Raw genomic sequence first — 56039 nt, 5'->3', positions numbered from 1 at the left:
AGGTCTCCGTGCGCCGCGACAGCTCTCCGATTCGCATGTCAAAAAGCCTCATTCGCCTCGGACTTGACATTCACACTAATGGAAGGGTTTCAAGATTTCGTCAGGGCACATACCACGCCCCCGTCCAACGGAGGAAGATCATGGGTGAACTGACGGGCAAGGTCGCGCTGGTGACCGGCGGCAGCCGCGGCATCGGTGCCGCGATCGCGAAGCGGCTCGCCGACGCGGGTGCCGCGGTGGCGCTGACCTACGTGCAGGGTGAGGAGCAGGCCCGCGGGGTCGCCAAGGAGATCGAGGCCGCCGGCGGCAGGGCCGCGGTGATCCAGGCGGACCTCACCGAGCCGAACGCCGCCGTGGACGCGGTGGAGCAGACGGTACGTGAGCTGGGCGGCATCGACATCCTGGTGAACAACGCGGGCTTCCTGGCGTACGGGGCGCTCGCGGACGTGACGGCCGACGACCTGGACCGGGCGCTCGCCGTGGACGTGCGCTCGGTGTTCCTGGCCGCCCAGGCGGCGGCCCGGCACATGGGCGACGGCGGCCGGGTCATCAGCATCGGGTCGTGCTTCAACGGGCGTGTCCCCGGGGCGAACTTCGTCGTGCAGGCGATGGCCAAGACCGCCCTGGTCGGCCTGACCAAGGGGCTGGCCCGCGAGCTCGGCCCGCGCGGGATCACCGCCACCATCGTGGACCCGGGGCCGATCGACACCGACATGAACCCGGCCGACGGCGAGGCCGGCGACTTCCAGCGCGACCTCACGGCCCTCGGCCGTTTCGGCGAGGCCGACGACATCGCCGCCGCGGTGGCCTTCCTCGCGGGCCCCGGCGGCCGGTACGTGACCGGCACGGCGCTCGCCGTGGACGGCGGCTACACCGCCTGAGCCGCTCCGCTCCCCCCGGCGGAAGCGGGACCCGCGCGGGGTGCCGGCGCTGATCGCGGCCCGGCGCCCCGCGGGGACCACCTGCCCGGCTCTGCCGGTCAACTCGCCTCGGCCGCACGCCTGCCGGGGAACCCGTGAGCGCGGGCGGCCAGCACGACCATGAGCACCGGGACGAGCAGGACCAGCACGATCCAGGGGAACGGGGAGACCCCGACGGCCCCGAGGACGATGCCGCCCGCGATGCCGCCACCGGCCATGGCCACGTTCCACAGGACCACCAGGATCGCCTGCGCCGCGTCGGCCGCCTCGCCGCCGGCCTGGCCGGCGGCGGTCTGCAGCAGGGTCGGCACGCCGCCCCAGCCGAGGCCCCACAGCGCGGCCGCGACGTAGACCAGGGCGTGAGTGCCCGAGAAGGCGCCCAGGAGCGCGACGGCGGCGCCCACCAGCAGTGTGCAGGCGACCGTCAGCGTGCGCAGGTGCGCCGCGATGAAGGCGCCGACCACCCAGATGCTGACGAGGCAGGCCACGCCGAAGACCAGCAGCGCCGCGTCCGTCTGGCCGCCCATGCCGATGTGCTGCAGGAAGGTGGCGACGTAGGCGTACAGGATGGTGTGGGCCAGCACGAAGACCAGCATCACGAACAGCACTGGCGCCACGCCCGGCACCAGCAGGGTCCGGCGCACGGGGATCTTTCCGCCCGCCTGCTGCCCCGGGTAGTCGGGGACGACGGCCGCGATCCAGACCAGCAGGACGACGGTGAGCAGCGTCATGGCGCCGAACGCCCACTGCCAGGACGCCACCTGGCCCAGGAAGGTGCCGGCCGGGACGCCGAGAGAGAGCGCGACAGGGATGCCGGCCATGGCGATCGCGATGGCGCGGCCCTCCTGCTGGGGCGCGACCATCCGGCGGGCGTATCCGGCCAGCAGGGCCCACGCCAAACCGGCGGCGATGCCGGCGACGAACCGGGCGACGAGGGTGGCGGGGTAGTTCGTCGACAGCGCGGTGACGGTGTTGGCGACGGCGAAGCCGGCCATCGCGGTCAGTAGCAGGCGCCGACGGCGCCAGCCCGCGGTCGCCGAGGACAGCGGGATGGTGGTGAGCACCGTCCCCAGCGCGTAGATGGTCACGGTCTGCCCGGCGGCGGACTGGCTCGTGTGCAGGCTGGCGCTCATCGCGGGCAGCAGCCCGGCGGGCAGGGTCTCGGTGAGGCTGGTGATGAACACCGCGACGGCCAGCGCGAGCAGGCTCGCCATCGGCAGCTTCGTGTTCGCGGTGGGCGTCGTATCGGGGACGGGGGGTGCGGTGGCGGTGCCGACGGACGGCTCGGTGCTCCTCATGACGGGATGCTCAAACCTTTCCACTAGTGTGAGGGTCAACCCCGCCCAAGCGGCGGGGGTGGGCAAGGACCGTGCGGGCGTGACGGGTTACCGCAGCCGCAGGCGGTTCAGGCCGCCGTCGACGGGCAGGATGGTCCCGGTCACGGCCGAGGACGCGGGGGTGGCCAGATAGGCGATCGCCTCGCCGACCTCCTCGGGGCGCGTCAACCGGCCGATCGGGTGCCGCTCGTCGAGCGCGGCCCGCTCCGCCTCGGGGTCGGCGGACCTGGCGAGCATGCGCGCGATCCACGGGGTGTCGACGGCGCCCGGGGCGACGGCGTTGACGCGTATGCCGTCGCGGACGTGGTCGGCCGCCATCGCCAGGGTCAGGGAGTGCACGGCCCCCTTCGAGGTGGAGTACAGGACGCGCCGCGGCAGGCCGATCATGGCGAAGACGGAACAGGTGTTGACGATCGCCGCGGCGGGGGACTTGCGCAGGTAAGGCAGCGCGGCGCGGGTGAGGCGCACCATGCCGACGACGTTCACGTCGAACACGCGGTGCCACTCCTCGTCGTCGTTCTCCGAGACGTCGCCCTGGGCGGCGATCCCGGCGTTGTTCACGAGGATGTCGATCCGGCCGAAGCGCTCCGCGACCTCGGCGACGGCCCGGCGCACCGAGGCGTCGTCGGCGACGTCGCAGGCGATGCCGACGACGGAGGCGGCGACCTGATCGGGGTTCAGGTCGAGGGCGGCCACCTGCACACCCCGGTCGGCGAGCGCGGCGGCCGCGGCCGCGCCGATCCCGGACGCGCCACCGCTCACCACGGCGACGAGGGGGGCGGACGTCTCTGCTTCGCTGGTGACGGCCATGGCCGACGCCTCCTTGTGGATTTGGACCTGCAGGTGGACCTGTGGGTGTGGTCGTGCGGATGAGGCTGCGGACCGCTCAGCGCTTGAGGCGGCGCAGCAGCGGGTGCGGGGCGGCACCGTCGGCGCCGACGGTGCGGCGCGTCCACCAGGCCGAGGCGAGGTTGGAGGTGAGCAGGGTGCGCCGGCCGCCGTCCCGGGCCAGCTCGGTCAGCGCGGGCAGCGTGCCCATGCCCGTGCCGGTGAACAACACAACGGCGTCGTCGGCGAGTTCGACCTGGGCGAGGCGCGTCAGCAGCGTCTCGGTGGTCACCAGGTAGGGGTTGAAGCGGTCGTCCGCCGCGGTGACGCCGGGCACGCCCGGGGCGAGCACGACGTGGTCGACCGCGATCCCTGCCTTCTCCCAGTAGCCGCGGGACAGGTCGGTCAGCCACGCGTCGTAGGGGGAGACGAGCGACATGCGGGTCACCCCGAGCGCCTCGCACAGGTCGAGGATCGCCCGGGTCGAGGACTGCACGGGAAAGCCGAAACGCTGCGACAGCTCCGCGAGGAAGGCCCGGTCGCCGTCCGGGTCGAGCAGGTAGTGCGAGGCGTTGCACGCGATCACGGCCGCGTCCAGATTCATCCGGCCGAAATCGGCCAGCGTTTCCGGGAGCACCTGGTTGTACATTTCCATGGTTTCCCTGTTGAATTCCGGGGTCACCGGGAAACGCGCGCTGTAAACATTGATCTCGGCGCCGAGAAGGCGGTTGAACTCGGGTTCCGCTATGGGGTTTTCCGGAGGAACGACGAGGCCGAGCCGGGGTAGACGGAAAATGTCCATGGCAATACGTTAGTTGCGGCGCGCGGGGCGGTCCGCCCGAATTCGCGCTTCTTGACACATCTTGACGACTCGTCACAGTGCGGTCACGAACACCCGGTGGAGAATGCGCGAGGGCCCCTTCGACCGCGGGTCGAAGGGGCCCTCCCCGCCTGGTCCGAAGCCCCGTCAGAAGGACGCCGTCGACCCGCCGAACCGGATCGTGTTCGACAGGACCACGCCGTGGCTGGCCACGTCGATGACGACGTGGTCGCCGTCGGCGATCTGGAAGCCGTCGTGGAAGCTGCTGAGGTCCGCGCCGGTCAGCACGTAGTTGACGAGCCCGGGGCGGCGCAGCGCCGGGAAGGAGAAGAGCCGGTCGACCAGGTCCGAGGTGCGGAACCACAGCGCGTCGGCGCCGCAGTCGAACGTGCCCTTCCAGGCAGGCCGCCCGTCGCGCTCGATGGTGACCTGACCGGTGGCCGCGCGCGGCGGCTCGCCGAGGAAGAGGTGGGGCGAGACGGCCGTGTCGCAGAGCTTGCCCGAGGGTGTGTAGCCGGGGTCGATCCGGTGCAGGCCGATGTCGCAGAAGTCGTTGCCGAAGGTGTAGCCCGCGTAGTGGGGCTCGCCGTTCTCGTCGTTGACGAAGACCAGGACGACCTCCGCCTCCTCGATCACGATGACCGGCTCGGCGGGGGCGACCAGCGGCTGACCCGGTGTGCGCAGCCAGGAGCCGAGGCCCTTGAAGTACCACTTGGGCAGCGGCGGCTGGTCGCCGTGCTGGACGATGGCGTCCGCCTTGGACTTGTGGGTGCCGAGGAAGCCGCTGACCAGCGAGTGGCCGCCGTCCGTCGGCAACAGCGGCGGCAGAGCCGTGAGTTCGGGATCGCCGGCGGTCACCGTGATGGTGTCGGCCGCGTCGAGCAGGGCGGCGAGCGCCTCCGGGCCGCCCTCCCCGCGGAGGGCGGCACGCAGCCGGCTCTGGGCCACCCGGTGCAGGGTCTGAGGCTCGCCGTGCGCCGCGATGCCGCGGCTGACGTAGCGCTCACCCCGGTACGTGTACTCGCTGACGGTCTCGGTCGTGACGGACATGGGTGCGGACCTCCGATGGGTCGAAAGAAGGGGGCGCGCCGGGCAGGGGGAACCCGGCGCGCCGGGCAGGACGGTCAGGAACGCCCGGCGGTCGCCGACCGGGCGGCGGGGGACCGGACCAGGTCGCCGAGCACGTCGGCGATGCGGTCCAGAGAGGCCTTGATCCAAGGGAGTTCGAGCGGGGCGACGGCGGCCAGGGAGGCCGTGCGCTGCGCGTCGGTCTCGCCGTACAGCCGACTGGTGGCCACGCGGATCCGCAGCGAACGGTCGGCTTCGCCGAAGGCGCTGCCGGGCAGCACGCCCACGCCGTGGCGCTCCGCGAGCAGGGCGGCCAACTCCCCGCCCGAGGAGACTCCGTGGATCTCGCGCAGCTGCTCCCGCAGCGGCTCGAAGTCCGGGTACAGGTAGCTGGTGGCGCGCACCGGCGTCAGCTCGGCGCCGACGGCGGCGAAGTGCCGGGCCACCGCGCGCACCACCGTCTCGTGCAGCCGCCGGGCCCCGGCGACGTAGGCGACCACCTCGGACGGCTCCCCGAAGGCGTAGGCGGCGGCTTCCTGGACCGGCGCGGCGGTCGTCGACCAGGTCTGACTGGCGACGGCCTCCAGGCGGTCCCGCAGGTCGCGCCCGAGGCGCCCCTCGGGCAGCCGGGCCACGCCCATCCGCCAGCCGCCCAGGCCCAGGTTCTTGGTCAGCCCCGTCGTCACCACGGTGCGCTCGGGGGCGAACACGGCCGGGGAGACGGCGGGTCCTTCGTCGTCGAAGACGAGGTCGCAGTAGATCTCGTCGGAGACGACGACCAGGTCCAGCTCCCTGACCGCCTCGCCCAGGCGCCGCAGGGTGTCCGGCTCGGCGATGGTTCCCGTGGGGTTGTCGGGCAGGGTCACCACGACGCACCGCGGGTTCCGCCCTGCCGCCCGCGCGGCGGCCACGGCCACCCGCAGCGCGTCCGGGTCCGGCACGCCGCCCTGGCCCGGCACGGTGGGCACGTGGATGGGCCGGGCCCCGGCCAGCCGCGCCTGGGCGGCGTAGCTCACCCAGCTCGGCACCGGCACGACGACGTCGCCGCCGACGGCCAGCATCAGGGCGAAGAGCAGCGGCTTGCTCCCCGGCCCGCACAGCACCAGCTCAGGGTCGGTGGGCAGGTCGCGCCGCCCCCAGTACCCGGCAGCCGCGGAGCGCAGCTCCGCACTGCCGGCCACGGGACCGTACGCGTTGCGCCCCGCCGCCTCGGCGAGCCGCAACCGCAACGCGGGCAGCACGGGCAGACCGATCTCACCGCTCGCCAGGGACAGCACCTGCTCCCCGGCGAGCCTCCGGCGCTCCAGCGCCTCATCGGCGGCCAACGTCGCCGACTTGGTCACCGGCACGGCTTCGGACATGGGGGACTCCAAGGATCAGGCCTCACCGGCCAGGAGCCGGCGGCGGAGGGAACAGCGTCGGACGCGTCGGGGGGCTACGCGCCTCCGGAGGAACCTGACGGCGACCGCGCGGCTGCGAGCCGCGCGTCCCGGTCGGGGGACGGGGCCGGAACGGAAGCGGATGCGGAGCCCTGGCGGCGGCCCGTGGGGGGCCGGGCCGCCGACCGGTTGGGGGCGAGAGAGCGGAGGCGACGCCGCCGGGTGGGTGCCCTCGGCGACGCCCGTTGCCCGCGCGGCTGCGGGGCGCTGCCGCCCATACCGTCGGGCAGCGGAGCTGCGGGCGCCCGTTGGGGCTCCGACGGCGGCCCGTGGGGGGCCGGGCCGCCACCGGGTGGGGCGGGGGTGACCCGAGGCGTCAGTCCGTGGCGTACCGCTTGCGCAGTTCGACCTTGCGGACCTTGCCGGTGAGGGTTTTCGGCAGGGCCGAGGTGATCTCCAGGCGCTCGGGGAGGAACCGGGCGTCCTGGCCCGCGTCCCGGAGGTGGGCGCGGAGCTCGGTCAGGCTCGGCGGGGTGCCGCCGCTGGGCACGACGACGGCGAGGATCGGGTCGTCGATGTGCCCGGTTGGACCGACGATCGCGGCCTCGGTCACCTTGGGGTGGGCGGCGATGACCGACTCCAGTTCGGCCATCGGCAGCACGATGCCGTCCCGCATGATGGCGTCCTTGGCGCGGCCCAGGACACGGATCCCGCCGCGCCCGTCCTCACGGGCGACGTCGCCGGTGTCGAACCACCCGTCGCCCATCAACTCCGCGTCGAAGACGTCCTGCTGCTTGTAGTAGCCGAGCGCCTGCGACGCCCCACGCACCCGCAGCCGGCCGACCGGCGCGCGCTTGGTCGGGTCCGCGCACTGGTCGATGCGGATCTCCATGGAGTCGATCGGCCGCCCGTGGCTGTGCGCCGCCCAGTCCTGGTTGTAGTCCAGCCGGCTGATGGTGACCGGACCGAACTCGGACATGCCCCACACCGAGTACGTGCGTGCGCCGAAGGTGTCGCGCAGCTCGTCCACCAGCTCCTGGAGCACCGGCGCCGCGCCGGTGACGGTGTGGCGCAGGCTCGACACGTCGTGCGGGTCGGCCTGCTGCGCGGCGGCCACCCCGGACAGGGTGGGCGGCGGCCCGTAGATCAGCGTCGCGCCGTAGCGCTCGACCAGGTCCAGCAGGCCCGCGTGGTCGGGGCCGTCCTGGAAGGCGATCGTGCCGCCGAGCATCACCCCGGCGAGCACGCCCTGGCCGAAGCCGGAGTAGTGCACCAGCGGGGTGGTGACCGCGGCGACCAGCCCGCCGTGCAGCAGGAAGGTGTCCACGTAGCCACGCACGCCGGAGTGGACGGTGTTCTGGCTGTGCACCACGCCCTTGGAGAACCCGGTGGTGCCGGAGGTGAACAGCACCACGAACGGCTCGTCGGGCCGCAGCTGACGCCCGTCCAGGTCGCCCATGCGCCGGTTCTCCCAGTGCGTGGCGACGAAGTGGTCGTGGAAGTCCACCGCGCCCGCGGGGGCGTGGCCGTCGAGCACCACCACGTGTTCCAGCGGCAGCTCGGAGCGCAGCGCGTTGAGCGTCTCGGCCAGCGGGTAGCCCTCCCACTCCGGCAGGGTGATGCACACCCGGGCCTCGGTGAGCGCCAGCCGGTGCCGCAGCTCCTCCTCCTGGCAGACCGGCGCGATGGGGCAGATGACCGCGCCGGCCGCCATGCAGGCGAACATCAGCGGGACCATCTCCCACCGGTTGGGCAGCTGGACGGCGACGACGTCGCCGCGCTCCACGCCCAGTTCCAGCAGCGCCCCGGCGAACCGGTCGGTCAGCCGTGACAGTTCGGCGTAGTCGAGGGTGTCGGTGCGGGCCTCGGCGAGCCGGCGTCCGGCGATGGCGAGCTTGCGTGGACGCTCCACGGCCTGGCGGCGCAGGTCGTCCAGGAAGGTCTCGTCCCGCCACCAGCCGCGCCTGCGGTACTCGGCCAGCCGGTCGGCGGCCGACGGGTCGGCGGTCATCGGTGCAGCTCCGCGCGGCGCGTGGCGAGCAGTTCGGGCAGCGGGTCTCCGGCGCGGGACGCCGCGATCTCCAGCAGGTCCCGGGTGTTGGTGCGGACCCGGTCGGCGACCCAGTCGAAGACCCAGCTCTTGCGCGCGTCCGACGACAGGTCGAAGGGGACCACCCGGGTCACGGCCAGGGCCGCGGACCCGGCGCCGCCGATGTTGGCGATGACGCCGGGGACCAGGGTCACCCCGGCGGCCGCCACCTTCTGTCGGGCCTCGTCGCTGGAGGCGATGTTGGCGCCCTCGATCACCATGCGGGCCCGCAGCCGGTGGGCGTTCTCGGCGTTGAGCGCGTACTTCTGCGCGGCGAGCACCAGCAGGTCGGCGTCCAGGTCCAGCCAGGCGTCCGGCTCGCGGTTCACGGTGACGTGCTGGGGCAGCCGCGCGTGGTCGATCCGCCCGAACTCGTCGGTGATCGCGACCAGGTCTGCGACGGGGAGCCGGTCCGCGCTGATGGTGCCCTGCACGTCGGCGATGCCGACGACGACGTGCCCGCGCTCCTCCAGGAAGCGGGCGACGGCGCGGCCGACGGCGCCGAAGCCCTGGATCACGATCCGGGCCGGTTCGGTGCGGCCGCTCGCCTCCAGGGCGGTGAGCGCGGCGACGCCGACGCCGTGGCCGGTGCAGTCGATCAGCGGTTCGTAGTAGGTGCGCCAGTCGATCGGCATGTCGGGGGCGCCCAGACGGTAGCGCGGATCGTACTTCGCCTCGTCGAAGAAGACGGCCCGGTCGGCCGGGGTGACGCCCATGTCGATGCCGAGGTGGATGCCGCCGTGCAGCAGCGGCTTGACGGTCCTTCCGAAGGTGCGGAACGTCTCCTCCCGGTCGCCGCCGTCCGCGACGATGCCGGCCTTCGCGCCGCCGATGCGCAGGCCCGCGAGGGTGAACTTCTCGGTCATGTCGCGGGCGAGCCCGGCGACCTCCTCCTCGGTGACCCCGGCGGTCATCCGGGTGCCGCCCATCGCCAGGCCGTCGACGAGCGAGTCGACGACCACCCAGCCCTTGATGTGGCCGCCGCTGCCGCCCAGGTGGACGGTGAAGGCGGGCCCGTTCGAGCCTTGCTCACTCATGGTCAAGTCCTTGCCTACGTTGAATGGTTCACGGGTCCGGGGCGGTCACCGGTAGAGCTGCGCGAAGCCGCGCAGGATCTCCCGGCCGTCCTCGCGGAACTCCAGGTGGGCCTGGGCGCCGAAGATGCGGCCGTCGTCGGAGCGCAGGAACTCCACGGGCGCGTGCTCGGAGCGGCCGATCGAGCGGAAGCCCTGTGGGGCCTCCTGCAGGTAGAGGGTGTGCCGGTGGAAGACGGTCACGGTCGGCTTCACGAACTCGAAGATCGGTTCGGTCTTGTCGACCTGCACCTCGTAGCCGCCGACGCGGCTCTGCCCCTCGGCCAGGCGGCCGCCGGCCGCGACCGCGATCAGCTGCATGCCGCCGCAGATCGCGAAGACCGGGACGTCGGAGTTCATCACCAGGTCGACGAGCGGCTTGTAGAAGTCCTGGTCGTAGGCCCGCACCTTGGTGCCGCTCAGCGCGATCGCCTGGTAGCGGCCGTCCAGCTTCGTGGGCACGGAGGCCGCGTCGACCGCGTCGGTCTCCGAGCCCATGTCCTCGAAGCGCTTGCGGAGCTGCGGCAGGGACAGAGTTCCGTTGTTGACGACTAGCACACGGGATTTCGCCACGTGCTCGCTCCTCAGGTTCGGGTGATGACGGTGCCGGTGCGGGCGGCCAGCAGGTCCGTGACGGGGGCGCTGCCGATGACGACCCGCGCGACGCCCCGCTCCAGCGCCTCTCCGGCGGCCCGCAGCTTCTTGCGCATGCCGCCGGTGGCGCCCTTGTCGCGGAAGGCGGCCGCTGCCTCGGCGCTGATCCGGTCCACCGGCTCTCCGTCGACCAGCAGGTGCGGGACGTCGGTGACCAGGACCAGGTCGGTGGCGCCGACGGCACCGGCGATCGCGGCCGCTGCGCGGTCCGCGTCGTTGTTGACCTCCTGCCCGGCCGCGTTGCGGGCCAGCGGGGTGACCAGGTAGGCGTGGCCGGGCTGCAGGTTCTTCAGCGCGGAGGGGTCCACGCCGGTGATCGGGCCGACCAGGTTCTCCAGCTCGACCAGCTGCTTCTCCCGCCACCACCAGCGTTCGCCCTCGCCGGCCTGGACCAGCCCGTCGCTGCCGAGCAGCCACTCCGCCGTGATGCCGCGGCGGCCCAGCCGGCCGAGGACGTCCTCGGCCAGCGTGGCGCTGACGGTCTTGATGTCCTCGATGACCTCGGGGGTGGTCCAGCGGCTCTGGTTGCCGTAGCGGTCACGCAGGATCGCCGACGGCTCGCTGTAGCGCGGGTTCAGCCGCTTGAGCGGCTTGGACCAGCCGTGCACGAGGACCAGTGGCCGCAGCAGCCCGTAGCGGGCCAGGTCGTCCCACCAGGTGCCGGCCAGGTCGTCCAGGCAGCTGCCGCCGAGCTTGACGACGGTCGGCGTCCTGTCGGTGTCCTGGGTCCTGCTCATGCGGGCATCACCGGCTGCATGGTCAGCCCCGTCTCCTCCGGCAGGCCGAACCGGATGTTGGCGACCTGCACGGCCTGTCCGGCGGCGCCCTTGACGAGGTTGTCGAGCGCGGACAGGACGACGATCCGTCCGCCCTCGGGGTCGTGCAGGACGGTCACGTCGCAGAAGTTGGAGCCGAGCACGACCTGCGGATCGGGCACCGGGATCAGCGTCTCGTTGTGGCGGCGCACCCGCACGAAGCGGCTGCCCTTGTAGAAGCGCGTGTACGCGCGCTGCAGCTCGCGCTGGTCCACCTCCGCGTCGGTGAAGATGTAGGAGCTGGTGAGCAGGCCGCGCACGTGCGAGACGCCGTAGGCGGACATGCTGAGCGAGGCGATGCTGCCCGATGTGCCGCTGTCCGACTTCGCGCGGGCCAGGAAGTCGCCGACCTCGGCCGCGTGCCGGTGCCCCGTCGGGGCGTAGGGGGCGATGGCGCCGTTGCGGAACGGGTGCAGGTCCGCGGTGCGCAGCTGCAGGCCGCCGCCGCTGGAGCCGCTCTTGCCGTCCACCACCACCGTCTTCAGGTCCAGCCCGAGGCCGAGGGTGAGGGGGGCCAGGCCCAGCGTCAGCGCGGTGGCGTAGCAGCCCGGCAGCGAGATCAGCGGCGCGCCCACCAGCTGGTCCCGGATCAGCTCCGGGACGCCGTAGACGAAGCGGTCCGCCAGTTCGGCGCGGCGCTGGACCTTGGGGTACCAGCGGTCGTGCAGCTCCGGGGTGCGGATGCGGAACGCACCGCTGAGGTCGACGATCGCCGGGACCTTGTCCGCCAGCTGCCCGGCGAGCTGCGCCGAGACCGGCGCCGGCGTGGCCAGGAAGAGGACGTCGACCAGGCCGGCGACCTCCTCGGTGACGGGTTGCACGGTCAGCCCGAGGTCGAACCGCAGGTTGGCGTGCAGCTCGGCCGGACGCCGGCCGATGTTGGAGGAACCGCCGAGGAAGGTCAGTTCCATCTCGGGGTGCTGAGTGATCAGCCTGATCAGTTCGCCGCCGGCGAGCCCGGAGGCTCCGACGACACCCGCGCGGATCATGAGAGCAGCTCCTGGACGAACGAGCCGACGGCGTTGGGGATGTCCGCGCCGGTCACCGAGGCCACCCCGCGGAAGGCAGGGGCGTGGTTGACCTCGTTGACGACGTAGCCGTCGTCGGTGCGGAAGAGGTCGACGCCGTAGATCCCGGCGCCGAGTTCGGAGACCACGGCGTCGACGATCTTCACGACGTCGGGATCGTAGGCGAGGGTGGTGCTGCGGTTGCCGAGCGCCGCGTTGCTGCGCCAGTCGGCGCCGGCGCTGGCGAACTCCGCGGCGGCCACGATGTCGCGGCCCACCACGAGGCAGCGCACCGACGAGCCGCCGGAGAGGTACGGCTCGACCAGGCAGGCCTGCTCGAAGGCGTGCCCGAGGTCCTCGACGTAGTCGTAGACGGAGTGGGCGGTGTCGGTGTGGCGGATCAGGGTGACCCGCTTGCCCATGCCGCCGAAGATCGGCTTGAGCACCACCGGCACGCCGAGCTCGTCCAGCGCCTTCTCGAAGTCGCGGCGGGACAGCACCAGCCGGAAGTCCGGCACGGGGATCTCCGCGGCGCTCAGCACCGACCGCAGGACGGCCTTGTTCTCACAGGCGTTGATGGCCCGCGCGCTGTTGAGGACGGGGATCCCGGCGGCCTCGGCGAGCGTGGCGACCAGGCCGCCGCGCGTGTAGCTGCGGCTGCGCACCAGCAGCGCGTCGAAGTCCTGCACCGACGGCGCGCCGGGCGCGCCGAGGCACAGGGACTCGTCGTTGACCCACTCGACATGCAGTCCGAGCTCGGGGGCGGCCTCGATCAGCCGGCGCTCCTCCCAGCTGATCCGGTCCGCGACGATGGCGACGTTCTTGGTCATCTCACTGGCCCCAGTCGCGCAGCGTGACCTGGACCATCTCGAGGGTCAGCCGCCCGTCCTGGATTTCCTCGACACGCAGCGTGAGCATGCACTCGGGGCAGGAGAAGGTCTCGCCCTGGGCGATCGGCGGCACGGTCAGGTCGGTCTCGCACTCGGGGCAGGCGCCGGTCAGGGTGGCGGTGGACATGGATCTCACTCCTGTTGGTGGTGAAGGTGGTGACGGTGGATGTGTTCGCGTGGGGGTGTGCTGGTGGGGGCGCGCCCGTGGTGGGGGCCTCAGGCGGCCTGGAACTCGATCGCGGCCTTGCGGATCGCGTCGCGGTCCAGCAGCGGAGCGCCCGAAGACTCCTGACGCTCGATCAGCCATGGTGTGAAGGCTTCGACGTCGACGAAGACGCCGGAGTCGCCCAGCGCCCACGTGACCAGGGCGGTCGTCAGGCGGGTGCGCACCAGCAGCTCGCGGGAGTTCCCGACGAGCTCGGCGGGCAGCGTCTCGTAGGCCTCGGGGTGGCTCAGCTGGCCCGGCAGCTCGTAGGCGAAGGAGTGCGGCGTGGTCGGGCCGGACTGGAACGCCTCGCCGAGGCCGGCGCCCTTGAGGGCGAGCCGCGACAGCTCGGTGAGGTGGCTCAGGTCGAAGCGGGTGTCGCCGTGGATCACGCGCAGCGAGGTGAGCAGCTCGGCGAGCGGGGCGTTACCGCCGCGCTCGCCGATCCCGCCGACGGTCGCCGAGATCCACTTCGCCCCGGCGCGCACGGCGGCAAGGGAGTTGGCGACGGCCATGCCCAGCATGTTGTGCGAGTGGATCTCGATCTCGGAGCCGTCGATCGCGGTCAGGTCCGCGATCACGTCCTGCATCTGCCACGGCGACAGGTAGGCGACGGTCTCCGCCAGCCGGAACCGGTCGGCGCCGGCGTCGAAGCCCGCGGTGACGTACGGGACCAGGCGCTCCGCGGGGGTGCGCGCCGCGTCCTCGCCGCTGAAGGTGACGTGGAAGCCGCGGTCCTTGGCCTGCGCGATCGCCGAACGGGCCAGCGCCTGGAGGAACTTCGCGCTGGGCGAGCCGAGCTTCAGCTTGGCGTGCTGCTCGGACGTGGGAATGGAGTACATGATGTGCCGCACGCCGAGCCGCTCGGCCTCGTCGAGGGCCGTCGCCACCTGCTGGCGGTCGCGCACGACCACCAGCGTCATGCTGCGCTCGGGGCCGACGGCCTCGTGGGTGGCCAGGACCAGGTCGCCGTCCTTCGAGTCCGGGCCGGCGACCATGCCCACCTCGACCAGCGCCACGCCGGTCTTCACCAGTAGGTCGGCGATCGCCGCGGCGTCCCTGGGACCGAATTCCACCCCTGCCATGTGCGCGGAGTCGCGCAGCGTGGCGTCGGATATCTGCGGCGGCACCGGGAGTGTCCCGTGCTCTTTCTTTTCCATTGCGTTCCCTCCTCCTGTGTCCGGGAGGTTTCCCGGAGCTGGCTCCAGGTGAATTCAACGGCCCCTTGTTCGTGGGCGGTTGGCTTGTCGCCGGAGCTCGGCGGTGCGGTGCGCACTGCAGACCATCCTGTACGGGGCCGCCGGGCCGGGCAAGAATTCTCGTGTCCGGACTTTGTCAAGGAATGTCGGCGAACGTCATCGGCGGGTGGGTGGCGCAGGATATTTCGCCAGGCCGTGTGGAGTCGCCCGCGAAAGCAATTCGGAGGTGCGGATTCCGGGAGATATTCAGGTGTGCCGAATTGTGCCCGGAAAACGCCGGAGGCGGGCCGGGGAGTCCCCGGCCCGCCTCCGGCGGTCGCTCAGCCGCGGCCCAGGCGGTAGCCGACGCCGTGGACCGTGATGATCCACTTCTCGCCGAGCTTGGCCCGCAGGTTGCTCACGTGCGTGTCGATGGTGCGGCTGGACGCCGCCCAGCTGGTGTCCCACACCCGGGCCATCAGCTCCTTGCGGGACAGCACGCTCCGGGGGTCCGCGGCGAGCGTGTGCAACAGGTCGAACTCCTTGGACGTCAGCTCCACCGGCCTGCCGTGCAGACGGACCTCCCGGGTGCTGCCGTCGATCTGGAGCGGGGTCAGCGAGATGGTGTGCGAGGTCGGCTGCGGTCGGGCGCGGCGCAGCACGGCCTCGATGCGGGCCAGCATCTCGCGGATGCCGCACGAGGAGACGACGCAGTCGTCGGCCCCCGCCTGGAGCGCCAGGACCCGGTCGAGCTCGGTGTCGCGGGGGGCGATGGAGATGATCGGCTGGTCCCCGGTCGTGCGCAGCAACCGGCACACTTCCAGGCCGTCGATGTCGGGGAGGTCGAGGTCCAGCAGGACCAGGTCCGACCGCTGGTGCGTGGCCAGCGCCTCCGCCCCGGTGGCGACGCTGCTGACGGCGTAGCCCTGTCGCCGCAGATCCCGCACCCGGGACTCGGCCGCGATCTGGTCGGCCGCGACCACCAGCACGGACCCGGTCAGGCCCGGTGCGCGGGTCGTCCGCGGCTCCGTTCTCAGTGCCTCCGCAGTGATCATGGTCATGGATCCCCCACTCGTAAGCCCGGCGGGGCGCCGGCGCCCCGACGGCTGCCCCCAGATGACGGTACCCGCTTAAATAATAGCGACAGTTATTTTTTTGTCACGTGAGCCGGATAACATCGGGCTGAACAGCCGACGAGGTCTGCGGGCAAGTCCGCTTGCGGGGAAGGAACGTGGTGATGCAGGAGAGGGCCGCCCGGACCCGTCAGGCGCTGGTGTGCGCCGCCGCGCGCGAGTTCGACCGCAACGGCTACGCCGCCTCGTCCCTGGCGCGGATCACCCGCTCCGCGGGGATCTCCGTCGGAGCCCTGACCTTCCACTTCGCCAGCAAGGAGGACCTGGCGGCCGAGGTCCGGGTGCACGGCCACGCCGCGACCGTGGCCACGGTGGCCACCGTCCCGCGCGAGTCCGAGGCGGTGCTCTGGGTGATCTCGCTGACGCTCTCCCTGGCCTCGCTGCTGGAGGAGGACGTGGCCGTGCGCGCCGCGGCCCGGCTGACCCGGGAGCAGCCGGACGGCGGCCCCGACTGGACGTCGGCCTGGGTCCCGGCGATCAGGGAGCGGCTCGGCCAACTCCGCCAGGACGAGGGGCTCCCCGGCTCCGCCAGGGCCGCCCTCGCGGCCCTGGCGACCCATCTCCTCACCGGAGTCGAGGCGGAGATCCGCCAGCTGGTCTCCCGCGACCAGAACCCGGACGGCCGCCCCACCGCCCGCCTCGCCCGTATCTGGGACCTCATCCGCCAGGGGCTGGGCGTCGCCCAGTCCGACCCGGGCGGAGCCGCCCCGACGCCCCGTCGGCCCCGTTAGGCGCCGTCGCGGGCGCGGGTCAGACCGCGGAGCAGCCGCCGTCGACCGGGACCGCGCCGCCGGTGACGAACGAGGCCTCGTCGCTGAGCAGCCAGGCCGCCGCGCGGGCGATCTCGACGGGCTCGGCGAGGCGCCGCTGGATGGCCCGCTCCGTGGCCGCCTGCTCCAGCTGCGGCACGGCCGCGATGGCCTGCTCCATCAGCTCGGTGCGGGTGCTGCCGACCACGAGCGCGTTGATCCTGATGCCGTGGCCTCCGTACTCGGCCGCCGCGGCGCGGGTCAGGCCCAGCACGGCGTGTTTGGCGGCCACGTACGGCGAGACCACACCGGTGGCGAAGAGCCCGGCCGTGCTGGAGGTGTTGACGATCGCGCCGCCCGTGCCGCGCCCGAGCATGGCCGGGATCTGCTGTTTCATGCAGTTCCACACGCCGCGCACGTTGACGTCCATGATGCGGTCGAAGACGTCGTCCTCGGTCTCGTGCAGGGCGGTGCCGAGCGTGCCCCAGCCCGCGTTGTTGAACGCCGCGTCCAGCCGCCCGAAGCTGCGCACCGCGTGGCCGACGGCCCGTTCGACGTCCGCCGTCTCGGTCACGTCGCCGACGGCGACCTCGGCCGCTCCGCCCTCGGCCCGGATCGCGTCGGCCAGTTCGCGCAGCGGCCGTTCGCGTCGGGCCATCAGCAGCACCGCCGCCCCCTCGGCGGCGAACACGCGGGCGGCGGCGGCGCCGATCCCGCTGGACGAACCCGTGATCATGATGATCTTGTCGTGCAGAAGCCCCTTGTCGCCCATCGGCGCCGATCCCCCCAGATCGCTCGTCGCCCCCGCCGATCGGCGGGGGCGTCGGCGTCACGGTAACCCGGTCGCTGGCATGTCCGCCAACTCTCTTGGCTGAACACCAGGTTGACGAGGCGATGCGATGGTCAGGCCGCCACGCGGGTGCGTTCCTCGCCCATCTCGATGCGCTTCACCGCGCTCGGAACGGCGAAGGCGGGCAGCAGGCAGTGCCACATGTCCTCGACGCGCTCCGGCAGGTTGGGCCGGGTGCGGTCCGAGGTCTCGACGTAGGAGCGCATCTGCGCACCTGTGCACGCGTCGACGACGAGTCGCGAGAGCGTCTCGACGTCGGTGCCGGCGCGCAGTTCCCGTCGGGTCAGGGCGACCTGCAGCGCCTCGGAGATGATCTCGGTCCACTGGTCGTGGGAGTTGTGCTGTGGGGAGGCGAAGTTCTCCTGCTCCCACACCAGCCGCGCGCCCGCCTGCAGGATCGGGTCCTTCGGCATCCGGTACGCCCAGGTCAGGGTGATGTCGACGGCCTGCTGCAGGCCCTCGGAGGCGTGCGGCGGCACCACGTGCTTCGGCTGTTCCTGGACCAGCAGTTGGGCCAGCTCGTCCTTGCTCCGGAAGTGGAAGTACACCGCCCCCATCGTGAGACCGGCGCGGTCGGCGATCTTCATCATGCTGGCCCCGGCGAAGCCCAGCTCTCCGAACACCTCCGCCGCTGCCTGGATCAGGGTGTCACGGGTCCGTTCGGCCCGTGCCTGCTTCACTGTCCGTCCAGCCGCCATGTGCACCTCGAGGATCGTGCTTCCCAAAAACCAAAGTGTTCATTATGTTATTGACCGATGCAGCGGCCAAGCAACAGCCGGTGCGCCGCAGTTCAGCACGTACTCTCGAGGAGACGACTCGTCATGACATCGTGCACGACCGCGAACCTGCAGCTCATCAGCGCTCCGCCGCAAACGCCCACCGGAATCTTAACTCAGGTCCGCAAGAGCGACCCTGGAGCGGTGCTGGTGTCCGGCTGGAGTCGGATCTCGGACACCACCCAGCACGTCACCGTGGCCTGGCCCCGGGAGCAGGAGTTCTACACGGAGGACGGGCGCTATCGTCCGCTGCTCTTCACCGAGAGCCTGCGGCAGGGGCTGGCGCTGCTCAGCCACAGTGTCCACGAGGTGCCGCTCGGCCACCGGCTCGGCTGGGAGTCGGTGAACTTCTCGGTCAACCCCGGGGCCCTGCTGGTCACTTCGGAGCCGGTCTCGGCCACGCTGCTGGTGACGCACCTGTCCGTCAGACGTCGCAGACTCGGCTCCGTCCACTTCGCCTCGCGCGTCGAGGCGCGGCACTCGGGGCTCCGGCTCGGCACCGCGACGGTGCACTACACCACCCATCCGCCGGCGCTCTACGACCGGCTGCGCGGCCGCTACGCGGACGCCCGTGAGGCCTTCGCCCTCGCCGCGCCCCCCACGCCGCCCGTCCCGCCGGGCCTGGTCGGCCGCACCCGTGCCCGCGACGTGGTGCTCTCGCCGACCGGCTCCCCCCACGGCTGGCAGCTGCGGGTGGACACCGGCCACGGGGTCCTCTTCGACCACCCGCACGACCACATACCGGGCATGGTGCTGCTGGAGGCGGCGGACCAGGCCGCGCAGGCCGCCATGGGCTGCCCGGTGACCGCCGTCGCCTTCGACACGACCTTCGTCCGCTACGTCGAGTTCGACCGTCCCTGCCTGGTCACGGCGGTGCCCGAGGCTCCCGACGGCCTCGGCCGGGCCCGGACCACGGTGGAGATCACCCAGGACGGCCACCGCGTCTTCACCTCGACCGTGACCACCCAGCCCCGCTGAGGGCCGAGGGGTCACTCCGCGGCAAGCCTGCCGCGCACCATCGTCGACAGCACCGCGTGCACGTCGTCCAGGCTGCGCTCGGGCTGGAACGTCAGCCAGTCCACCGCGACGACCAGCACCATGCCGAAGACCGCCGCCGCCACCAGGCCGGTGTCGAGATCCGCCCGCAGCTCCCCCGACGCCACCGCGTCGTCCAGGGAGCCGCGCACCACCGCGACCGCCTCCTCCCGCAGCAGGGTGAGCGTGGACTGCCACGCGCGGTTGGTGCGCCACAGCTCCGACAGCAGCAGCCGCGCGAACGCGCGGTACTGCTCGATGAAGGCGAGACCCTCGCGGATCATCGCGTCGAGCTGGTCGATCGGCGCACCGGGGTGGGCGGCGGAGGCGCCCCGCAGCGCGGCGGTCAGCAGGCCGACGCCGTGCTGCAGCAACTCCTCGAACAGCTGGTTCTTGTTCTTGAAGTTGTAGTAGACCGTGCCCTTGGCGACCCCGGCCCGCTCCGCGATCGCGTCCACCGAGGTCGCGGAGAAGCCCTGCTCCGCGATCAGCTGCTGGGCCGCGACGAAGAGCTTCTGCCGGGTCTGCTCGCGGCGTCCGCCGCCGCCCGCTCTGGCCGGTCCTGGGGGAGGGGTCATGGCGTCATCCTTCCGTATCCGGTGTCGCTCACAGCACCAGCTCGGGGTGGAGCGACGCGACCGTCCACATCTGGCGGCGGCGCGCCGCGAGCACGGTGCCGGCCAGTGAGGCGACCAGGAAGGCGGCGAGGACGCCCGTGCCCTGCCACACCACGGTCAGGTCGCCCCCGCTGATCAGCCGGCGCAGCCCGTCGACCACCCAGGTCATCGGCAGGTAGGGGTGGATCGCACCGAAGAAGCCCGGGCTGGTCTGGACGGGGTAGGTGCCGCCCGCCGAGGTCAGCTGGAGCATCAGGATCGCCAGGCCGATGACCCGGCCCCGGGTCCCGAAGACGGCGTTGACGCACTGCAGCACCGCGGCGAAGCTCGCGGAGGTCAGCAGCAGGAAGCCGATCGCCGCCGCCGGTCGGGCCAGGTCCAGCCCGAGCGCGAAGTGCAGCACCGCCAGCAGGGCCCCGACCTGCGCGACGCCGATGGCGACCGCCGGAAGCCAGCCGGCCAGCGCGGCCCGCCAGGAGGGGATGCCGGCCGCGAGCAGCCTGCTGCTCAGAGGGCGCAGCAGCATGTAGGCGACCATCATGCCGACCCACAGGGCCAGCGGGATGAAGTACGAGGACAGCCCGGTGCCGTAGTTGGCGGCCTTGTTGAGCGTGCCGAGGGCGAGCTGCACCGGGTCGCTCATCACGCCGGTGCGGTCCGCGCGTTCCTGGGCGCTCAGGTCCGGGATCTTCGCGGCGCCGTCGTGGAGCGAACCCGCCAGCTGGTCCGAGCCGCCCGCGAGCTTGTAGAGGCCGGAGTCGAGCTGGTCGGCGCCGGAGGCGAGGGTGCCGAGCCCGTCGTCCAGGTGGTGCGCGCCGGTGGCGAGCTGCGCGCTGCCGGTGGCGATCCCGGCGACGCCCGCGTTCAGCCGGTCGATCCTGGCGACCTGCGCGTCGACCTGGTCGGCCAGGTGCGGCGCGTCGGCGGCCAGCTGGTTCGCGTAGCCGCGCACGGTGCCCGCGTCGGAGGCGAGTCGGGCCAGCTGCGCCTTGTTCGCGGAGACGGCCTGGTCGACCGAGGTCGCGATCTCGACGGTCCGCTGGGACGCCTGCACGGCGGTCTGCAGCGCGGCGCACTCGGCGGGGGAGCCGCCGGTCGCGGTCCCGTCCGGCACTGTTGCCCCGGCCTGCTGCGGCGTCCGGCACTGCTGGGCGTAGACCTGCTTCAGCTGCGCCTCGGCCGCCTTGGCGTCCGCCACGGCCTGAGCCGAGTCGGCGGGCAGCGAGGTGGCGATCTGCTGCACGGTGCCGGCGGCCGTCGCGACGGCCTGCGCGGCCCGCTGGATGTCCCCGGCGCGGCTGCGCAGCGTCGGCGTCAGCCTGTCGGTCACGCCGTGCACCATCTGGTCCAACTGCGCGGTCCCGGCCGCGGCCTGGGCCGCTCCGCCGTGCAACCGGTCGAGCCCGTCGGCGAGCAGGCCGCTGCTGGAGTGGGCCGTGCCCAGCCCGTCGCTCAGCTGCTGTGCCCCGCCCTGCGCGGTGTGCGCGCCCTGCGCCAACCGGCCCGCGCCGCCCGCCGCCTGGAGGGTCTGGTCGTGCATGTCGCCGAAGGAGACGTAGATCTGGTCGAGGTAGCCGCGGACCGCACTGGCGGAGCTGGCGGCGCGGATCTCGGAGAAGGCGGACTTCGCGATGATGCCGCTCAGGTAGCTGTTGGAGTCGTTGCTGCGCGCCTGGAGCAGGCCCGAGACGGGGTGGTCGCTCCCGCCCGTCGCGATCCTCGCGGTGAAGTCGGCGGGGATGGTGAGCGTCATGTAGTAGTCGCCCTTGCGCAGCCCCTGGTCGGCGCGGGCGGCGCTGACCTCGTGCCAGTCGAAGGTGTGCCGGTCCAGCAGCTCGGTGGTGAGGTCGCGTCCGGCGTTGAGCTGCTTGCCGCCCACGTCGGCGCCCCGGTCCTGGTCCACGATCGCGACCGGCAGGCGGTCGAAGTGGCCGTAGGGGTCCCAGAACGACCAGATGTAGAGCGCGCCGTAGAGCAGCGGCAGCAGCGCCACGGCGACGACGGCGGCACGCGGCAGCGAGCCGCGCCGGAACCGGCGCAGTTCGAGCGAGCCGAGGGAGAGGGCGCGCAGCGGGCGCCGACGGGCCAGCCGGTCACTCATCGTCGTCGCCGCCTTCCGTGCCTTCCGCATCTTCCGTGCCTTCTGCGTCTTCCGCGTCTTCTGTGTTCTCCGCGGGTTCCGCGGGTTCCGCGGGCTCGACGGGCTCGACGGGCTTCGGTGCGCCGAGGGTGACGACGACGTCGGCCTGGGCTCCCGCCGGAACCTGACGGGTCGTGGCCAGCACGGTGAGTCCGGCGTCGGCGAGCTGGCGCAGTGTCGCCCACGCGGCGTCGCGCTCGGCGTCGGAGAGGCGGTCGCCGACGTCGTCGACGGCGAGCACGCGCGGACGGCCGATCAGCGCGGCCGCGAGGGAGGTGCGGAACGCCTGCGGCGCGGAGAGCGAGTCCGCGCGCAGCGACAGTTCGGCCCGGGTCAGCCCGGCCGCGTCGATCGCGGCGGTGACGCGCCGGTGGGCGTGGCGTCCGTGGGAGCGGAGCAGGAGCCGCTCGGTCAGGTGCTCCTCGACGGTCAGTCCGCCGTCGAGGTCGTTCACCCCGGCGACCGCCCCGAGCGCGACCAGCTTCCGCACCGCCGCGGCCCGCCGCGGCAGCGCCAGCCCGGCGACGCTCGCCACCCCGGCGGTGGGCCGCATTCGCCCGGCGACGCTCAGCAGCAGCGACGTCCGCCCGGACCCGCTCTCCCCGACGACGGCCACCAACTGCCCTGGCTCACCATCAAAACTGACGCCTCGGTAGACATCCCCGCGCGGCCCCCGCAGTGCCAGATCCGCCACCGCGACGGGGGCGCCTTCGTAGTCGCCCATCCTCGCCCCTCCCACTGTCCGCAGTCTTTTGAACTGACCGGTCAGTACAAAAAGGTACCACCGCGGGACGGCATCAGGGGCAAGAGGGCGGAATTCAGGCGGGCCGGGCCAGGCCGGCGTCGTAGGCGATGATGACGGCGTGGACACGGTCGCGGGCGCCGAGTTTGGAGAGGACGCGGCTGACGTGGGTCTTCACCGTGGACTCCGAGAGCACCAGGCGGGTGGCGATCTCACTGTTCGTCAGGCCCTGGGCGACCGACTCCAGAACCTCGCGCTCGCGGTGGGAGAGGTGCGCGATGCGGGGATCGGTGTCCGGCTCGCGCGAGGGGACGCCGGAGGTGAAGGCGTCGAGGAGGCGGCGGGTCATCGCCGGGGCGACGACCGCGTCGCCCGCGGCCACGGCGCGGATGCCGGAGAGGAGTTCGTCGGGGCGGGCGTCCTTGAGCAGGAAGCCGCTCGCGCCCGCGCGCAGCGCGCCGTAGGCGTACTCGTCGAGGTCGAAGGTGGTGAGCACCAGGACCCGCGAACGGTCGCCCGCGGCGACGATGCGGCGCGTCGCCTCGATGCCGTCCATGCCGGGCATCCGGATGTCCATCAGCACCACGTCCGGTCGCAGCTCGGCCGTGAGCCGGACGGCTTCCGCGCCGTGGGCCGCCTCGCCGACCACGGAGGTCTCCGGGCTGCTCTCCAGCAGCATGCGGAAGCCCATGCGTTGCAGCGGCTGGTCGTCCACGATCAGCACGGTGGTCACGCCTTGCCGCCTTCCTTCGGAAGCCCGCCTCCGCCGTCGAGCTTAGGGCCGGCCGACTGAGCCTCCGGCAGCGGCAGGCAGGCGGTGACCGACCAGCCGCCGCCGGGGCGCGGCCCGGCGGCGACCGTGCCGCCGGCCAGCGCCGCGCGCTCGCGCAGGCCGATCAGGCCGTGACCGGTGCCCGGACCGCTCCCCGAGCCGGGGGATGGGGTGCGGCCGTCCTCGCCGCCGGAGTCGTCGACGCGGACCCTGACCTCCCCGGTGCGGGCGTCCGCCGCCACCGACACGCGCACGTCGGTGGCCGGACCGGCGTGCTTGAGGCTGTTGGTCAGCGCTTCCTGGACGATCCGGTAGACGGCCAGCTGCAGACCCGGCGGCAGCGCGGAGGTGTGGCCGGAGGCGGTGTAGGTGACGGTCGGCCCGGCCGCGCGCAGCCGCTCGCACAACGCGCCCAGCTCGGCCGTCCCGGGCTGGGGGTGCAGCTCGGCCGCGGCCGTACGCGCGGTGCCGCCCGCCTCCCCGGCGACGGGGCCGGTGACGGTGACGGTGGCGTCCGGCGTGGCGGCGGCCCCGGGCGCGGCACCGGTCTCGGGCACCTCGGCGCGCAGCGCGCCGAGCGTGCGGCGCAGCTCGCCCAGCGACTCGCGGCCGGTCTCGGCGATGATCCGCAGCACCTCGGGGCCGCGCTCGGGCCGCAGCGCGGCCTGCGCCGCGCCGCCGTCGGCGAGGCCGATGATGACGGCCAGGCTGTGGCCGACGATGTCGTGCAGCTCGCGGGAGACCCGGGCCCGTTCGTCGGCCGCCGCGAGGCGCTCGCGCTGCTCGCGCTCGACCTCCAGCGTCGCGGCCCGGTCGGCGAGCGCCGCCAGCTGCCCCTGCCGGATCCGGCCCGCGAGGCCCAGGGCCGCGGCGGCGGTCGCGGCGCAGGCGACGAAGAAGAGGCCGGTCCAGGGCCGCCGGGCGAGCGGCTCGACCCGCCAGGCCAGGACCGCGATGCAGGGCAGCACCGCCGCCGCGACCCAGGGCAGCCGCCGCGGGGGCGAGTACCGGGCCACGCCGTAGAGGGCGATCATCAGGCTGATGTCGCTGTGCAGCGCGACGCCGAGCGCCCACTGCAGCGCGCAGACGCCCAGCACGATCCAGAAGACCACAAGCGGCGCCCGCCGCCGCCATCCGAGCGGCGCCGCCTGGGCGACGGCGGTCAGCGCGCTCACCCACAGCGGGACGGAGTTCACCCCGAACAGCGTGTGGTGCTCGCCGTCCCGGAAGAGATCGGCGAGCCCGGTGAGCAGCACGAACAGCGCGACGAAGGAATCCAGCACCTGGGGGTGCGCCCGGTCGGCCGCGCGCACGCGGAGCCAGCCGCGGGCGACGGGGTGTTCGGCCAGGTGCTCCCAGAGGGGATCGCTGCCGTGCGTCGTGCTGCTCATCGGGAGGGGTACCAAGCGTTTGCTGCTAGCTGTCGGAACGCAGCAAACGGTACGCCGCGCCGATCAGGGCGGCCACGACCCACGCGCACAGGACCGCGAGGCCTGCGCCGGGGCTCAGCGTGCCCGACTCCTGGTGCAGGGCGATGATCGACCCGCCCGCGCCGCCCTCGAGACCCGGCAGGTAGGGGGAGACGTCCGGCTTCCAGCTGCTGGGCAGGATGTCCAGGAACACCGGCAGCAGCATCAGCAGGACCACCAGCAGCGAGATGCCGCCGGCCACCGAGCGGACGAGCATGCCGAGCGCCGCGCCCAGCACCGCGATCAGGGCCAGGTACAGACCGGCCCCGAAGAGGCAGCGCAGCACCCCCGAGGAGGAGAGCGTCAGCGCGATCGCCTTGCCGTGCAGGAAGGGCTCACCGCCGAGGAACGACAGGAAGGCCCCTGCCGTGGCGACGACGAGGACGACGCCGAAGTACACGAGCACCTTGGCGCCCAGCACCGGCAGGCGCTTCGGCACGGCGGCCAGCGTCGAGCGGATCAGGCCGGTCGTGTACTCGCCGGCGGTGGCCAGCACGCCGAGCACGCCCAGCGCCAGCTGGGCCAGCTCGGTGCTGCGCAGGGCGATCGTGACGGCGTCGTGCGCATCGGCGCTCGGCCCGCGCAGCGCGGTGGGGTCGTACCGGTAGGCGCCCATGATGCCGATGCCGACCAGCAGCAGCGCGGCGACGGCCAGCGTGATCCAGGTCGAGCGCAGCGACAGGAACTTCGACCACTCGCTGCGCACCACGCGCGCGAAGGTCACCTTGTACTCGGCCCGCTTCGCCGGGGCGGCGGCCTCGGTCGCGGTCAGCGTCGTGCTCATGCGGCCACGCTCCCTTCCGGCGCACCGGCGTGGGATGCGCTGCCGGCGTTGCTGCGGTACTCGACGGTGTCCCCGGTCAGCGTCATGAACGCCTCCTCCAGGGAGACGGCCTGCGGGGTCAGCTCGAAGACGGCGATACCGGCGTCGGCGGCCGTCTGGCCGATCTGACGTGCGCTCAGGCCGGAGACGGCCAGCGTCTCGGAGCCCGCCTCGCCGGTCACGGTGACGTCCGGGCCGAGCAGGAGCTCGCGCAGGCGCGCGGAGTCGGCGGAGACGACCTTGACGCTGTCGCCGCCCGCCTGGTCGATGAAGCCGGCGACGGTGGTGTCGGCCATCAGCCGGCCCCGGCCGATGATCACCAGGTTGGTCGCGGTCAGCGCCATCTCGCTCATCAGGTGCGAGGAGACGAAGACGGTGCGGCCCTGCTCGGCGAGGTCCGTCAGGAGCGTGCGGATCCACAGCACGCCCTCCGGGTCGAGGCCGTTGACCGGCTCGTCCAGCATGATCGTCTGCGGGTCGCCGAGCAGCGCGGCGGCGATGCCGAGGCGCTGGCCCATACCGAGGGAGAAGGCGCCGGCGCGCTTCTTGGCCACCTTGGCCAGACCGGTCAGCTCGATCACCTCGTCCACCCGACGGCGCGGGATGCCGTGGGTCAGCGCGAGCGCGAGCAGGTGGTTGTAGGCGGAGCGCCCCGGGTGGATGGAACGGGCCTCCAGCAGCGCGCCGACCTCCTGCAGGGGGGCGGCATGCTGGGAGTAGCGCTTGCCGTTCACGGTGACGCTGCCGCTGGTGGGCGCGTCCAGTCCGAGGATCATCCGCATGGTGGTGGACTTCCCGGCCCCGTTCGGGCCGAGGAAGCCGGTGACCACACCGGGCTTGACGGTGAAGTGCAGGTCGTCGACGGCGGTCTTGTCGCCGTAGCGCTTGACCAGATGCTGGAGTTCGATCACACCACCACGCTACGAGCGCGCCGGCCTCCGGCCCCGGCACACAGGGACCGTTCCGCGCGCCGTGACGGTACCCCGGTACCACCGCTCTCTAATCCGTTAGAGGTAGTTGCACCCACCCACGCGGCGGAGCCGCAAGTCAGCAGGCCCCGTGCCCCGGAGGTGAGTGCGACTACCTGCGGGAGTGCGTCCTCAGAGCAGTTCCTCCACATAGTTCGGCTGGTCGACGGGCAGTGCGCCCTCCGGGCGGTAGCGGAGGGTGCTCGCCTCCCAGGAGAAGTAGCCGCGCATCCAGTCGCCCATCCCGTCGACGTAGCGCAGCACCGCCGCGCCCTCCTCGCTGCTGCAGCCGAGACCCAGCACCGTGCCGGGGATCTGCTCGGAGAGGGCGAAGAACTCGTCCACCATCCGCTGTGCCTCGTCGCGGACCAGCGCGAACGCGCCCTCGCGGCTGATGCCGCGGTCCCGCTGGGTGATCACGGCGAGGTTGTAGACGTCGCCCCGGGGGGCCTCCTTGGCGTAGGAGTAGACGTCGTTGTTGACCGCGGGGGCGTCCCCGGCGAGTTGGCGCATCAGCGTCAGCTGCGGGTTGTGGTACGCGGTCGCGGGCACCTCGCCGAGGATGCGTTCGACGAGGTCGAGGACGGTGTCGACGCCGGACGCCCCGCGGCGCAGCACCAGGTAGGCCGCGCGGCTGGGGCGGGAGTCGGGCAGGGCGCGGCCGAGGGCCTCGCTCGGGTGGGCCATGAAGTAGCCCTCCCAGTGGAACGCGGCGCGGGCGCGCCACCGCGCGGACATGCCCTGGCTGCCGCGTCGCCACAGGTCGGCGAAGGCCGACTCGACGGGGGAGGGGCGCTCCGGCGCGCGACCGGTGTGCAGGGTGGTGATGAGTGGCGCGCAGACCCGCGCCACCTCGGCGGGACGCGCGCCGCGCTCACCGTCGAACTGGTCGTCGAAGAGGAAGTAGAAGGCGCACTGGTCGACCGCGAGGCAGAGATCGGCCAGGTCGGCGTCGGGGAAGCTGGTCGCTGCCAGCTCCGGGATGGACCAGTGCTCGTAGAGCCGCTGCGCGCGCTCCTCGCGCAGCATGCCGTGGGCTCTGAGCCACTGGAGGTTGTGTCGTGCCGCGGCGTCCAGCAGCGGGTTGCGCCGGACCGGACCGGGGATGCTTATGACGTCCCCGGCGTCGTGCATCTGCTCCTGACGGTTCATCAGCCTGTGCATCAGCTCGTGCATCAGCTCGTCCTCCTCTGCCCCTGATGTGACGGCTCGGTGGTCCCCCTGAACGAACCGATTACGACGGTAGCTGAACCGATCACTCCTGTTGAGTAATCGATCGGTCATATGCTCAATAATCAACCAGAGTTGGCGGAACTGGTCTGTCTTGAGCATTACGAAGGGATCCTCCGATGCGCCAGCGCGAGGCCTCTGCGCTGGTTAACCTCGAAGTCGGGGTGGGCCCCTGCGAGGCCGGCCGGCGGGTCAAGAGAACGGGCAGGAGCGGAGCGAGCCGTGGACGAGCGTCAGCTCTACGAGCGCGAGGAACCGATCGGCCTGGGCGCACGCGCCCTCGCCCGGCTGAGGGCGGACGTCGCAGCGGGCGACACCAGCCCCGGCGGCCTGCTGCTCTACCGCGGTGCGGCCGGCTTCGGCAAGACGAGTCTGCTGGGCCGCCTGCGTGCGGCCGCCAACGCCGACCGCGACTCGCAGATCCTGCTCTTCGCCCGGGCCACCGAGCAGCAGCAGGGCGCGCCGTTCCACGTGGCCCGCAGCCTGCTGCAGCCCGCCCTCGCGAAGATGCACGAGGCGGACCGCCGGGAGATGTTCGGCGGGTGGTACGACATCGCCGCGCCCGCCCTCGGCCTCACCCCGGCGGACGCCGGCAGCCCGGCCGACCCGACGGGTGTGCAGGAGGCGCTCAGCTGGGTCACCACGCAACTGGCGGTGCGCCAAGGGCCGTTGCTGGTAGTGATCGACGATCTGCATTGGGCGGACCCGGAATCCAGCCAGTGGCTCGCGAGCTACATCGGCCAGATTCAGCACTTGCCGATGCTGGTCTCCCTGGCGTATCGGAGCGACGAGCTCGCCCCGTCGCTGGACGATCTGCTGCTGCGCGAGGTGCGCGAGCTCGGCACCCGCGGCCACAGCGTCGAGCTGCAGAAGCTCTCGCCGAACGCGGTCGAGGCGATGGTCCGCACCCGCCTGGGCGAGGACGCGGACGACGTGTTCTGCCGCACCTGCTGGTCCATCACCAACGGCAACCCCTTCTTCGTCACCAGCCTCATCGACCGCCTGAGCGAACAGGGCGTCCCGCCGGTCGAGGAGAGCCAGGACCAACTGCGCGCACTGGCCGCGCTCAGCGGCGCCCGCGACATCAGCCGCCGCCTCGAACGGCTCGGCACGGACGTGCAGCGCACCGCCTTCGCCGCGGCCGTGCTGGACATCGCGTTCGACCTGGAGCTGATCTCCCGGGTCGCGGGCCTGCCGTTCAACCAGGCGCAGACGGCCGTGGAGAAGCTGGTCGGGGACCAGATGCTCACCCGCTCCGGGCACGAGTACCAGTTCTCGCACCCCACCGTGGCCAGCGCGGTCTACCAGTCGATCACCTTCCCGGCGATGCGCACCAGCATCCACAGCAAGGCGGCCGACGAGGTGATCGCCTCGGGCAAGGGCGGCATGGCCGCGGCCTCCCGCCACCTGATCGAGCTCTATCCGGACGACAACCCCACCGTCGTGCACCAGCTGCGGCAGGCCGCCCACGAGCACCTCGCCATGGGTGCCCCGGACGCTGCCAAGCGCTGCCTGGAGCGCGCGCTGCGCGAGCCCCCGGCGGAGGAGGAGATGGCGGAGGTCCGCTACGAGCTGGGCTGCGCCGTCATGCTGCGCGACCCGGATCTGACCGTCCGCCAGCTCCAGATGTCGCTCGACGAGGTGCCCGGCCTGGAGCCGGAGCACCGGCTGAACGCCGTGCTCCGTCTCGGCCAGGCGCTCACGCACAGCAACCGCGTCACCGAGGCCGTCGAGCTGACCCGGGACGAGGTGGCCCGGATGGCGGACGGCCCCGCGAAGACCCGGCTGCAGGCCGCGTCCTTCATGTGGCGGCTGCTGCGCCGCAACGACCCGGACGGCCGGCAGACCTCGAGCCGGCTGAAGGAGCTGGTCGAGCAGCAGCGCGGTCGCACGGATCCGGAGGCGCGCTCGGTGCAGGTGCTGCGCGCCTGGGACCTCACCCTGCGCGGCGAGAGCGCGTCCGAGGCGCTGGCCTTCGCCGACCTCGGCACGGAGGGCGGCCGCCCGGCGGAGGGTCTCGGCTGGACCAACCAGGTCCTGGGGTTCGAGATCCCGGTCATGCTGGGAGTCGCCTACCTCTACAACGACCGCCTCGACCGTGCCCGCAGCCTCTTCGTGGACGCCGCCTACGAGTTCGAGATGATGGGCTGGAGCGGCGGTCACCTGGGCTTCGCCAACTTCTTCCAGGCCCTCGTGATGTTCCGTCAGGGCAAGCTGGAGGACGCGGCGAAGGCGCTGCGACCCACCCTGCTGCGCAAGGCGAAGGGTCTCGGCCCCGGCAACCCGCTGCTGTGGGACGTGGTCGCGGTCCTCTGCGACATCATGCTCGCCCAGGGGCAGGCCGACGAGGCCGCCAAGCTGGCGGAGGAGCACGGCATCCGTCCCGGCCAGTACCCGCCCGCTGCCGTGCTGCCGGACGCGCCCGCCCTCGTCGGCCGCCTGCTGCTGGCCCAGGGCCGCCGGGACGAGGCGGTGGCCGAGCTGGAGCGGCACGGCCGTGAGCTGGACGAGCGCGGCTGGGAGAACACCGTCTGGTCCCCGTGGATGAGCACGCTCGCGCTGGCGCTGGCGGACACCGACCCCGAGCGGGCGCGCTCGCTGGCCGCCGACGCGTACGGCCGCGCCCTGCGGGCCGGCACGAACTCCGCCGAGGGCATGGCGCTGCACGCCTGGGCCAAGGTCGCCGAGCCCTCGCAGGAGCTGGAGCTGTTGCGACGGGCCGTCTCCGCGCTCGGGCAGTCGCCGATCGCCTTCGAGCACGCCTCCGCTCTGGTCGACTACGGCGCGGCGCTGCGCAGGGACGGCCGGTTGCGGGAGGCGGTGGCCGCGCTGGAGCAGGGCCTGGACATCGCCCGCGACTGCGGCGCGACCAACCTGGCGGACCGGGCCCGTCGCGAGCTGAAGGCCTCCGGCGTCAGCCCGCACCGCCTGCGGCCGATGCCGTCGCGCGACCTCACCGCGCTGCAGCTGCGGGCCGCCCAGCTGACGGTCGGGGGCAAGGACCGCAACGAGGTGGCGGAGTCGCTCTCCGTCAGCCCCGCCAGGGTCGACGAGCTCCTGGCCGCGGTCTACCGCACGCTGGGCACGGACGCGAAGGGTCTCGCGGAGACGTTGAAGGACGATCCCGGGGTTGATTCGGAATAGGTTGGATCGTGTCGCCGTTGTGAGCAAAGGCCGAGAACCGGCCGGAAAGGCGGAACCACGACATGGCCACCATCGAGCTGACCAAGGACAACTTCAACGAAATCGTCGATCAGAACGACTTCGTCCTGATCGACTTCTGGGCGTCCTGGTGCGGTCCGTGCCGGCAGTTCGCGCCCGTCTACGACAAGGCCTCCGAGGAGAACCAGGACCTGGTCTTCGCCAAGGTCGACACCGAGGCGCAGCAGGAGCTGGCCGCGGCGTTCGACATCCGGTCCATCCCGACCCTGATGGTCATCCGCGACCGGACGGTCATCTTCGCGCAGCCGGGTGCGCTGCCCGCCCCGGCCCTCGCCGAGGTGATCACGCAGTCCCGTGCCGTGGACATGGACGAGGTCCGCGCCAAGGTGGCCGAGCAGCAGGCCAAGCAGTCCGAGGCCTGATCGACGCGTTCCGGGGTGTTACCGGCCGCGCGCGGCGAAGCTGCGCTGCGGCCGGTACTCCACCAGCGTGAGCGCCAGCTCGACGTGCCGGTCGACGAGCGCGCCGAGGGTCAGCGGGCCGTCGGTGCGGTACCACTGCGCGACGGCGTTGCACATGGCGATGACCCCGCGCCTGGCCTCGTCGGGGTAGGGGGTGTGGAACTCCCCCGAGGCGATCCCGGCCTCGATCGGGTCGCGGAACAGGTTGGTGGCCTCCGCCTGCCGTCGGCTGTAGAGCTCGAGGCGCTCCGGCTCCAGGCTCCGTTCCTCCAGCAGCAGGATGTTGCTGCGTGCCGCGTGTTCCGCGCGGAACCGGGTGGTCGCGGCCACGACCGCGCCGAGGCGGTCGGCCGGCGCGCCATGTACGCCGCCGACGGAGTCGAGCTCGGCCGCGACCGAGGCGAAGTACCGGTCCATGCCCTCGTCGAGCAGCGCGTGCAGAAGCTCCTGCTTGCCCGAGTAGTAGTGGTACATCGCGGAGAGGCTCATCCCGGCCCGGGCGGCGATGTTCCGGATCGAGGCACTGCCGAAGCCCCGCTCGGCGAACTCCTGCCGTGCGGCTTCGAGCAATGCGGTCTGACCGGCAGGGCGCATTCGAGCCTGTCCTTATGACGTGACGGGGCATGACGGGACTGAGCGATCGTTCGGGATTGTACCCAGGTTCCGTTCCGTTTCCGGCGACCTACTGGACATCGGCTCCGTTCGGCCCTAGCTTAACGATCGTTCGTGAGGGTTGGAGGAGGCAACTGATGGCGAGCGCGGCGGGGACGACGAAGGCTGTGACGGCCGAGGCTGCGACGGCGAAGGCTGTGACGACGAGAGATCCGGCCGAGGTCTACCGCGACGGGCTGGCGCACGGCGAGCTGCGCTACCAGCGGTGCCAGTGGTGCTCGACGCGGTTCTGCAGCGTCAGCCTGCTGTGCGCCACCTGCGGCGGGGCGGACTTCGTCTGGGAGCGCAGCAGCGGACACGGGCGGATCCACGCCCTGCCGCAGGCGGTCGGCCCTGACGACTGGCAGGAACGCACCGCGGTCGTGGAGCTGGACGAGGGCTTCCGGGTCCGCGCCCGGCTCGCCCCCACCCCCGCCCACCGGATCTGGCGCGGCGCGCCCGTGCGTCTGGAGGTCGCCGAGACGGGTGACGGGTCGCTGCGGCCGGTGTTCCGCCCGGTGGCGGCCTGAGCTGGGCGCCTTCCGTCGCCATCCCCCGATCGAACCCGCGTTCCCCGCCTTTCGGCTGATTGAACCGTCCCCCTCGATCTGTCAGTCTCGGCAGGCCGAACGTGTTCCGCAGCAGCCCGTACACCGTCGGCCTGTGAATCAGCCTGTGACGGATCGAGGGATCGTCATGTCCACACGCCGCGCCTCTTCCTTCGTCGCCGCCTCGCTCCTGGCGGCCACCGGCCTCGCCGTCGCGACCGCCGGGCCCGCCTTCGCCAAGTCGTCCATCGCGATCCAGGTCAGTGCGCGCAGTGTCGCGCCGGGGGAGCGCATCGGCCTGAGCGCCCGCGGCTCCTCGGACGACTTCGGCGGTAATCCCGTCCGTCTGTGCCTGGACGAGCGCGTCGGCCGCGGGGCCTGGCGCGTCGTCGTCTGCGGGCGGGAGGGGGTGTTGCGTGCGACCGTGCGCGCGGCCCGCCCGGGGGTGCTGGCCTTCCGCTCCCAGTTGGTCGGCCGTAACAGCCACGGCCGGCTGGTCGTGGACCGCACCTCGCAGGTCGTCACCGTGCGCGTGCGGTGAACGAAGCCGTTCGAGATCGAGAGGGAGGCTCTGTTCGACAATCTCGAGGGCGCTAGTAAGGTATGCCTAAGCTAACCGCCGAGGGGTGGTCGGCGTCTGCTGCCATACGTGTGCGTCCGGGCGAACGGCCCCGGGGGAGGGGCCAAGGATGTGGAACGACGCGTTCCCCAGCTTCCTGATCGGTTTGCGGGAGGGGCTGGAGGCGGGACTGATCGTCTCCATCCTCGTCGCGACCCTTGTCCGCGGTGAGGAGAGAGGCCGGCTCCCGCAGGTCTGGACGGGCGTTCTGGCCGCCGTCGGGCTCTCCCTCAGCTTCGGCGCGATCCTGACCTTCACCTCGGCGAACCTCTCCGCCACCGCCCAGGAGGCGTTCGGCGGCTGCCTCAGCGTCATCGCGGTCGCCTTCGTCACGGCGATGGTGTTCTGGATGCGCCGCAACGCCCGGAACCTCTCCGGCGAGATCAAGGAGAAGGTGACGGCGGCCCTGGCCATGGGGTCGGGGATGCTGATCCTCACCAGCTTCCTGGCCGTCGGCCGCGAGGGCCTGGAGACCGCGCTGTTCATCTGGACCACCGCGCAGACGGCCGGCGAGTCCACGGGTCCGCTGGTCGGCGCGGCCGTCGGCCTGGTCCTGGCCGGGGCCCTGTGCTGGGGCCTGTACCGGCGGGTGCTGAAGATCAACCTGACGAGGTTCTTCACCTGGACCGGCGTCGGCCTGATCGTCATCGCCGCGGGCGTGCTCGCCTACGGCCTGCGCGACCTCCAGGAGGGCGGCGTCCTGCCGGGCGGGACCGCCTTCGCGGTGGACCTCAGCGGCAGCATCGACCAGAACTCCTGGTACGCGACCCTGGTTCAGGGCGTCCTCAACCTCACCACACAGATGACCTGGCTCCAGGTCGTCGCCTACGTGCTCTACCTGGGCACCGTGATGACGCTCTTCGTCCGCGGGCTGCGCGCCCCCAAGCCGATCGCTCCGAAGCCGGTCGCCGCGAAGCCGGCTCCGAAGTCGGCCGAGGCCGAGACCGCCGAGACCGCCGAGACCGCCGCCGACGTTGACGCCGACGCCGAAGCGCCCGCGCGGGGCCGCCGCTGGGTCGTGCCGGTGGCCGTCGTCGCCGTCCCTGCGGTCGTCGCCGGGGTGGTCATCGCCTCCTCCGACGGCAAGCAGGCCGCGGCCGCGACCGTCTCCGTCTCGCCGACCGAGTGCGGCAAGGGCTTCACCGCCCCGCAGCCGGGCCAGCAGACCTTCCAGATGCACAACACCGGCCCGCAGACCTCCGAGGTCTACCTGGTGAACCCGGCCACCAACGCCGTCTACGGCGAGATCGAGGGCCTGGCCCCCGGCACCACCCGGGCGCTGGTCGCCACCATCGGCTCCGGCCAGTACGCCTGGCGCTGCGTGCCGACCGGCGGAAAGGCCGTCACCTCCGCGGCCGTCACCGTCTCCGGCGGTGGCTCAGTGGCGGCCGTGCTGCCCGTCTCCGAGCAGGACCTGGCCGGTCCGCTCGCCCAGTACAAGCAGTTCGTCGACGCGGGCCTCGCCACGCTGCAGACGCAGACCGTCAAGCTCGCCGCCGACCTGCACGGGGGCGACCTGAACACCGCCAAGGCGGACTGGCTGACCGCGCACCTGCAGTACTCCTCCCTCGGCGCCGCCTACGGCACCTTCGAGGACTTCGACAAGAAGATCAACGGCCGGGCCGACGGACTGCCGCAGGGCGTGAACGACCCGGGTTTCCAGGGCTTCCACCGGATCGAGTACGGCCTGTGGCACGGGCAGTCCGCCGCGGTCCTCGCGCCGGTCGCCGACCAGCTGGCCTCCGACGTCACGGGTCTGCGCAAGGCCTTCCCGAGCCAGGACTTCGACCCCTCGGACCTGCCGCTGCGCACCCACGAGATCCTGGAGAACACCCTCCAGTTCGAGCTCACCGCCGACACCGACGAGGGCAGCGGAACCAACCTGGCCACCGCGCAGGCCAACATCGCCGGTACCCAGGAGCTGCTGACGGTGCTGCGCCCGCTGATCGCCAAGCGCAGCCCCGAGCTGCTCGGCACCGTCGACACCGAACTGACCCGCTTCTCGGGACTGCTCAAGCAGGCGCAGCAGTCGAACGGCTCCTGGACGCCCGTGCAGCAGCTCGACCCGACGCTGCGCGCGGAGCTGAACGGCTCGCTCGGCCAGCTGCTGGAAGACCTCTCGCCCATTCCCGACCTGCTCGAGATCCGGAAGTCCGCCTGATGACCGACGTGACCGACCACCAGCACGCCACCGGCTCCTGCCCGTTCGGCTACGGATCGGGCGAGCGCCCGGGCTCCTCCCGGCGCAGCTTCGTCAGGACGGCCCTCGGCGCGGGCGCGGCCGGCGCCGCGATCGCCGGCGGAGCGCTGTCGCTGACCGGCGCCATGGCCACCCCGGCCGTCGCCGACCCCTCCAGTGACTTCAGCACCGGCACCGTCGCCTTCCACGGCGAGCACCAGGCGGGTATCACCACCCCGGCCCCGGCCTTCGCCGCGTTCCTGTCGCTGACCGTCATCGCCCAGGACCGGGACGGGCTGGAGAAGCTGCTGCGCACCCTCACCGACCGGATCCGCTTCCTGACCTCCGGCGGCACCCCGCCGGACCTCGGCGTGGGCGCGCCGCCGTCCGACAACGGCATCCTCGGCCCGGTGGTCCCGGCCGACGACCTCACCGTCACCGTCGGCGTGGGCGCCTCCCTCTTCGACGACCGCTACGGTCTGGCCAAGCAGCGCCCGGCCAAGCTGACGCCGATGCGCACCTTCCCCAACGACAACCTCAACCCGGCCGAGTGCCACGGCGACCTCAGCCTGCAGATCTGCGCCTCCCGCCAGGACGCCGTGCTGCACGCGATGCGCGACATCGCCAAGCACACCCGCGGCCTGATGCAGGTCAAGTGGCGCATCGACGGCTTCCAGAACACCCCGCGCCCCACCGGCGCGCAGCGCAACCTGCTGGGCTTCAAGGACGGCATCGCCAACCCGGACGTCACGTCCGGCCGGGAGATGGACAAGCTGGTCTGGGTCGGGGCGGGCTCCGGCGAGCCCGCGTGGGCGGCCGGCGGCAGCTACCAAGTGATCCGGATCATCCGGATGCTGGTGGAGTTCTGGGACCGGGTCTCCCTCAGCGAGCAGGAGCAGATGTTCGGCCGCCGCAAGGACACCGGCGCCCCGCTGGACGGCGCGAACGAGACCGACATCCCCGACTACGCCAAGGACCCGCAGGGCAACGCGATCCCGCTGGACGCGCACATCCGGCTGGCCAACCCGCGCACCGCGAAGACGGACGACTCCCGCATCCTGCGCCGCGGCTTCAACTACGACCGCGGGATCGACGGCGTCGGCAACCTCGACATGGGCCTCGCCTTCTGCTGCTACCAGCAGGACGTCCTGCGCCAGTTCGAGGCCACCCAGACCCGGCTCATCGACGAGCCGCTGGTCGACTACATCTCCCCGACCGGTGGCGGCTACTTCTTCGTGCTGCCGGGCGTCAAGGACGGCTCCGACTGGCTCGGCCGCGGACTGCTCTCCGCCTGAGCCGCCCCGCTCCGGACCGGAGTGTGCGTCTCCCCTCGTGATCAGGCAAGGTAAGAGCCAGAGTACGAGGGGAGCGGTAGGTGCCCGAGGGCGTGCGGCCAGGAGAGCCCGAGCAGCCGGAGCAGCCGGAGCAGGAAACAGAGGAGCAGGCCGGGGAGCAGACCGAGGACGAGTTGACGGTCACCCCCGGGCTGCTCGGTCCCACCGGACCCGTCGGCACCACGCCGGCCTCCCTGGAGGCCTCCGAGGAGGAGGCCCCGGACGAGGACTGGGCGCGCTTCGGCTACACCCCGACCATGGGCATCCCGGTCGAGGCCCTGCGCCGGGACCTGCGCCGCGGCGCGCCCGGCGAGGCCCCCTGGCCGGACCGGATGCGCACGCTGCTGCGCACGCCGATGTCCGAGCGCCCCGCCTTCGAACGCAGCGAGTCGGAGGAACGCGCCGCGGAGGTGACCGCGCCCAAGATCGCCCGCGTGCTCGACCTGACGCTGCGCATCGGCGAGCTGCTGCTGGCCAGCGGTGAGGCCGCCGAGGACGTCGAGGCGGCCATGCTGGGCGTCTCCCACGCGCTGGGTCTCGACCGCTGCGAGCCGCAGGTCACCTTCACGCTGATCGCGATCACCTACCAGCCCTCGCTGGTCGAGCCGCCGGTCACCTCCACCCGTGTGGTGCGGCGACGCGGTTCCGACTACACCCGGCTCGCCTCGGTCTACCGGCTCGTCGCCGACATCACCTCCGAGCGGGTCGGCGTCGAGGAGGCCTACGGCCGGCTCGCCGAGATCCGCCGCAACCGGCACCCTTATCCGACCTGGGTGCTCTCGCTGGCCACCGGCGCGCTCGCGGGCGCGGCGACGATGCTGGTCGGCGGCAAGGCCGACGGGCAGGCATGGCTGGTGCTGCTCTGCGCGTTCGTCGCCTCCGTGATCGGCGACCGGCTGGCTTGGCTGATCTCCACCCGCGGCCTGCCGGAGTTCTACCAGTTCGTCATCGCGGCCACCCCGGCCGCGGGTCTCGGCGTGGGGCTCACCCTGATCGGCTCCGACCTGCGCGGCTCCGTCGTCATCACCGGCGGCCTGTACGCGCTGCTGCCGGGCCGCGCCCTCGTCGCGGCCGTGGCCGACGGCCTGACCGGCTTCTACATCACCGCGGCCGCCCGGCTGCTCGAGGTCCTCTACCTCGTCGTCGGCATCGTGCTGGGCGTGACGCTGGTGCTGTACATCGGCGTCAACTTCGGTGCGAGCCTGCACCCGGAGCAGACCTTCGCGCAGCAGTCCGCCCCGCTGATCCAACTGCCGGCGGCGATGGCGCTGACGCTCTGCTTCGCCGTCCTGCTGCAGACCTCCCGTCAGGTGCTGCCGATCGTCACCGTGCTCGGCGGAGTCGGCTGGACCACCTTCGGGGTGCTGCGGCACGCCGGCATCTCCGCCATCGTCTGCACGGCCGTCGCCGCCACCGTCGTCGGCCTCTTCGGCCAGTTGGCCTCCCGCTACCGCTACGCGTCCTCGCTCCCGTACGTGACGGCGGCCCTCGGCCCGCTGCTGCCGGGCTCGGTGATCTACCTCGGGCTGCTCTCCTTCACCCAGAACGAGCCTATCCAGGGCCTGCTCTCGGTGATCCGCGCGGCCGCGCTGGCCCTGGCGCTGGCCGTCGGCGTCAACCTCGGCGGCGAGCTGGCCCGCCTCTTCCTGAAGATCCCCCAGGGCGTGATCGGCGGCCCGAAGCAGCGCGGCGCGGCCAAGCGCACCCGAGGCTTCTGATGCACGGCCATTTCTGGGGCTACTACACCCACCACATCCAGGACCCCGGCAAGCAGCCGCTCTTCCTGCTGCTGGTCGGGTTCATCGGCTCGTTCCTGTTCATCCGGTTCAGCGTCCGGATGATCAGACGCGGCGTGAGGTGGTGGCCGGGCAACGTCACCCCCGGCGGCCTGCACATCCACCACGTGGTCTTCGGGGTCTTCTTCCTGCTCGCCGCCGGCTTCACGGTCTTCGCGACGGACGGCACGCACCCATGGATCGACGTGGCCGGGCTGATCTTCGGCATCGGCTGCGGGCTGGTCCTGGACGAGTTCGCCCTGCTGCTGCACCTGGAGGACGTCTACTGGAGCGAGCAGGGCCGCAAGTCCGTCGACGCGGTGATCATCGGCATCCTCTTCGCCGCGCTGCTGCTGATCGGCTATCTCCCGCTCGGTGTCAGCCCGGGCACGCCGGTGCGCTGGGGCGCGATCGCGGTCATCTCCGTCAACGCGTTCTTCACGGTGGTCGCGCTGCTCAAGGGCAAGTTCTGGAGCGGCATGCTCGGCATCATGGTGCCGGGCCTCTCCTGGATCGCCGCGATGCGCCTGGCCCGCCCGCGAAGCCCCTGGGCGCGCTGGCGCTACACCTACCGCCCGCGCAAGTTCGCTCGCGCGAGGCGCCGGGAGGCCCGCTGGCACCGCAGGGCGGACGCCGCCCGCACCTGGTTCTTCGACCTCATCGCGGGCAAGCCCACGCCGCCGGGCCAGGAGCCGTCCCGCGCCCACCTCTTCGCGGAGCGCTGGGGCCACCGGGTGGCCGCCCGGCTCGAACACGCCGCCTACGCCCCCCTCGACCAGACCCGCGTCCAGAAGCTCGCCCGCCTGAACCGCCTCGCGGTCAAGCACGGCCCGAAGCCGGCCACCGGTACCGCCGAATCCGCCCGCCGCCGCGCCGCCGCCCGCCGCCGCCGCGCGGTGGCCGCCGGCCGCCGCCGCAGCAGCCTGTAGGCCGCCGGCGGCCACCTCCGGCGCCTGCCCTCCCGAGCCTTCGGCGGGAAGCCACCTGACCTCGGCCTCCGGCGGGGAGCCGTTCCGGGCTTGAGTGCTCGGCGGGTTGTCCAGGGCCGGGGCCCGGTCTGGTGGCGCGTGAGCTCTCGCCGTCGATGGGGAGCCGCCCGGCCCCGGCCTCCGGCCGGGAGCCGGCGTGACCGGTGCCCGTATGCAGCCAGGCGGGTGCCGCCGGTCAGGCGGCCATGCAGCTGACGACGCGTCACCCGACCGGACCTCTCGGCGGTACGGATTTCTGACGGGCAGCCAGACTTGAGAGTGTGAACCGCCGTACCGTCGCACTCGCATCCGCCACGCTGCTGCTCGCAGCCGTCCTCGCCGCGCCGCGGGCCGTCGCCGACAACGGGCCGGGTGGGCCGTCCGCGGGGCGGCTCGCGTCTGCGCAGAGTGCCGCGCAGGCCGCGCAGGCGCAGGTGGAGGCCGTCGAGACGCAGCTCGTCGCCGCGCGGAGCGCGGAGGCGGCGACGGACGTGCGGGTGGAGTCCGCGGTGGAGGCGTACAACGGCGCCGTCGTCGCGCAGCAGAAGGCCGCCACCCAGGCCACCGCGACCTCCGTCGCGGCCCGCGCCGCGGACCTCGCGGAGCGCGGCGCACGGGACGTGGTCGGCGCGCTGGCCGCGCAGCAGTACCGGGACGGCGGGACGCCGCAGCTGGCCGGCTTCGCGGGGCTCCTTGCCGCCCGGAGCCCGCACGCCGCGGAGCTCGCGGCGGAGGCCGCACAGGGCGTGGCCCAGCAGGCGCAGGGCGCGTTGCGGCAGGCCGTCGCCGCCGCTGCGCAGGCCGCGCGCGCGGACGCCGTGGCCCAGCAGGCCAACCGCGCGGCTGCCGCCGCGACGGCCAAGGTCGCGGCCGCCCGGACGGCCGCCCAGCAGCAGCTGGCCGCCCAGCAGGCGCAGGTCGCCGCGCTGGACACGCAGCACACCGCACTGCTCCAGGGCCTCGCCGAGGCCCAGCGGATCGCGCTCCAGCTGACGGAGGCCCACGCCGAGGCGCTCGCCGCGCAGGAAGCCAAGCTGGCCGCGCTGGCCGCCCTGGCCAAGCAGCAGGCGTCCCCGCCGCCTCCGCCCGCGCCCGGCGACGTCCACAGCGTGCTGGCCTTCGCGCGAGCGGCCCTCGGCCTTCCGTACGTCTGGGGCGGCGCGGGCCCGCAGAACTACGACTGCTCGGGCCTGACCATGCGCGCCTGGCAGCGCGCGGGCGTCGAGCTGCCGCACTACGCCGCCGACCAGTACGCGCAGTCCCACCCGGAGACCTACCGTCAGCTGCAACCCGGTGACCTGGTCTTCTGGTCCCACGACGGCAGTCCGCAGGGCATCTTCCACGTCGCCCTCTTCACCGGCGACGACACCATCATCGAGGCCCCGCACACGGGCGACGTCGTCAAGACCGCCTCCCTCTGGATCATGGGCACCCCGGCCTTCTACGCCCGTCCCTGAGCACCACCGGACCCGGACTCACTCGCCGGGCCGCCAGGAGCGGGTCGCCCGCCAGGCGGCGGCGCGCCAGGGGAAGAGTGCGTCACTGACCAGGCCGGACCGGCCCGGCAGCTCCCGCTTGGTCACGGTAGGGAGCTCGTACCGAGCGAAGGCGAGTCCCGCCGCTGCGGCGATCCAGGCGACGGAGCTCCAGTCGGCCGTCCAGGCGGACAGTTCGAAGAGCCGGAGCCCCTCGGCGTCCAGGAAGGCCAGGCGCATGCTCTCCCGGGCCGGCTCGCGCGGCCGGATCTCCCGGTAGAGAACCAGCTCCGCGACGGGGTGCCGACGCAGGGCCTCGTGGACGTAGCCGACGGGGGCCGGGGTGCCGACGGTCGGGAACAGCAGCTGGCCGGTCGGGTGGTAGAGCCTCAGCTCCTGGGTGGACCTGGTCCAGCGAAGCAGGCGTTCGCCGCAGCGGGAGTCGAGGCGCGCCCGGGGGCCCCGCCTCTCCCGTGGTCGGCCGGGCAGGGCCGCCGGGCGGCCCGCGTAGCCCGCGTCCGGGTCAGGCGTGCTGGGGCTCAGCCGCCGTCGGGGCGAGCCCGAGCGCACGGAACGTCACTCGCTGGTCGTACCAGAGCAGTGCGACCGTCGCGCCGGTCATCGCCACGGCCATGGCCAGATGCCCGGCCGTCCCCTCCACCTGAGTGCCGAGCGCGCCCAGCGCGGCGTGGACGCCCACCCGCAGGGCGATCAGACCGACGAGGATCTTCCGGCTGCGACCGTTCTTCAGCATGGCCCGCAGCAGCTTGCGGCGACGTCCGAACACCGTGAAGCCGACCGTCATGTTGACCAGACCCAGCGCGACGAGTGCCATCCATGCGTCCGGGTGCAGCTTGAGGATGTCGAAGGCTGCGCCCATCAGGCCCTCGAAGGCGAAGAACCACGGCGACAGCGGCTTGATCTCACCCGGCTCCAGCGGCGCCGGCGCAGTCCGCCTGAAGGTGAACGTGGTGCTGAGCTGGCTGATCGCCATGGTGGTCTCCCCCTGGACGTCGTCTCTCCCTGACGACCACGAGCTTCCCGCGGAAGGGAGCCGCCGCGGCAGAAACAGGCGTCCTGACTCGGGCAGGACATTTGTCATACCCGGGGTGTGACACGGCGGCCCGCCCTGGCCGCCGCACAGGTCGGGTGGACCGTAGGAGAGGTGGGAGAACGTGGCCAAGCCCGTGCGCGCGGCGATCGGCGACAAGTGGATCAGGTGCGGCTTCTGTCAGGGGGACGTCTTCCGCGACCGCGAGGTGAAGCTGAACAGCTCCGGCATGGAGTTGCTGAACCTCGGCTGGGCGAACGAGTCGGCCACCGGCCTGATCTGCTGGAACTGCGGCTACGTGCAGCTGTTCATGAACGACGGCCTCGACCTGTACAAGGCGTGAGCCGTCACGCACGGAGCCCGGCGGACGCGGGTCCGCCGGGCTCAGGTGCGGCCGCCGTCCGGTGCGGAGGGACGGCGGCGTCGGTCGTGCCTTCTGCCGCTGGTCAGTGGCTCTTGCCGGACTCGGCGAGGCGCTTGATGGAGTTGGTGATCTCCTCCTCCGCCTCCTGGCGGCCGACCCAGTGGGCGCCCTCGACGGACTTGCCCGGCTCCAGATCCTTGTAGACCTCGAAGAAGTGCTGGATCTCGAGGCGGTCGAACTCCGAGACGTGGTGGATGTCGCGCAGGTGCTCCCAGCGCGGGTCCGAGGCCGGGACGCAGAGCAGCTTGTCGTCGCCGCCCGCCTCGTCGGTCATGTGGAACATCCCGATGGCGCGGCACTTGATGACGCAGCCGGGGAAGGTGGGCTCCTCCAGGATGACGAGCGCGTCCAGCGGGTCGCCGTCCTCGCCGAGGGTCCCGTCGACGAAGCCGTAGTCGGCCGGGTAGCGGGTCGAGGTGAAGAGCATGCGGTCGAGGTAGATGCGACCAGTCTCGTGGTCGACCTCGTACTTGTTCCGCGAACCCTTCGGGATCTCGATCGTGACGTCGAACTCCACAGCTCTCCTCCAATATCAGTGGTTGCAGCCAATAGTGTCTCCTACGGCGTGGAGTGCTCAGGAATGGGGAAGGGCCGGATGGGCAACTGGGCGGACCGTGGAGGCCGGGCGGTCGCGACGGCGAGACGTGTCGCGATGCAGGCCGCACGGCAGGCGGTGGAGCGGACGGAGCCGATACGCGCGTCCGCGCTGCGTTCGGCCGAGCGGGCGTGGCGGGAGTACGGGCGGCCGTACGGCGCACGGTACGGGCGGCGGTACGCGTATGCGCCGACCCGCTGGGTCGTCGGCGTCGCCGCAGGCAGTGGGCTTGTGCTGGCCGTCGTCAGCATCGCCGCGGCCGGGCCCTGGCAGGGCGGCCAGCGGGTGAGCGAGCGGGCGCTCGCCACCGGGCGTCCCGTCGCCGCGGCCCACCCGGGCGGTCGGCCGAGCGCGCCGAAGCCCGCCGGCCCCGCCTGGCACGACGCCGCGGACGTGCTCGCCCCCGCCGGCGGGTCCGGCACCCTGCCGACCGCCTCCGGCCTCGGCGGCGCGCTCGCCGGGCCGATGGGCGTCCCCGTGCTCGGCCATGTCACCGCCTCCGTGGTGGACGTCAGCGACGGCCGCACCCTCTACAGCTCCGGTGCGGACCAGGCCCAGGAGCCCGCCTCCACGAACAAGATCGCCACGGCGACCGCCGCGCTGAGCCTCCTGGGGCCGGACCACCGCTTCACCACCGAGGTCGTCGGCGACGCGGCCACGGGCCTGACCCTGGTCGGCGGCGGCGACCCGACGCTGACCGCGTCGAGCGGCCACGACAGCCTCACCGCCCTCGCGGCGGCGACGGCGGCCGCCCTGCGGGCCGCCCAGGCGAGCCCGTCCGCCGCCACAGGCACCTCGGCGAAGGCCTCGACGACCGCCTCGCCTTCCGGCGGTGGGCACCAGCGGATCCAGCTGCACTACGACATCTCGCTCTTCTCCGAGCCCGCCCTCCACCCCATCGGGGTCAACGGGAACATCGCGCTGGTCCAGGCCCTCACCGCTGACGAGGGCCGCCTCGATCCGACCAGCACGGAGGACGCCCCCCGCTACTCCGATCCCGCCGCACACGCCGCAGACGTGTTCGCCGCAGCGCTGGCGGCGGACGGCGTCGACGTCGACACCTCCCCGTCCCAGGCGACCGCCCCCGCGAACGCGACGCAGCTCGCGCAGGTCCAGAGCGGGCCGCTGAGCGACATCGTCGAGCGGATGCTGACCAACAGTGACAACGACATCGCCGAGACCCTCGGCCACGCCGTGGCCCTCGCCTCCGGCAAGTCGGCGACCTTCACCAACGCCGGGGCAGCGGTGACGGCGAGGCTCGCCGGGCTCGGCATCCAGCTCGGCTCGACCCACCTGGCCGACTCCAGCGGCCTGAGCCCCGCGGACGGCATTCCGGCGGCGGTGCTGACGCAGCTTCTGGTCCTGGACGCCTCCCCGGCCCACCCCGAGCTGCGCAGCGTCGTCAGCGGCCTCCCGATCGCGGGCTTCACGGGCACCCTCGACAACCGCTACGGCGGCGACGGGAGCGAGGCCGGCCTCGGCATCGTCCGGGCGAAGACGGGCAGCCTGACGTCGGTCAACACGCTCGCGGGTCTGGTGGTGGACCGCAGCGGCCGGCTGCTGGCGTTCGCCTTCATGTCGAAGGGGGACGGCGGTCAGGACGCGGTCCGCGCGGCGCTCGACGTCCTGGCCTCCCGCCTGGCGACCTGCGGCTGCGGCTGACACCCCGGCGACGCCCCGGGCCACGGGTCGGGCGGGACCCGGGCGGTGCGACTCCTCGATCGTGCGACGCTGCTGCCCGAACCGGCCGGGAGAACGTACGGTTGAACGCATGACGAGCGCCAGCGGCAGCAGCAGCAACGGCACGGACATGATCGACTGGGACCTCGCGGTCGCCACGGCGACCCGCCTCGTGCGGCCGGGACCGGAGGTGACGCGGGAGGAGGCACGTGCCGTCGTCGCCGAGCTCCGGACCCACGCCCGCGAGGCGGAGGAGCACGTGCGCGCGTACACGCGCATGGGCGCGCCGGAGAGCAACACCCCCGTGCTCGTCGTGGACCGGCCGGGGTGGATCAAGGCGAACGTGGCCGGGTTCCGGACCGTCATCAGCCCGCTCACGGGCAAGCTCGCCGCCCGGCGGGCGAACCTGCCGGGCGGGGCGGCGATGAGCGCGGTCGGCAGCAAGATGACCGGCGTCGAGCTCGGGCTGGTGCTGTCGTTCCTGTCCACCAAGGTGCTCGGGCAGTACGAGACCTTCGCGCCGGCGGACGTGCCGGCCGACCTCTCCGCCTTCGAGGACGGCAGGCCGGCCACCCCGCCGGGACGGCTGCTGCTGGTCGCGCCGAACATCGTCGCCGTCGAGCGGGAGCTGGACGTGGACCCGCACGACTTCCGGCTGTGGGTCTGCCTGCACGAGGAGACCCACCGGACCCAGTTCACGGCGGTGCCGTGGCTGCGGGACCACATCGAGGGGGAGATCCAGGCGTTCCTCGCCGAGACCGAGATCGACCCGGGCACGCTCTTCGAGCGGCTGCGCGAGGCCCTCACCGAGGGCGGGCAGAAGCCGGAGAACCTGGTCGAGGTCGTCCAGACGCCGACCCAGCGGGAGATCCTCGGCCGGCTGACGGCCGTGATGTCGCTGCTGGAGGGCCACGCCGACGTGGTGATGGACGGGGTGGGGCCGCAGGTCGTGCCGTCCGTCGGCGAGATCCGCGAGAAGTTCCAGCAGCGGCGCGCCAAGGGCGCGAGCCGGATGGACCAGTTGCTGCGGCGTCTGCTCGGCATGGACGCGAAGCTGCGTCAGTACCAGGACGGAGCCGTCTTCGTGAACGCGGTGCTGGACGCCGTCGGGATGGAGGGCTTCAACAAGGTCTGGACGTCCCCGAACACCCTCCCCACGCGGGAGGAGATCCACAACCCGGCCGCCTGGGTGGCCCGGATGCATCGTTGAGGCACCGTCAGCCCGCCCGCGGGGCGGCGGACCGGCGAAACGCCGCCGTCCCGCCGAAACGGTTCGGCATTCACTCGTCCGATCGAACCGGTACTGCGGGACGACGACGCCTCCGCGTGTCGTCGATGACTTCTGCGACGATGAGCAACATCCCCGTCACTCTGGGTGTGAGACGATGCGGCAGTCCACCCGCCCTGAGGAGTGATCGGTCATGGGCCCCCATCCCGCGGTAGCGGCGATACGCCTGGCGGTGCGCCGGGTACTCGCCGAGTTCTCCGACGAGGTTCCCGCCACTTTCGCCCCCGGGAGCCGAGCCCCCGGGAACGAAGCCGCCGTACCCCCGCAGTTCATCCGCTCCGTGGGCGACGTCGACCCGCGGCACGCGAAGTACCGCAGGCCGCGCCCGAAGCCGGCGTCCTCCGCGCCGCTCGTGCTGGTGGCCTGCTCCGGCGGGGCCGACTCGATGGCCCTGGCCGCCGCCACCGTCTTCGAGGCCGCCAAGCTGGGCATCCGCGCCGGCGCGGTGACCGTCGACCACGGGCTCCAGACCGGCTCCACCACCCGCGCCGTGGAGGTCGCCGCGCGCCTGCGCGACCTCGGCCTCGACCCGGTCGACGCGCTCGGCGTGAACGTTCCTGCCGCCCGCGGCCACGGCGGCCCCGAGGCGGCCGCGCGGGACGCCCGCTACGCCGCGCTGGAGGCCGCCGCCGAGCGCCACGGCGCTCGCGCCGTGCTCCTCGGCCACACCCGCGACGACCAGGCCGAGACGGTGCTGCTCGGCCTCGCCCGGGGCAGCGGCACCCGCTCGCTCAGCGGCATGCCCGTCGTCGCCGGCCGCTACCGCCGCCCGTTCCTGGAGCTCGACCGGGCCACCACCCGCGCCGCCTGCCACGTGCTCGACCTGCCGGTCTGGGACGATCCGCACAACACCGACCCGGCCTACACCCGCGCCCGGGTCCGCCACGAGGTGCTGCCGGTGCTGGAGAAGCACCTCGGCGGCGGCGTGGTCGAGGCCCTGGCCCGCACCGCGCGGCTGTTCCGCGACGACGCCGACGCCCTCGACGCGTGGGCGGGCCAGGTGGAGACGGAGGTCACCCGGGCCGACGGTCTCGACTGCGCGCGCCTGGCCGACCTGCCCGCCGCCGTCCGCCGCCGGGTGCTGCGCCGGGCCGCGCTGGCCGCCGGCTCCCCGGGCGGGGAGCTGTTCGCGCGCCATGTCGAGGCCATGGACCAGCTGGTCACCGCCTGGCACGGCCAGGGGCCCGTGCATCTGCCCGGCAACGTCCGGATGGGGCGTCGGGCCGGGCTGCTGGCCTTCCGGCGAGCCTGAGACTTCCGGCGCTCCCGTAAGGTTGAGGAACGCAGGCGCAGGGACGACTCTGCGGAATCCAGCTTCGAGGAAGTAGCGCGGGTGGACGAGAAGGACATGGGCACCGACCTTGCCAAGGTGCTCATCAGCAAGGACGAGATCGACGCCAAGCTGCTCGAGCTCGGCGCGCAGATCGACCGTGACTACGCGGGCAAGGATCTGCTCATCGTGGGCGTGCTCAAGGGCGCGGTCATGGTGATGGCCGACCTGGCCCGGACGCTGCACTCCGATGTCACCATGGACTGGATGGCGGTCTCCTCCTACGGGATGGGCACCAAGTCCTCCGGCGTGGTCCGCATCCTCAAGGACCTGGACACCGACATCTCCGGCCGCGACGTGCTGATCGTCGAGGACATCATCGACTCCGGTCTGACGCTGTCCTGGCTGCTCAGCAACCTGCAGTCGCGCAACCCCGCGTCGCTGGAGGTTTGCACGCTGCTGCGCAAGCCGGACGCGGCCAAGGTGTCGATCGACGTCAGGTACGTCGGCTTCGACATCCCGAACGAGTTCGTCGTCGGCTACGGGCTGGACTACGCGGAGAAGTTCCGCAACCTGCCCTTCGTCGGCACGCTCGCCCCGCACGTCTACGGCGGCTGAGCCCGGGCGGATTGCTCCGGGGCGGTGGGAACAGTGCCCGGTTTCCCTCCGTTGGACCCTGGGAAGAGCCGTTTGACACGGGAACGCAACCGTTCACATGGAGAATGGCTGCGGTACCGTCCAATAATTCGCTGTTCCTATCGGGGACGGTCGAGGACAAACACAGACATAGGACGCACCGCCGGCCGCAGGGCCGAAGGTGCCGCACTTAGTGGCAGGAGGGACGGGGCGGCCAGGGTCGCCCCGCATGGATGGACGTGAAGCGATACTTCCGTGCGCCGGTGATGTGGATCGTGCTGGCTGTCCTCGCCATCGTCGTGCTGATGCAGGTGGTGTCTTCGGCCCAGGGCTACAAGACCGAGGACACCAGCAAGGTCATCAGCGCGATCAACGCGGGTCAGGCCCAGTCGGTCCAGGTCACGACCGGTGACAGCCAGATGATCAAGGTTCAGCTGAAGGACGGCCAGTCCGTCGACGGCACGAACATGATCCAGGCCCCCTACGCCTCCGACCAGTTCGCGGCGACGCTGCAGACCGAACTGCAGCAGGACGTGAGCAGCGGCAAGCTGCCGAGCTACACCGTCAAGGTGGACAAGCAGAACGCCTTCCTCGGCATTCTGATCTCGCTGCTGCCGTTCGTGCTGATCGTCGGCGTGTTCCTGCTGCTGATGAACCAGATGCAGGGCGGCGGCTCGCGCGTCATGCAGTTCGGCAAGTCCAAGGCGAAGCTCATCACCAAGGACACCCCGAAGACGACCTTCGCGGACGTCGCGGGCGCCGACGAGGCCGTCGAGGAGCTCCAGGAGATCAAGGAGTTCCTGCAGGAGCCGGCCAAGTTCCAGGCCGTGGGCGCCAAGATCCCGAAGGGTGTGCTGCTCTACGGCCCGCCCGGAACCGGTAAGACCCTGCTCGCCCGTGCCGTGGCCGGCGAGGCGGGTGTGCCGTTCTACTCGATCTCCGGCTCCGACTTCGTCGAGATGTTCGTGGGTGTCGGCGCCAGCCGTGTCCGCGACCTGTTCGAGCAGGCCAAGGCGAACGCCCCGGCGATCGTCTTCGTCGACGAGATCGACGCGGTCGGCCGCCACCGCGGCGCCGGCCTCGGCGGCGGTCACGACGAGCGCGAGCAGACCCTCAACCAGCTGCTGGTCGAGATGGACGGCTTCGACGTCAAGGGCGGCGTGATCCTGATCGCGGCGACCAACCGTCCCGACATCCTCGACCCGGCGCTGCTGCGCCCGGGCCGCTTCGACCGCCAGATCGCGGTCGACCGCCCGGACCTCACCGGCCGTCTGGAGATCCTCAAGGTCCACCAGAAGGGCAAGCCGGTCGCCCCGGACGTCGACCTGACGGCCGTCGCCCGCCGCACCCCCGGCTTCACCGGCGCCGACCTGAGCAACGTCCTCAACGAGGCCGCGCTGCTCACCGCGCGCAGCGACAAGAAGCTGATCGACAACACCGTCCTGGACGAGGCGATCGACCGCGTCGTGGCGGGTCCGCAGAAGCGCACGCGGATCATGTCCGACAAGGAGAAGAAGATCACCGCGTACCACGAGGGCGGTCACGCCCTGGTCGCGGCGGCCTCGCCGAACAGCGACCCGGTGCACAAGGTCACGATCCTCTCCCGCGGCCGCGCCCTCGGCTACACGATGGTGCTGCCCGACGAGGACAAGTACTCGACCACGCGCAACGAGATGCTCGACCAGCTCGCCTACATGATGGGCGGTCGCGCGGCGGAGGAGCTGGTCTTCCACGACCCGACCACCGGCGCGTCCAACGACATCGAGAAGGCGACCGGCACCGCGCGGGCCATGGTCACGCAGTACGGCATGACCGAGCGCCTGGGCGCGATCAAGTTCGGGACCGACTCCTCCGAGCCCTTCCTGGGCCGTGAGATGGGCCACCAGCGTGACTACTCGGAAGAGGTCGCCGCGCTGGTGGACGAGGAGGTCAAGAAGCTGATCGAGAACGCCCACAACGAGGCGTGGGAGATCCTGGTCGAGAACCGCGACGTGCTGGACAACCTGGTGCTGGAGCTCCTGGACAAGGAGACCCTGAACAAGGAGCAGCTCGCCGAGATCTTCGCCCCGATCGTGAAGCGGCCGCCGCGTCCGGCCTGGACCGGCTCGCCGCGTCGGGCTCCGTCCACCCGCCCGCCGGTGCAGTCGCCGCGCGAGCTGGCGCTGACCAACGGCGTCTCCGACACCGTCGGTCCGCTGGACACGACCACCAACCTGGAGCAGCCGGAGCTGTGACGGTCGTGGTCTGAGACCGGAAATGTTCACGCTGCCCCGAGGCTTTAGCCTTGGGGCAGCGTTCTTTTGTTTCGAACTTCCAGCCGAGGAGCACTACTCATGATCGATCCGGTGACCATCGAGGGTTCGACCGGAGCCGTCCGGGAGTTCGACCAGAAGCGGGCCGAGGACGCGATCCGCGAGCTGCTCATCGCCGTGGGGGAGGACCCGGAGCGCGAGGGCCTGCAGGAGACGCCGGCCCGGGTGGCGCGCGCCTACAAGGAGATATTCGCCGGGCTCTTCCAGAAGCCCGAGGACGTGCTGACGACCGTCTTCGACCTGGGCCACGACGAGTTGGTCCTGGTGAAGGACATCGAGCTGGTCTCCTGCTGCGAGCACCACCTGCTGCCGTTCCACGGCGTCGCGCACGTCGGGTACATCCCCGCCGAAAACGGCAAGATCACCGGCCTGTCCAAGCTGGCCCGCCTGGTCGACGTCTACGCCCGCCGCCCGCAGGTGCAGGAGCGCCTGACGACGCAGATCGCGGACTCGCTGATGCGGATCCTCGAGGCGCGCGGCGTGATCGTGGTCGTCGAGGCCGAGCACATGTGCATGAGCGTCCGCGGCATCCGCAAGCCCGGGGCCAAGACCATGACCTCCGCCGTCCGCGGCCAGCTCCGCGACGGCAAGACCCGCGCCGAGGCGATGAGCCTCATCATCGGGCGCTGATCTGCTGACCGCGGGCGGTCGCCCCGGCCGGTCAGTGCGCCAGCTGCTCGCTGACCCACTCCAGCATCGGCCCCTGCTCCACCGCCCAGGTGCCGAAGTTGTGGCCGCCCGAGGCGAGCAGCATCGGCGTCGCCCGCATCGGGGCGCGGACCTGTGCGAGGAACCGCTTCGTCGCCGGGTAGTCGCGGTCCCTGACCGAGGTGCCGAGCAGTACGCGGATCGGCGGGGGCGGCAGGTGGGTGAGCCGCCAGCCGAAGTCCGCCTCCTGGAGCAGGCGGTCGCGGTCCGGGCCGGGAGGGCCGAAGAGGGCGCCGGTCTGCCGGTTCTCGTAGAGACCGTAGTCGCCGCCCAGGTCCGCGACGACGCCGAAGACGGAGGGGTGGCGCAGGCCGAACGCCAGCGCGCAGGTGCCGCCCTCCGAGTAGCCCTCCACCGCCCAGGCGTCGGGGCCGGGCAACAGCCGGTAGGCGGAGCGCAGCGCCGCCGGGACCTCCTCGGTGAAGTACGTCTCCACCCGCGGGCCGCCGACGGAGTCGACGCAGTTGGTGTCGCGGGGCAGCGCCACGTTCTGGGAGATCAGCACCAGCACCGTCGGCTGCATCCGGCCGGACGCGATCAGGCCGGAGGCCTGCCGGGGCGGGTTCAGGCGGTCCAGCGTGGTCTGGATCGTGCCGGGGAAGCCGGTCATCATCAGCACCACAGGGAACCGGGTGTGCGCGTAGGCCGGCTGGAAGTACTGCGGCGGCAGGTACACGTACGCCTGCTGCGCCAGGCCCGTGCGCGGCCCGAGCAGCCGGACGGTGGAGACCTGGCCGACGGCGGTCGGCCGTCCCGAGAGGAACGCGGGGGCCGCGCCGTCCGGGCGGACCAGGCGGGAGCCGTGGCCCGTGGGCAGCGCGTCGCCGTCGGGCCCGGTGGAGGCCCCGAAGGTGACCTGCTGGTCCACGCCGAGCAGGTCGCCCCAGGTCGGGTAGAAGTCGCCGTAGCCGTTGATCAGCAGGGCCGCGACCAGGACGAGGCCGAGCTGCGCGGTGAGCAGCGCGCCCAGCCGGGCCAGCACGAAGAGCCGGCCGGAGCGGGCCAGACGCGGCCACCGCCACACCGTTGCCACCGTGACCAGCACGGTGATCCCGAGAACCGTCCAGAGCAGCGCGCCACTGGTCAGCTCCATCCGCCTGTTCCCCGTTCCGCCGGTCGACCTTCCCGGTGCTCAACGACGAAGGGGAGCGAAGAGGATCGGGTCAGGCGCCTACGGAGGTGGGGACGGCGAGCTTGTTGGCCACCCACGGGAGCGCCAGCGGCGTCTCCTGGTTCCAGGTGTTGAAGTTGTGGCCGCCGCTGGTGAGGTAGAGCGAGGAGATCCGGTACGGCGGCTTGGCCGTGACCGCCTTGATGAAGGCCTCGGTGGCCTTGTAGTCGGTCTCGGTCTTGCTGCTGGTGACCAGCAGGGAGACCGGCACGGCCGGCAGGTGCTGCACCCGCCACATCAGGTCGGCCTGGTTCCGCAGGGCCTGGCTGCCGCCGAACAGGTCGCCGGTGGTGGAGTCCTCCGCGGCCTTGTAGTAGCCGGAGAGCGAGGCCGCCGCAGCGAAGGAGCCGGGCTCGCGCATGGCCAGCGAGAGGGCGCAGTAGCCGCCGGTGGAGTCACCGATCACGCCCCACGCCTTGCCGTCGGTGGAGACGTTGTAGCTGGTGGCGAGGGCGTGCGGCAGGTCCTTGGCGAAGAAGGTCTGCGCCTGCGGGCCGCCGGGTATGTCCTGGCACTCGTTGTCGCGCGGCATCGCGACCGAGGGGCGCAGCAGCACCATGACGGTGGGCGGCATCTTCTTCTGGTAGATCGCCTGCGCGGCTATCGTCGGGTACTTCATCCGGGAGATCAGGTTCTCCGGGGTGCCCGGGTATCCGGTGAAGACGACCACGACCGGGAACTTCTTGTTCTTGTAGGCCGGGTCCTTGTAGGCGGCCGGGAGGTAGACGTAGCCGTCCTCGGAAAGGCCCGTCGAGCCGCCGTGGACGACGACCTGCTCCACCGTGCCGCCCTTGGCGCCGGCCGCCGTGCCGCCCAGCTGCAGCGCCACCGGCTTGCTGCCCTGCACGGAGACGCTGCCCAGGCCCTTGCCGTCGGAGGCGGGCCTGCTGTGGTCGACGATGGTCGGGCTGGAACCCTGGTCGGTGCCGAAGAGGTCGCCGAAGGAGCTGTAGAAGCCGCCCCAGTTGTTGGCGACCAGGGCCAGCGCCATCAGACTCAGCAGCTGACTCAGCAGCAGCGTGCCGACCCGCCCCAGGACGGCCTTCCAGTTCCGGCCGCCCAGCCGGGGCCAGAGGTAGACCGTTCCCACGAAGCTGACAAGAGCCAGCAGTGCGACGAGCAGCTCCAGTTTCTTGCTGGTGAGTCCCATTCCCCGTGCCTACGCCTTCGTGCTGCGACCCGCGCCGGGATGCCGGGGCGGACGGGCGCGAGGGTGGTGGCCCGGCCCGACGTACCAGCATGCCTGAGCGTTCCCTGGGAAGCCGCATGGAAAGTCGTATGTGTGACCCATTCATTACATGTCATCACCTGGGACATGCTCACGTGGGACGAAGTCCTTACCTGTGCGTCTACGCTGTCCTCCCATGAGTGAACCCGTGGCCACCGAGCGACCGACCCGCAAGGGCCTGCCGATCCCCAAGGTCTCCCGCCCATGGGTGCCCAGGGCTGTGGGCTACGCCACAGCCCTGATCGGTCTCTTCGACATCGTGGCCGGCGTCGCCCCGCACATCCGCGAGAGCCGGATGCACAAGCTGGCGACGCTGCTGCCGGGCACGGTGACCACGGTCGCGACCGCGCTCTCGCTCGTCATCGGCATCGTGCTGATCATGCTGGCGCACGCGCTGCGTCGCCGTAAGCTGCGCGCCTTCCGGGCCGTCGCGGTGCTGCTGCCGGTCGGTTTCGTGATGGAGCTGCTGCGCTGGCACCACACCGGCACCGCGGTGATCACGCTCGTGGTCTGGGTTGTCCTGCTGCTCAACCACCGTGAGTTCTACGCGCTTTCGGACCCGCGCACGCGCTGGCGCGCGGCGGTCAACTTCGTGGTGATGCTGGTGCTGAGCTTCGGCCTCGGCATGATCATCGTGAGTGCCCACGCCAGGACCACCGTCGGCGACCCCTCGCTGCGCGAGCGGTTCTGGGAGGTCTTCTGGGGCCTGGTCGGCGTCGGCGGCCCGATCCACTACACCGGCAGCCGCACCGGCGACCTGGTCTACTACTCGCTCGCCGGCCTCGGTTTCTTCACCGCCGTCAGCACCATCTGGCTGGCGCTGCGCCCGTCCAAGCCCTTCGCCGAGCTGGACGCCTCCGAGGAGCAGCACGTCCGCGAGCTGCTGGGCAAGCACGGCGCCCGCGACTCGCTGGGCTACTTCGCGCTGCGCCGCGACAAGAGCGTGCTCTTCTCGCCGACCGGCAAGGCGGCCATCGCCTACCGCGTCGTCTCCGGTGTCATGCTCGCCTCCGGCGACCCGATCGGCGACGTCGAGGCCTGGCCCGGCGCGATCAAGGTCTTCATGGAGGAGGCCCACAAGCACGCCTGGGTTCCCGCGGTCATGGGCTGCAGCGAGCAGGGCGGTGAGGTCTGGACCCGCGAGGCGGGCCTGGACGCGCTGGAGATCGGCGACGAGGCGATCGTCGAGGTCGAGGAGTTCACCCTGGAGGGCCGCGCGATGCGCAACGTCCGCCAGATGGTCAAGCGCATCGAGCGCGCCGGCTACGAGTGCCGGGTCCGCCGGGTCGAGGCCCTGGACGCGCAGGAGCGCGACGCGATCCGCCACGCCGCGGACGCCTGGCGCGGCACCGAGACCGAGCGCGGCTTCTCCATGGCGCTCGGCCGCTTCGGCGACATCCGCGACGAGGGCTGCGTCGTGGTCACCGCGCACAAGGCCATCGAGGGTGCGCCCGAGGGGAGTTCGGACATCCGGGCGGTGCTGCACTTCGTGCCGTGGGGCAAGGACGGCATCTCGCTCGACCTGATGCGCCGCGACCGCGACGCCGACCCCGGCCTCAACGAGCTGCTGATCGTCAAGGCGCTGCAGGCCTGCCCCGAACTGGGCGTCACGCGCGTCTCGCTGAACTTCGCGATGTTCCGCAGCGCGCTGGCGCGCGGCGAGCGCATCGGTGCGGGCCCGGTGCTGCGTGCCTGGCGCGGGCTGCTGGTCTTCCTCTCGCGGTGGTTCCAGATCGAGTCGCTGTACAAGTTCAACGCGAAGTTCCGCCCGATCTGGGAGCCGCGCTTCCTGGTCTACCCGGGCCCCGGCGACCTGCCGCGCATCGGCCTCGCCTCGCTCCAGGCGGAGGCGTTCCTCGTGATGGAGCTGCCGAAGTCGCTTCGCCGTTTCCAGAAGGAGCGCCGGGAGCCGAACGCCGCCATCACGGTCCCCGCGCCCCGCTGACACCCGCCTCCGCCGGGAGGGGCGCGGGCCGGGCGCGGTCGGGCGGGATAATCAAGCCATGGAGACTCCGCACCGACACCTTCCCGGGCTGGCCGATTGGGGCCGCTGCGGGGTCATGGGCGTCGTCAACGTCACACCCGACTCCTTCTCGGACGGCGGGCTCTGGCTCGACCCGGACAAGGCGGTCGCGCACGGCGTCGAACTGACGCGGCATGGCGCCGACCTGGTCGACGTCGGCGGGGAGTCCACCCGGCCCGGGGCCAAGCGGGTCACCGAGGAGGAGGAGCTGCGCCGGGTGATCCCCGTCGTGACGGGGCTCGCCGCCGCCGGGGTGACCGTCAGCGTGGACACCATGCGCGCCGCCGTCGCCGAGGCGGCCGTCGCCGCCGGGGCGAAGGTGATCAACGACGTGAGCGGCGGGCGTGCCGACGCGAACATGGTCAAGGTCGCGGCAGAGACCGGGGTCCCCTTCGTGGTGATGCACTGGCGCGGCCAGTCGACGGAGATGGACGCGCTGGCCCGCTACGAGGACGTGGTCCGCGAGGTCGTGGCCGAGGTCGAGGCGCAGACCGAGGCCGTGGTGGCCGCCGGAGTCCGGCCGGAGCAGCTGATCGTCGACCCGGGGCTGGGCTTCGCCAAGACCCGCGAGGACGACTGGGCGCTGCTGGCCCGCCTGGACGCCTGGAGCCGGCTCGGGCACCCGCTGCTCGTCGCCGCCTCGCGCAAGCGCTTCCTCGGCACGCTGCTGGCCGACGCCGCCACGGGGGAACCCCGCCCGGCCAGGGAGCGGGACGCGGCGACCGCCGCCGTCTCCGCGCTCGCGGCCGCGGCCGGGGCCTGGGCGGTGCGCGTGCACGAGGTCGCCGCCAGCGCCGACGCCGTCCGCGTCGAGGCGGCGCTGCGCTCCGCCCGGGCGGAGCGGTGACCGGCGTCCCGCGCGGCAGCAAGGCGGAGGCCGACGCCGTCCGGGAGGCCAACGACGCCCTCTACGC

Annotated in this window: 51 protein-coding genes and 1 pseudogene (1 of these 52 only partly in view); 21 read left to right on the top strand and 31 right to left on the bottom strand. The window is 72.3% G+C overall.

Going from position 1 to position 56039, the window contains the following annotated elements; all coding sequences use genetic code 11:
* Positions 1-37, bottom strand: partial view of a MerR family transcriptional regulator gene (locus TR49_RS25235; protein ID WP_042385625.1) — the start only. Its footprint begins 344 nt before the window's first position; 37 of the gene's 381 nt are visible here — the first part of the coding sequence; its start codon is at positions 35-37; the stop codon falls past the left edge of the window.
* Between the two features lie 103 nt (positions 38-140).
* Here TR49_RS25235 and TR49_RS25230 point away from each other — a divergent pair, with 103 nt between their 5' ends.
* Positions 141-881 carry an SDR family NAD(P)-dependent oxidoreductase gene (locus tag TR49_RS25230; RefSeq protein ID WP_042385623.1) on the top strand — a complete coding sequence of 247 codons (741 nt, stop codon included), beginning with the start codon at positions 141-143 and terminating at the stop codon, positions 879-881.
* Between the two features lie 98 nt (positions 882-979).
* Here the strand turns inward: TR49_RS25230 and TR49_RS25225 are convergent, their stop codons facing one another.
* The 14 genes from TR49_RS25225 to TR49_RS25160 all read right to left on the bottom strand — a co-directional run bounded on the left by TR49_RS25225 (position 980) and on the right by TR49_RS25160 (position 15324).
* Positions 980-2218 (bottom strand): MFS transporter, encoded by a 1239-nt coding sequence (locus tag TR49_RS25225; protein WP_042385619.1) that lies wholly within the window; start codon positions 2216-2218, stop codon positions 980-982.
* Positions 2219-2305: 87 nt separating this feature from the next.
* Positions 2306-3067: an SDR family NAD(P)-dependent oxidoreductase gene (locus TR49_RS25220; protein ID WP_042385617.1), complete on the bottom strand. Its 762-nt coding sequence runs from the start codon at positions 3065-3067 to the stop codon at positions 2306-2308.
* Between the two features lie 76 nt (positions 3068-3143).
* A complete protein-coding gene (locus TR49_RS25215; RefSeq protein WP_042385615.1) occupies positions 3144-3887 on the bottom strand; it encodes a maleate cis-trans isomerase family protein in 744 nt (247 codons plus the stop codon).
* Between the two features lie 165 nt (positions 3888-4052).
* Positions 4053-4955 (bottom strand): fumarylacetoacetate (FAA) hydrolase, encoded by a 903-nt coding sequence (locus TR49_RS25210; protein ID WP_042385612.1) that lies wholly within the window; start codon positions 4953-4955, stop codon positions 4053-4055.
* A 74-nt stretch (positions 4956-5029) separates the two neighbouring features.
* Positions 5030-6334, bottom strand: a complete 1305-nt coding sequence (locus tag TR49_RS25205; RefSeq protein WP_174501603.1) for a pyridoxal phosphate-dependent aminotransferase — start codon at positions 6332-6334, stop codon at positions 5030-5032.
* A 394-nt stretch (positions 6335-6728) separates the two neighbouring features.
* On the bottom strand, positions 6729-8363 hold the full coding sequence (locus TR49_RS25200) for an AMP-binding protein (protein WP_042385607.1): 1635 nt from the start codon (positions 8361-8363) through the stop codon (positions 6729-6731).
* Positions 8360-9478, bottom strand: coding sequence for a Glu/Leu/Phe/Val dehydrogenase dimerization domain-containing protein (locus tag TR49_RS25195; protein ID WP_052434620.1), 1119 nt, complete (start codon positions 9476-9478; stop codon positions 8360-8362). The genes TR49_RS25200 and TR49_RS25195 overlap by 4 nt, the downstream gene beginning before the upstream one ends.
* A 45-nt stretch (positions 9479-9523) precedes the next feature.
* A complete protein-coding gene (locus TR49_RS25190) occupies positions 9524-10087 on the bottom strand; it encodes a type 1 glutamine amidotransferase (RefSeq protein WP_042385605.1) in 564 nt (187 codons plus the stop codon).
* A gap of 11 nt (positions 10088-10098) precedes the next feature.
* Entirely contained in the window at positions 10099-10905 is an 807-nt protein-coding gene (locus tag TR49_RS25185) for an amino acid kinase family protein (RefSeq protein WP_042385603.1), read from the bottom strand.
* Entirely contained in the window at positions 10902-11972 is a 1071-nt protein-coding gene (gene argC, locus TR49_RS25180) for an N-acetyl-gamma-glutamyl-phosphate reductase (protein WP_042385601.1), read from the bottom strand. Before argC ends, TR49_RS25185 begins: the two co-directional genes overlap by 4 nt.
* The gene (locus TR49_RS25175; RefSeq protein WP_042385598.1) at positions 11969-12820 is read right to left on the bottom strand and encodes an ATP-grasp domain-containing protein; all 852 of its coding nucleotides are present in this window, start codon (positions 12818-12820) and stop codon (positions 11969-11971) included. The genes argC and TR49_RS25175 overlap by 4 nt, the downstream gene beginning before the upstream one ends.
* Position 12821: 1 nt before the next feature.
* Positions 12822-13007, bottom strand: a complete 186-nt coding sequence (locus tag TR49_RS25170; protein WP_042385595.1) for a lysine biosynthesis protein LysW — start codon at positions 13005-13007, stop codon at positions 12822-12824.
* An 89-nt stretch (positions 13008-13096) separates the two neighbouring features.
* Positions 13097-14245, bottom strand: a complete 1149-nt coding sequence (locus TR49_RS25165) for a hydroxymethylglutaryl-CoA lyase-like TIM-barrel protein (RefSeq protein WP_042385594.1) — start codon at positions 14243-14245, stop codon at positions 13097-13099.
* 359 nt (positions 14246-14604) lie between these two features.
* On the bottom strand, positions 14605-15324 hold the full coding sequence (locus tag TR49_RS25160) for a response regulator transcription factor (protein WP_084725391.1): 720 nt from the start codon (positions 15322-15324) through the stop codon (positions 14605-14607).
* A gap of 176 nt (positions 15325-15500) precedes the next feature.
* On the opposite strand from TR49_RS25160, the gene TR49_RS25155 reads away from it, so the two are divergent.
* Positions 15501-16127, top strand: coding sequence for a TetR family transcriptional regulator (locus tag TR49_RS25155; RefSeq protein ID WP_052434619.1), 627 nt, complete (start codon positions 15501-15503; stop codon positions 16125-16127).
* A gap of 19 nt (positions 16128-16146) precedes the next feature.
* Here TR49_RS25155 and TR49_RS25150 read toward each other — a convergent pair whose 3' ends face one another.
* Complete coding sequence (locus TR49_RS25150; protein ID WP_042385586.1) at positions 16147-16917, bottom strand: SDR family NAD(P)-dependent oxidoreductase; 771 nt, start codon at positions 16915-16917, stop codon at positions 16147-16149.
* A 131-nt stretch (positions 16918-17048) separates the two neighbouring features.
* Positions 17049-17720 carry a ScbR family autoregulator-binding transcription factor gene (locus TR49_RS25145; RefSeq protein WP_369405339.1) on the bottom strand — a complete coding sequence of 224 codons (672 nt, stop codon included), beginning with the start codon at positions 17718-17720 and terminating at the stop codon, positions 17049-17051.
* Positions 17721-17816: 96 nt separating this feature from the next.
* Between TR49_RS25145 and TR49_RS25140 the strand changes: the two genes are divergently transcribed.
* A complete protein-coding gene (locus TR49_RS25140; protein WP_084725389.1) occupies positions 17817-18749 on the top strand; it encodes a ScbA/BarX family gamma-butyrolactone biosynthesis protein in 933 nt (310 codons plus the stop codon).
* Positions 18750-18760: 11 nt separating this feature from the next.
* On the opposite strand, the gene TR49_RS25135 is transcribed toward TR49_RS25140, so the two are convergent.
* The 8 genes from TR49_RS25135 to TR49_RS25100 form a co-directional block, all read right to left on the bottom strand.
* Entirely contained in the window at positions 18761-19384 is a 624-nt protein-coding gene (locus TR49_RS25135) for a TetR/AcrR family transcriptional regulator (protein ID WP_042385583.1), read from the bottom strand.
* A 28-nt stretch (positions 19385-19412) separates the two neighbouring features.
* The gene (locus TR49_RS25130) at positions 19413-21524 is read right to left on the bottom strand and encodes a YhgE/Pip family protein (protein WP_236653517.1); all 2112 of its coding nucleotides are present in this window, start codon (positions 21522-21524) and stop codon (positions 19413-19415) included.
* Complete coding sequence (locus tag TR49_RS25125; protein ID WP_042385581.1) at positions 21517-22287, bottom strand: ABC transporter ATP-binding protein; 771 nt, start codon at positions 22285-22287, stop codon at positions 21517-21519. The genes TR49_RS25130 and TR49_RS25125 overlap by 8 nt, the downstream gene beginning before the upstream one ends.
* A 94-nt stretch (positions 22288-22381) precedes the next feature.
* Complete coding sequence (locus TR49_RS25120) at positions 22382-23038, bottom strand: response regulator (protein ID WP_042385578.1); 657 nt, start codon at positions 23036-23038, stop codon at positions 22382-22384.
* Positions 23035-24468 (bottom strand): sensor histidine kinase, encoded by a 1434-nt coding sequence (locus tag TR49_RS25115; RefSeq protein ID WP_063770165.1) that lies wholly within the window; start codon positions 24466-24468, stop codon positions 23035-23037. Before TR49_RS25115 ends, TR49_RS25120 begins: the two co-directional genes overlap by 4 nt.
* A 25-nt stretch (positions 24469-24493) precedes the next feature.
* Positions 24494-25330 (bottom strand): ABC transporter permease, encoded by an 837-nt coding sequence (locus tag TR49_RS25110; RefSeq protein WP_042385575.1) that lies wholly within the window; start codon positions 25328-25330, stop codon positions 24494-24496.
* Entirely contained in the window at positions 25327-26280 is a 954-nt protein-coding gene (locus TR49_RS25105) for an ABC transporter ATP-binding protein (RefSeq protein ID WP_042385572.1), read from the bottom strand. The genes TR49_RS25110 and TR49_RS25105 overlap by 4 nt, the downstream gene beginning before the upstream one ends.
* A gap of 189 nt (positions 26281-26469) precedes the next feature.
* Positions 26470-27513, bottom strand: a complete 1044-nt coding sequence (locus TR49_RS25100) for a terpene synthase family protein (protein WP_052434617.1) — start codon at positions 27511-27513, stop codon at positions 26470-26472.
* Between the two features lie 276 nt (positions 27514-27789).
* On the opposite strand from TR49_RS25100, the gene TR49_RS25095 reads away from it, so the two are divergent.
* Both TR49_RS25095 and trxA read left to right on the top strand, forming a co-directional pair.
* Positions 27790-30711: an ATP-binding protein gene (locus TR49_RS25095; protein WP_042385569.1), complete on the top strand. Its 2922-nt coding sequence runs from the start codon at positions 27790-27792 to the stop codon at positions 30709-30711.
* Between the two features lie 53 nt (positions 30712-30764).
* Positions 30765-31151: pseudogene (trxA, locus tag TR49_RS25090) on the top strand (thioredoxin); the annotation flags it as partial.
* A gap of 18 nt (positions 31152-31169) precedes the next feature.
* Here trxA and TR49_RS25085 read toward each other — a convergent pair.
* Positions 31170-31784, bottom strand: a complete 615-nt coding sequence (locus TR49_RS25085) for a TetR/AcrR family transcriptional regulator (protein WP_042385564.1) — start codon at positions 31782-31784, stop codon at positions 31170-31172.
* Between the two features lie 155 nt (positions 31785-31939).
* Here TR49_RS25085 and TR49_RS25080 point away from each other — a divergent pair, with 155 nt between their 5' ends.
* The 7 genes from TR49_RS25080 to TR49_RS25050 all read left to right on the top strand — a co-directional run bounded on the left by TR49_RS25080 (position 31940) and on the right by TR49_RS25050 (position 40721).
* Positions 31940-32371, top strand: a complete 432-nt coding sequence (locus TR49_RS25080; protein WP_042385561.1) for a Zn-ribbon domain-containing OB-fold protein — start codon at positions 31940-31942, stop codon at positions 32369-32371.
* 166 nt (positions 32372-32537) lie between these two features.
* Complete coding sequence (locus TR49_RS25075; protein ID WP_042385559.1) at positions 32538-32930, top strand: hypothetical protein; 393 nt, start codon at positions 32538-32540, stop codon at positions 32928-32930.
* Between the two features lie 148 nt (positions 32931-33078).
* Complete coding sequence (efeU, locus tag TR49_RS25070) at positions 33079-35169, top strand: iron uptake transporter permease EfeU (RefSeq protein WP_042385555.1); 2091 nt, start codon at positions 33079-33081, stop codon at positions 35167-35169.
* Positions 35169-36482, top strand: a complete 1314-nt coding sequence (efeB, locus tag TR49_RS25065; RefSeq protein ID WP_084725385.1) for an iron uptake transporter deferrochelatase/peroxidase subunit — start codon at positions 35169-35171, stop codon at positions 36480-36482. The genes efeU and efeB overlap by 1 nt, the downstream gene beginning before the upstream one ends.
* A gap of 80 nt (positions 36483-36562) precedes the next feature.
* A complete protein-coding gene (locus TR49_RS25060) occupies positions 36563-38239 on the top strand; it encodes a threonine/serine exporter family protein (protein WP_052434615.1) in 1677 nt (558 codons plus the stop codon).
* Positions 38239-39225, top strand: a complete 987-nt coding sequence (locus TR49_RS25055) for a hypothetical protein (RefSeq protein ID WP_042385553.1) — start codon at positions 38239-38241, stop codon at positions 39223-39225. Before TR49_RS25060 ends, TR49_RS25055 begins: the two co-directional genes overlap by 1 nt.
* 320 nt (positions 39226-39545) lie before the next feature.
* Entirely contained in the window at positions 39546-40721 is a 1176-nt protein-coding gene (locus TR49_RS25050) for a C40 family peptidase (protein ID WP_042385551.1), read from the top strand.
* 18 nt (positions 40722-40739) lie between these two features.
* Here the strand turns inward: TR49_RS25050 and TR49_RS43070 are convergent, their stop codons facing one another.
* On the bottom strand, positions 40740-41309 hold the full coding sequence (locus TR49_RS43070; RefSeq protein WP_152627446.1) for a hypothetical protein: 570 nt from the start codon (positions 41307-41309) through the stop codon (positions 40740-40742).
* Positions 41263-41733 (bottom strand): hypothetical protein, encoded by a 471-nt coding sequence (locus tag TR49_RS25040; RefSeq protein ID WP_042385542.1) that lies wholly within the window; start codon positions 41731-41733, stop codon positions 41263-41265. The genes TR49_RS43070 and TR49_RS25040 overlap by 47 nt, the downstream gene beginning before the upstream one ends.
* Before the next feature lie 181 nt (positions 41734-41914).
* Between TR49_RS25040 and TR49_RS25035 the strand changes: the two genes are divergently transcribed.
* Complete coding sequence (locus TR49_RS25035) at positions 41915-42133, top strand: hypothetical protein (RefSeq protein WP_042385540.1); 219 nt, start codon at positions 41915-41917, stop codon at positions 42131-42133.
* 103 nt (positions 42134-42236) lie between these two features.
* Here the strand turns inward: TR49_RS25035 and TR49_RS25030 are convergent, their stop codons facing one another.
* Positions 42237-42731 (bottom strand): inorganic diphosphatase, encoded by a 495-nt coding sequence (locus TR49_RS25030; RefSeq protein ID WP_042366185.1) that lies wholly within the window; start codon positions 42729-42731, stop codon positions 42237-42239.
* Positions 42732-42866: 135 nt separating this feature from the next.
* Between TR49_RS25030 and dacB the strand changes: the two genes are divergently transcribed.
* From dacB to folE, 6 genes are all read left to right on the top strand, one after another.
* The gene (gene dacB, locus TR49_RS25025) at positions 42867-44471 is read left to right on the top strand and encodes a D-alanyl-D-alanine carboxypeptidase/D-alanyl-D-alanine endopeptidase (protein WP_160311635.1); all 1605 of its coding nucleotides are present in this window, start codon (positions 42867-42869) and stop codon (positions 44469-44471) included.
* A 109-nt stretch (positions 44472-44580) separates the two neighbouring features.
* Complete coding sequence (locus TR49_RS25020; protein ID WP_042385531.1) at positions 44581-45699, top strand: zinc-dependent metalloprotease; 1119 nt, start codon at positions 44581-44583, stop codon at positions 45697-45699.
* Between the two features lie 211 nt (positions 45700-45910).
* Positions 45911-47029 (top strand): tRNA lysidine(34) synthetase TilS, encoded by a 1119-nt coding sequence (gene tilS / locus TR49_RS25015; RefSeq protein ID WP_042385529.1) that lies wholly within the window; start codon positions 45911-45913, stop codon positions 47027-47029.
* Positions 47030-47110: 81 nt separating this feature from the next.
* Positions 47111-47665, top strand: coding sequence for a hypoxanthine phosphoribosyltransferase (gene hpt / locus TR49_RS25010; protein WP_042385527.1), 555 nt, complete (start codon positions 47111-47113; stop codon positions 47663-47665).
* Positions 47666-47916: 251 nt separating this feature from the next.
* On the top strand, positions 47917-49917 hold the full coding sequence (ftsH, locus tag TR49_RS25005) for an ATP-dependent zinc metalloprotease FtsH (RefSeq protein ID WP_042385524.1): 2001 nt from the start codon (positions 47917-47919) through the stop codon (positions 49915-49917).
* A gap of 99 nt (positions 49918-50016) precedes the next feature.
* On the top strand, positions 50017-50625 hold the full coding sequence (folE, locus tag TR49_RS25000; protein ID WP_042385520.1) for a GTP cyclohydrolase I FolE: 609 nt from the start codon (positions 50017-50019) through the stop codon (positions 50623-50625).
* Between the two features lie 31 nt (positions 50626-50656).
* Here folE and TR49_RS24995 read toward each other — a convergent pair whose 3' ends face one another.
* Positions 50657-51796, bottom strand: coding sequence for an alpha/beta hydrolase (locus TR49_RS24995; protein WP_042385518.1), 1140 nt, complete (start codon positions 51794-51796; stop codon positions 50657-50659).
* Between the two features lie 70 nt (positions 51797-51866).
* Positions 51867-53024 carry an alpha/beta hydrolase gene (locus TR49_RS24990; RefSeq protein WP_042385517.1) on the bottom strand — a complete coding sequence of 386 codons (1158 nt, stop codon included), beginning with the start codon at positions 53022-53024 and terminating at the stop codon, positions 51867-51869.
* A gap of 214 nt (positions 53025-53238) precedes the next feature.
* Here TR49_RS24990 and TR49_RS24985 point away from each other — a divergent pair, with 214 nt between their 5' ends.
* On the top strand, positions 53239-55047 hold the full coding sequence (locus tag TR49_RS24985; protein WP_042385515.1) for a phosphatidylglycerol lysyltransferase domain-containing protein: 1809 nt from the start codon (positions 53239-53241) through the stop codon (positions 55045-55047).
* A gap of 58 nt (positions 55048-55105) precedes the next feature.
* Positions 55106-55972, top strand: a complete 867-nt coding sequence (gene folP, locus TR49_RS24980; protein ID WP_236653516.1) for a dihydropteroate synthase — start codon at positions 55106-55108, stop codon at positions 55970-55972.
* Positions 55973-56039 lie beyond the last annotated feature (67 nt).

The organism is Streptacidiphilus melanogenes (genome assembly GCF_000787835.1).
Classification (GTDB): Bacteria; Actinomycetota; Actinomycetes; order Streptomycetales; family Streptomycetaceae; genus Streptacidiphilus; species Streptacidiphilus melanogenes.
This window is presented reverse-complemented; position numbering and strand designations above follow the sequence as displayed.

Excerpts from the sequence above, each read along its gene's own strand:
- TR49_RS25215 (WP_042385615.1), bottom strand. The coding sequence starts at position 3,887 with ATGGACATTTTCCGTCTACCCCGGCTCGGCCTCGTCGTTCCTCCGGAA.
- TR49_RS25040 (WP_042385542.1), bottom strand. The coding sequence starts at position 41,733 with ATGGCGATCAGCCAGCTCAGCACCACGTTCACCTTCAGGCGGACTGCG.
- TR49_RS24995 (WP_042385518.1), bottom strand. The coding sequence starts at position 51,796 with ATGGAGCTGACCAGTGGCGCGCTGCTCTGGACGGTTCTCGGGATCACC.
- TR49_RS24990 (WP_042385517.1), bottom strand. The coding sequence starts at position 53,024 with ATGGGACTCACCAGCAAGAAACTGGAGCTGCTCGTCGCACTGCTGGCT.
- efeU (WP_042385555.1), top strand. The coding sequence starts at position 33,079 with ATGTGGAACGACGCGTTCCCCAGCTTCCTGATCGGTTTGCGGGAGGGG.
- TR49_RS25225 (WP_042385619.1), bottom strand. The coding sequence starts at position 2,218 with ATGAGGAGCACCGAGCCGTCCGTCGGCACCGCCACCGCACCCCCCGTC.
- TR49_RS25205 (WP_174501603.1), bottom strand. The coding sequence starts at position 6,334 with ATGTCCGAAGCCGTGCCGGTGACCAAGTCGGCGACGTTGGCCGCCGAT.
- TR49_RS25200 (WP_042385607.1), bottom strand. The coding sequence starts at position 8,363 with ATGACCGCCGACCCGTCGGCCGCCGACCGGCTGGCCGAGTACCGCAGG.
- tilS (WP_042385529.1), top strand. The coding sequence starts at position 45,911 with ATGGGCCCCCATCCCGCGGTAGCGGCGATACGCCTGGCGGTGCGCCGG.
- TR49_RS25160 (WP_084725391.1), bottom strand. The coding sequence starts at position 15,324 with ATGACCATGATCACTGCGGAGGCACTGAGAACGGAGCCGCGGACGACC.
- TR49_RS25135 (WP_042385583.1), bottom strand. The coding sequence starts at position 19,384 with ATGACCCCTCCCCCAGGACCGGCCAGAGCGGGCGGCGGCGGACGCCGC.
- argC (WP_042385601.1), bottom strand. The coding sequence starts at position 11,972 with ATGATCCGCGCGGGTGTCGTCGGAGCCTCCGGGCTCGCCGGCGGCGAA.
- TR49_RS25230 (WP_042385623.1), top strand. The coding sequence starts at position 141 with ATGGGTGAACTGACGGGCAAGGTCGCGCTGGTGACCGGCGGCAGCCGC.
- TR49_RS25130 (WP_236653517.1), bottom strand. The coding sequence starts at position 21,524 with ATGAGTGACCGGCTGGCCCGTCGGCGCCCGCTGCGCGCCCTCTCCCTC.
- TR49_RS25125 (WP_042385581.1), bottom strand. The coding sequence starts at position 22,287 with ATGGGCGACTACGAAGGCGCCCCCGTCGCGGTGGCGGATCTGGCACTG.
- ftsH (WP_042385524.1), top strand. The coding sequence starts at position 47,917 with ATGGACGTGAAGCGATACTTCCGTGCGCCGGTGATGTGGATCGTGCTG.
- TR49_RS25080 (WP_042385561.1), top strand. The coding sequence starts at position 31,940 with ATGGCGAGCGCGGCGGGGACGACGAAGGCTGTGACGGCCGAGGCTGCG.
- TR49_RS25155 (WP_052434619.1), top strand. The coding sequence starts at position 15,501 with ATGCAGGAGAGGGCCGCCCGGACCCGTCAGGCGCTGGTGTGCGCCGCC.
- TR49_RS25185 (WP_042385603.1), bottom strand. The coding sequence starts at position 10,905 with ATGAGCAGGACCCAGGACACCGACAGGACGCCGACCGTCGTCAAGCTC.
- TR49_RS25220 (WP_042385617.1), bottom strand. The coding sequence starts at position 3,067 with ATGGCCGTCACCAGCGAAGCAGAGACGTCCGCCCCCCTCGTCGCCGTG.
- TR49_RS25165 (WP_042385594.1), bottom strand. The coding sequence starts at position 14,245 with ATGGAAAAGAAAGAGCACGGGACACTCCCGGTGCCGCCGCAGATATCC.
- TR49_RS25055 (WP_042385553.1), top strand. The coding sequence starts at position 38,239 with ATGCACGGCCATTTCTGGGGCTACTACACCCACCACATCCAGGACCCC.
- folE (WP_042385520.1), top strand. The coding sequence starts at position 50,017 with ATGATCGATCCGGTGACCATCGAGGGTTCGACCGGAGCCGTCCGGGAG.
- folP (WP_236653516.1), top strand. The coding sequence starts at position 55,106 with ATGGAGACTCCGCACCGACACCTTCCCGGGCTGGCCGATTGGGGCCGC.
- dacB (WP_160311635.1), top strand. The coding sequence starts at position 42,867 with ATGCAGGCCGCACGGCAGGCGGTGGAGCGGACGGAGCCGATACGCGCG.
- TR49_RS25075 (WP_042385559.1), top strand. The coding sequence starts at position 32,538 with ATGTCCACACGCCGCGCCTCTTCCTTCGTCGCCGCCTCGCTCCTGGCG.
- TR49_RS25150 (WP_042385586.1), bottom strand. The coding sequence starts at position 16,917 with ATGGGCGACAAGGGGCTTCTGCACGACAAGATCATCATGATCACGGGT.
- efeB (WP_084725385.1), top strand. The coding sequence starts at position 35,169 with ATGACCGACGTGACCGACCACCAGCACGCCACCGGCTCCTGCCCGTTC.
- TR49_RS24985 (WP_042385515.1), top strand. The coding sequence starts at position 53,239 with ATGAGTGAACCCGTGGCCACCGAGCGACCGACCCGCAAGGGCCTGCCG.
- TR49_RS25175 (WP_042385598.1), bottom strand. The coding sequence starts at position 12,820 with ATGACCAAGAACGTCGCCATCGTCGCGGACCGGATCAGCTGGGAGGAG.
- TR49_RS25110 (WP_042385575.1), bottom strand. The coding sequence starts at position 25,330 with ATGAGCACGACGCTGACCGCGACCGAGGCCGCCGCCCCGGCGAAGCGG.
- TR49_RS25140 (WP_084725389.1), top strand. The coding sequence starts at position 17,817 with ATGACATCGTGCACGACCGCGAACCTGCAGCTCATCAGCGCTCCGCCG.
- TR49_RS25195 (WP_052434620.1), bottom strand. The coding sequence starts at position 9,478 with ATGAGTGAGCAAGGCTCGAACGGGCCCGCCTTCACCGTCCACCTGGGC.
- TR49_RS25170 (WP_042385595.1), bottom strand. The coding sequence starts at position 13,007 with ATGTCCACCGCCACCCTGACCGGCGCCTGCCCCGAGTGCGAGACCGAC.
- TR49_RS25100 (WP_052434617.1), bottom strand. The coding sequence starts at position 27,513 with ATGCACGAGCTGATGCACAGGCTGATGAACCGTCAGGAGCAGATGCAC.
- TR49_RS25115 (WP_063770165.1), bottom strand. The coding sequence starts at position 24,468 with ATGAGCAGCACGACGCACGGCAGCGATCCCCTCTGGGAGCACCTGGCC.
- TR49_RS25085 (WP_042385564.1), bottom strand. The coding sequence starts at position 31,784 with ATGCGCCCTGCCGGTCAGACCGCATTGCTCGAAGCCGCACGGCAGGAG.
- TR49_RS25020 (WP_042385531.1), top strand. The coding sequence starts at position 44,581 with ATGACGAGCGCCAGCGGCAGCAGCAGCAACGGCACGGACATGATCGAC.
- TR49_RS25210 (WP_042385612.1), bottom strand. The coding sequence starts at position 4,955 with ATGTCCGTCACGACCGAGACCGTCAGCGAGTACACGTACCGGGGTGAG.